General features: G+C 30.4%; 56 protein-coding genes (2 of these 56 only partly in view). 11 read left to right on the top strand and 45 right to left on the bottom strand.

Annotated features, from left to right (window positions below):
- From CA_RS08250 to CA_RS08235, 4 genes are all read right to left on the bottom strand, one after another.
- On the bottom strand, window positions 1-1,001 hold the 5' portion of the coding sequence (locus CA_RS08250) for a sensor histidine kinase (RefSeq protein ID WP_010964890.1). The gene continues 358 nt to the left of window position 1, outside the view; only the first 1,001 of its 1,359 coding nucleotides appear in the window; the start codon lies at window positions 999-1,001; its stop codon lies off the left edge, out of view.
- Between the two features lie 5 nt (window positions 1,002-1,006).
- Window positions 1,007-1,711 (bottom strand): LytR/AlgR family response regulator transcription factor, encoded by a 705-nt coding sequence (locus tag CA_RS08245; RefSeq protein WP_010964889.1) that lies wholly within the window; start codon window positions 1,709-1,711, stop codon window positions 1,007-1,009.
- 70 nt (window positions 1,712-1,781) lie between these two features.
- Complete coding sequence (locus tag CA_RS08240; protein WP_010964888.1) at window positions 1,782-2,483, bottom strand: hypothetical protein; 702 nt, start codon at window positions 2,481-2,483, stop codon at window positions 1,782-1,784.
- Between the two features lie 125 nt (window positions 2,484-2,608).
- A complete protein-coding gene (locus CA_RS08235; protein WP_010964887.1) occupies window positions 2,609-3,922 on the bottom strand; it encodes a HAMP domain-containing methyl-accepting chemotaxis protein in 1,314 nt (437 codons plus the stop codon).
- 136 nt (window positions 3,923-4,058) lie between these two features.
- Here CA_RS08235 and CA_RS08230 point away from each other — a divergent pair, with 136 nt between their 5' ends.
- Window positions 4,059-4,391: a helix-turn-helix domain-containing protein gene (locus tag CA_RS08230; RefSeq protein WP_010964886.1), complete on the top strand. Its 333-nt coding sequence runs from the start codon at window positions 4,059-4,061 to the stop codon at window positions 4,389-4,391.
- A gap of 16 nt (window positions 4,392-4,407) precedes the next feature.
- On the opposite strand, the gene CA_RS08225 is transcribed toward CA_RS08230, so the two are convergent.
- The 8 genes from CA_RS08225 to CA_RS08190 all read right to left on the bottom strand — a co-directional run bounded on the left by CA_RS08225 (window position 4,408) and on the right by CA_RS08190 (window position 11,799).
- Entirely contained in the window at window positions 4,408-5,034 is a 627-nt protein-coding gene (locus CA_RS08225; RefSeq protein ID WP_010964885.1) for an epoxyqueuosine reductase QueH, read from the bottom strand.
- A 136-nt stretch (window positions 5,035-5,170) separates the two neighbouring features.
- Window positions 5,171-6,028, bottom strand: a complete 858-nt coding sequence (locus tag CA_RS08220) for an SDR family oxidoreductase (RefSeq protein ID WP_010964884.1) — start codon at window positions 6,026-6,028, stop codon at window positions 5,171-5,173.
- 11 nt (window positions 6,029-6,039) lie between these two features.
- A complete protein-coding gene (locus tag CA_RS08215; RefSeq protein ID WP_010964883.1) occupies window positions 6,040-6,417 on the bottom strand; it encodes a TIGR02328 family protein in 378 nt (125 codons plus the stop codon).
- Window positions 6,418-6,679: 262 nt separating this feature from the next.
- Entirely contained in the window at window positions 6,680-7,795 is a 1,116-nt protein-coding gene (locus CA_RS08210; RefSeq protein ID WP_010964882.1) for a 4-hydroxybutyrate dehydrogenase, read from the bottom strand.
- A 118-nt stretch (window positions 7,796-7,913) separates the two neighbouring features.
- The gene (locus CA_RS08205; RefSeq protein ID WP_010964881.1) at window positions 7,914-8,321 is read right to left on the bottom strand and encodes a YjdF family protein; all 408 of its coding nucleotides are present in this window, start codon (window positions 8,319-8,321) and stop codon (window positions 7,914-7,916) included.
- A 240-nt stretch (window positions 8,322-8,561) separates the two neighbouring features.
- The gene (locus CA_RS08200) at window positions 8,562-10,559 is read right to left on the bottom strand and encodes a fructose-1,6-bisphosphatase (protein ID WP_010964880.1); all 1,998 of its coding nucleotides are present in this window, start codon (window positions 10,557-10,559) and stop codon (window positions 8,562-8,564) included.
- Window positions 10,560-10,769: 210 nt separating this feature from the next.
- Window positions 10,770-11,315 (bottom strand): glutathione peroxidase, encoded by a 546-nt coding sequence (locus tag CA_RS08195; RefSeq protein ID WP_010964879.1) that lies wholly within the window; start codon window positions 11,313-11,315, stop codon window positions 10,770-10,772.
- A gap of 4 nt (window positions 11,316-11,319) precedes the next feature.
- Window positions 11,320-11,799 (bottom strand): glutathione peroxidase, encoded by a 480-nt coding sequence (locus CA_RS08190; protein WP_010964878.1) that lies wholly within the window; start codon window positions 11,797-11,799, stop codon window positions 11,320-11,322.
- Between the two features lie 172 nt (window positions 11,800-11,971).
- Between CA_RS08190 and CA_RS08185 the strand changes: the two genes are divergently transcribed.
- Window positions 11,972-12,403, top strand: coding sequence for a MarR family winged helix-turn-helix transcriptional regulator (locus CA_RS08185; protein ID WP_010964877.1), 432 nt, complete (start codon window positions 11,972-11,974; stop codon window positions 12,401-12,403).
- Between the two features lie 109 nt (window positions 12,404-12,512).
- Here CA_RS08185 and CA_RS08180 read toward each other — a convergent pair whose 3' ends face one another.
- The 9 genes from CA_RS08180 to CA_RS08140 form a co-directional block, all read right to left on the bottom strand.
- On the bottom strand, window positions 12,513-13,346 hold the full coding sequence (locus CA_RS08180) for a GGDEF domain-containing protein (RefSeq protein ID WP_014518927.1): 834 nt from the start codon (window positions 13,344-13,346) through the stop codon (window positions 12,513-12,515).
- 199 nt (window positions 13,347-13,545) lie between these two features.
- Window positions 13,546-13,710, bottom strand: coding sequence for a hypothetical protein (locus tag CA_RS08175; protein ID WP_010964875.1), 165 nt, complete (start codon window positions 13,708-13,710; stop codon window positions 13,546-13,548).
- A gap of 204 nt (window positions 13,711-13,914) precedes the next feature.
- Entirely contained in the window at window positions 13,915-14,679 is a 765-nt protein-coding gene (locus CA_RS08170; protein WP_010964874.1) for a GGDEF domain-containing protein, read from the bottom strand.
- 32 nt (window positions 14,680-14,711) lie between these two features.
- Complete coding sequence (locus CA_RS08165; RefSeq protein WP_010964873.1) at window positions 14,712-15,962, bottom strand: alginate O-acetyltransferase AlgX-related protein; 1,251 nt, start codon at window positions 15,960-15,962, stop codon at window positions 14,712-14,714.
- A 21-nt stretch (window positions 15,963-15,983) separates the two neighbouring features.
- Window positions 15,984-17,405 (bottom strand): MBOAT family O-acyltransferase, encoded by a 1,422-nt coding sequence (locus tag CA_RS08160; RefSeq protein ID WP_010964872.1) that lies wholly within the window; start codon window positions 17,403-17,405, stop codon window positions 15,984-15,986.
- Between the two features lie 378 nt (window positions 17,406-17,783).
- Window positions 17,784-18,005: a cellulase family glycosylhydrolase gene (locus CA_RS08155; RefSeq protein ID WP_275541669.1), complete on the bottom strand. Its 222-nt coding sequence runs from the start codon at window positions 18,003-18,005 to the stop codon at window positions 17,784-17,786.
- A 313-nt stretch (window positions 18,006-18,318) separates the two neighbouring features.
- Window positions 18,319-19,410: a hypothetical protein gene (locus tag CA_RS08150; protein WP_010964870.1), complete on the bottom strand. Its 1,092-nt coding sequence runs from the start codon at window positions 19,408-19,410 to the stop codon at window positions 18,319-18,321.
- Window positions 19,411-19,424: 14 nt separating this feature from the next.
- Complete coding sequence (locus tag CA_RS08145) at window positions 19,425-21,734, bottom strand: glycosyltransferase (RefSeq protein ID WP_010964869.1); 2,310 nt, start codon at window positions 21,732-21,734, stop codon at window positions 19,425-19,427.
- Between the two features lie 409 nt (window positions 21,735-22,143).
- Window positions 22,144-22,410 (bottom strand): helix-turn-helix domain-containing protein, encoded by a 267-nt coding sequence (locus tag CA_RS08140; RefSeq protein WP_010964868.1) that lies wholly within the window; start codon window positions 22,408-22,410, stop codon window positions 22,144-22,146.
- 152 nt (window positions 22,411-22,562) lie between these two features.
- Between CA_RS08140 and CA_RS08135 the strand changes: the two genes are divergently transcribed.
- Window positions 22,563-22,919, top strand: coding sequence for a helix-turn-helix domain-containing protein (locus tag CA_RS08135; protein WP_010964867.1), 357 nt, complete (start codon window positions 22,563-22,565; stop codon window positions 22,917-22,919).
- Between the two features lie 368 nt (window positions 22,920-23,287).
- Here the strand turns inward: CA_RS08135 and CA_RS08130 are convergent, their stop codons facing one another.
- Complete coding sequence (locus CA_RS08130) at window positions 23,288-24,919, bottom strand: ABC transporter ATP-binding protein (RefSeq protein WP_010964866.1); 1,632 nt, start codon at window positions 24,917-24,919, stop codon at window positions 23,288-23,290.
- Window positions 24,903-25,478: a GNAT family N-acetyltransferase gene (locus tag CA_RS08125; RefSeq protein ID WP_010964865.1), complete on the bottom strand. Its 576-nt coding sequence runs from the start codon at window positions 25,476-25,478 to the stop codon at window positions 24,903-24,905. The genes CA_RS08130 and CA_RS08125 overlap by 17 nt, the downstream gene beginning before the upstream one ends.
- Window positions 25,479-25,723: 245 nt before the next feature.
- Here CA_RS08125 and CA_RS08120 point away from each other — a divergent pair, with 245 nt between their 5' ends.
- The 3 genes from CA_RS08120 (at window position 25,724) to CA_RS08110 (ending at window position 29,979) form a co-directional block, all read left to right on the top strand.
- A complete protein-coding gene (locus CA_RS08120; protein ID WP_010964864.1) occupies window positions 25,724-27,064 on the top strand; it encodes a glycosyl hydrolase family 18 protein in 1,341 nt (446 codons plus the stop codon).
- A 132-nt stretch (window positions 27,065-27,196) separates the two neighbouring features.
- A complete protein-coding gene (locus CA_RS08115; protein WP_010964863.1) occupies window positions 27,197-28,033 on the top strand; it encodes a flagellin in 837 nt (278 codons plus the stop codon).
- A 140-nt stretch (window positions 28,034-28,173) separates the two neighbouring features.
- On the top strand, window positions 28,174-29,979 hold the full coding sequence (locus CA_RS08110; RefSeq protein ID WP_010964862.1) for a sulfite exporter TauE/SafE family protein: 1,806 nt from the start codon (window positions 28,174-28,176) through the stop codon (window positions 29,977-29,979).
- Window positions 29,980-30,001: 22 nt separating this feature from the next.
- Here CA_RS08110 and CA_RS08105 read toward each other — a convergent pair whose 3' ends face one another.
- The 3 genes from CA_RS08105 to CA_RS08095 form a co-directional block, all read right to left on the bottom strand.
- A complete protein-coding gene (locus CA_RS08105) occupies window positions 30,002-31,375 on the bottom strand; it encodes a sensor histidine kinase (protein ID WP_010964861.1) in 1,374 nt (457 codons plus the stop codon).
- Window positions 31,372-32,055 (bottom strand): response regulator transcription factor, encoded by a 684-nt coding sequence (locus tag CA_RS08100; protein WP_010964860.1) that lies wholly within the window; start codon window positions 32,053-32,055, stop codon window positions 31,372-31,374. The genes CA_RS08105 and CA_RS08100 overlap by 4 nt, the downstream gene beginning before the upstream one ends.
- A 163-nt stretch (window positions 32,056-32,218) precedes the next feature.
- Window positions 32,219-32,722, bottom strand: coding sequence for a nitroreductase family protein (locus CA_RS08095; protein WP_010964859.1), 504 nt, complete (start codon window positions 32,720-32,722; stop codon window positions 32,219-32,221).
- Window positions 32,723-32,854: 132 nt separating this feature from the next.
- On the opposite strand from CA_RS08095, the gene msrB reads away from it, so the two are divergent.
- The gene (gene msrB / locus CA_RS08090; protein WP_010964858.1) at window positions 32,855-33,295 is read left to right on the top strand and encodes a peptide-methionine (R)-S-oxide reductase MsrB; all 441 of its coding nucleotides are present in this window, start codon (window positions 32,855-32,857) and stop codon (window positions 33,293-33,295) included.
- A 37-nt stretch (window positions 33,296-33,332) separates the two neighbouring features.
- On the opposite strand, the gene CA_RS08085 is transcribed toward msrB, so the two are convergent.
- From CA_RS08085 to CA_RS08020, 14 genes are all read right to left on the bottom strand, one after another.
- Complete coding sequence (locus tag CA_RS08085) at window positions 33,333-33,878, bottom strand: glutathione peroxidase (protein WP_010964857.1); 546 nt, start codon at window positions 33,876-33,878, stop codon at window positions 33,333-33,335.
- A 65-nt stretch (window positions 33,879-33,943) separates the two neighbouring features.
- Window positions 33,944-34,819, bottom strand: coding sequence for an NAD(P)/FAD-dependent oxidoreductase (locus CA_RS08080; RefSeq protein WP_010964856.1), 876 nt, complete (start codon window positions 34,817-34,819; stop codon window positions 33,944-33,946).
- Between the two features lie 13 nt (window positions 34,820-34,832).
- On the bottom strand, window positions 34,833-35,150 hold the full coding sequence (gene trxA / locus CA_RS08075; RefSeq protein ID WP_010964855.1) for a thioredoxin: 318 nt from the start codon (window positions 35,148-35,150) through the stop codon (window positions 34,833-34,835).
- Window positions 35,151-35,346: 196 nt separating this feature from the next.
- On the bottom strand, window positions 35,347-36,648 hold the full coding sequence (locus CA_RS08070; RefSeq protein WP_010964854.1) for a pyrimidine-nucleoside phosphorylase: 1,302 nt from the start codon (window positions 36,646-36,648) through the stop codon (window positions 35,347-35,349).
- A gap of 45 nt (window positions 36,649-36,693) precedes the next feature.
- Window positions 36,694-37,341, bottom strand: coding sequence for a deoxyribose-phosphate aldolase (gene deoC / locus CA_RS08065; RefSeq protein ID WP_010964853.1), 648 nt, complete (start codon window positions 37,339-37,341; stop codon window positions 36,694-36,696).
- A gap of 69 nt (window positions 37,342-37,410) precedes the next feature.
- Window positions 37,411-37,809 (bottom strand): cytidine deaminase, encoded by a 399-nt coding sequence (locus CA_RS08060; RefSeq protein ID WP_010964852.1) that lies wholly within the window; start codon window positions 37,807-37,809, stop codon window positions 37,411-37,413.
- A gap of 163 nt (window positions 37,810-37,972) precedes the next feature.
- A complete protein-coding gene (locus tag CA_RS08055; RefSeq protein WP_010964851.1) occupies window positions 37,973-38,953 on the bottom strand; it encodes a D-isomer specific 2-hydroxyacid dehydrogenase family protein in 981 nt (326 codons plus the stop codon).
- Between the two features lie 309 nt (window positions 38,954-39,262).
- Window positions 39,263-39,571 carry a membrane protein gene (locus CA_RS08050; protein ID WP_010964850.1) on the bottom strand — a complete coding sequence of 103 codons (309 nt, stop codon included), beginning with the start codon at window positions 39,569-39,571 and terminating at the stop codon, window positions 39,263-39,265.
- A gap of 235 nt (window positions 39,572-39,806) precedes the next feature.
- Window positions 39,807-40,265, bottom strand: a complete 459-nt coding sequence (locus CA_RS08045; RefSeq protein ID WP_010964849.1) for a hypothetical protein — start codon at window positions 40,263-40,265, stop codon at window positions 39,807-39,809.
- A 221-nt stretch (window positions 40,266-40,486) separates the two neighbouring features.
- Window positions 40,487-41,473 carry a bifunctional glutamate--cysteine ligase GshA/glutathione synthetase GshB gene (gshAB, locus tag CA_RS08040; protein ID WP_010964848.1) on the bottom strand — a complete coding sequence of 329 codons (987 nt, stop codon included), beginning with the start codon at window positions 41,471-41,473 and terminating at the stop codon, window positions 40,487-40,489.
- A gap of 80 nt (window positions 41,474-41,553) precedes the next feature.
- Complete coding sequence (gene gshA / locus CA_RS08035; RefSeq protein ID WP_010964847.1) at window positions 41,554-42,999, bottom strand: glutamate--cysteine ligase; 1,446 nt, start codon at window positions 42,997-42,999, stop codon at window positions 41,554-41,556.
- A gap of 226 nt (window positions 43,000-43,225) precedes the next feature.
- Window positions 43,226-43,390: a zinc-ribbon domain-containing protein gene (locus CA_RS08030; RefSeq protein WP_024026198.1), complete on the bottom strand. Its 165-nt coding sequence runs from the start codon at window positions 43,388-43,390 to the stop codon at window positions 43,226-43,228.
- Window positions 43,391-43,653: 263 nt separating this feature from the next.
- Window positions 43,654-44,553 carry a DMT family transporter gene (locus CA_RS08025; protein ID WP_010964846.1) on the bottom strand — a complete coding sequence of 300 codons (900 nt, stop codon included), beginning with the start codon at window positions 44,551-44,553 and terminating at the stop codon, window positions 43,654-43,656.
- 127 nt (window positions 44,554-44,680) lie between these two features.
- Window positions 44,681-45,463 carry a TIGR00266 family protein gene (locus CA_RS08020; RefSeq protein WP_010964845.1) on the bottom strand — a complete coding sequence of 261 codons (783 nt, stop codon included), beginning with the start codon at window positions 45,461-45,463 and terminating at the stop codon, window positions 44,681-44,683.
- Between the two features lie 193 nt (window positions 45,464-45,656).
- Between CA_RS08020 and CA_RS08015 the strand changes: the two genes are divergently transcribed.
- The 3 genes from CA_RS08015 to CA_RS08005 are packed head-to-tail and all read left to right on the top strand — an operon-like array spanning window position 45,657 to window position 49,240.
- The gene (locus CA_RS08015; protein ID WP_010964844.1) at window positions 45,657-46,301 is read left to right on the top strand and encodes a TetR/AcrR family transcriptional regulator; all 645 of its coding nucleotides are present in this window, start codon (window positions 45,657-45,659) and stop codon (window positions 46,299-46,301) included.
- Window positions 46,302-47,000 carry an ABC transporter ATP-binding protein gene (locus CA_RS08010; protein ID WP_010964843.1) on the top strand — a complete coding sequence of 233 codons (699 nt, stop codon included), beginning with the start codon at window positions 46,302-46,304 and terminating at the stop codon, window positions 46,998-47,000.
- Entirely contained in the window at window positions 47,000-49,240 is a 2,241-nt protein-coding gene (locus CA_RS08005) for an ABC transporter permease (protein WP_010964842.1), read from the top strand. Before CA_RS08010 ends, CA_RS08005 begins: the two co-directional genes overlap by 1 nt.
- A 45-nt stretch (window positions 49,241-49,285) precedes the next feature.
- Here CA_RS08005 and CA_RS08000 read toward each other — a convergent pair whose 3' ends face one another.
- The 5 genes from CA_RS08000 to CA_RS07980 form a co-directional block, all read right to left on the bottom strand.
- Window positions 49,286-50,998, bottom strand: a complete 1,713-nt coding sequence (locus CA_RS08000; protein WP_010964841.1) for a hypothetical protein — start codon at window positions 50,996-50,998, stop codon at window positions 49,286-49,288.
- 67 nt (window positions 50,999-51,065) lie between these two features.
- Window positions 51,066-52,541, bottom strand: coding sequence for a hypothetical protein (locus tag CA_RS20470; RefSeq protein WP_010964840.1), 1,476 nt, complete (start codon window positions 52,539-52,541; stop codon window positions 51,066-51,068).
- 303 nt (window positions 52,542-52,844) lie between these two features.
- Complete coding sequence (locus CA_RS07990; protein ID WP_010964839.1) at window positions 52,845-54,062, bottom strand: DUF438 domain-containing protein; 1,218 nt, start codon at window positions 54,060-54,062, stop codon at window positions 52,845-52,847.
- A gap of 84 nt (window positions 54,063-54,146) precedes the next feature.
- Window positions 54,147-55,382, bottom strand: a complete 1,236-nt coding sequence (locus CA_RS07985; protein ID WP_010964838.1) for an MFS transporter — start codon at window positions 55,380-55,382, stop codon at window positions 54,147-54,149.
- 21 nt (window positions 55,383-55,403) lie between these two features.
- Window positions 55,404-56,387: a glycoside hydrolase family 43 protein gene (locus CA_RS07980; RefSeq protein ID WP_010964837.1), complete on the bottom strand. Its 984-nt coding sequence runs from the start codon at window positions 56,385-56,387 to the stop codon at window positions 55,404-55,406.
- A gap of 407 nt (window positions 56,388-56,794) precedes the next feature.
- Here CA_RS07980 and CA_RS07970 point away from each other — a divergent pair, with 407 nt between their 5' ends.
- Window positions 56,795-57,671, top strand: the 5' portion of a protein-coding gene (locus tag CA_RS07970; protein ID WP_010964835.1) for a spore germination protein. The gene runs 221 nt beyond the window's last position; only the first 877 of its 1,098 coding nucleotides appear in the window; its start codon is at window positions 56,795-56,797; the stop codon falls past the right edge of the window.

Genomic DNA, 57,671 nt, shown 5'->3' with positions numbered 1-57,671 from the left:
TATAACTCTATCCCTTCATTTTTAGCAATAGTATATTTTTCATTTATAACCGCATCTGCAACTGCATTACCAGTTTTTATAATGAAGTCTAGTTTTTTTATTGTTTCAGAGATATTATTTAGATAATTTTTTAACACATCAATATTATCAGAATAAGCTAGATTTCTTAAGCAGTTTATGTGTTTATTAATGTCATGCATTACCCCTCTTGTATTTTTATAAAGATTTTGAATATTTTTATTGTGTTCAAATTGTAAATTAAGCTGCTGCTGCATAAGAATACTTTTTTCTCTCTCCTCTTCCCCATCTAACATTTTTTGAAAGGTATACGCTGCAATAAAAATTGAAAGGATTAAAAACAATCCAATAAAAGGAAGCATACAATAAATGCTTGAGAAGATCTCTGGTAAATAATATTCACCTTTTCCCGTATCTACTAATTGTACATTGTAAAACAAGAAGCTTATTCCATAAATCGAAATACACGGCATTACTAAATACAATTGCTTGTATATATTTAATTCGCTATTTTTTATCTTAAGTATTGAGCATATACATTTTAACAACATAAATAAAAATATTTCATTTAAAATGTCCCTAAAATTTATTAGTATTAGATTGAAAATTTTTAAATAATCTTTATTTATAAAAGCTCTACTCATAACATGATCTATTTTAAAATCTACTATTAAAAACGTAAGACTTATCAAAATCAGTATATTTTCTATTAGCATAACTGAATAAATTTTAACCAAAGATTTGCCTCTGCATGTTAAAAAAATAATTATAATTTCAATTAAAATAATTATAAGTATAGATTTAAAACCTAATTTATCACTAACTGTATTAGAAATTATCGAAACAATAATCTCTAATACAAAAAATAAATATATTTTTCTTTTTTTAGAAAACCCTAAAAACTCTCTATAAAAGTAATATTTAATCGCTATAAGAAGTGCATTAGTTATAAAAGAATTTATGTATATTTGAATCTCATTCATAATCTTTATGCTTCTCCTTTTAGATAGTACATAAAAGTCTTTAAAAAATCATTCAACCTATACTTTGATATATAAATTTTATCGTTATTTTCTAATGTAATAGATGTATTATCATAACTTTTTACATATCCCAAATTTACTATGTAACTTTTGTGACATCTAAAGAAATTATACTCCCTAAGCTCCTCTTCAAGTTGAGATATCTTATTATAATACTCAATTACATCATATGTAGTATGTATCTTTATTTTTCTCTTTTCTGCCTCTATATAGGTTATATCTCTTAAAAAAACCTTTGTGGACTTACTTATGGTTTTGGTTATAATAAACCTGTCCTGCTTTTCAAATTCAGCTAATGCTTCATTCAATATTTTTTTTATTCTTTCTTGGTCTATTGGCTTTATAATATAATTAAAGGCCCTTACATCAAAGGCATCAAAAACATAATCTCTGTACGAGGTTACAAATATTATAACAGCATCCTTAGATATATTTCTTATATTTTTGGCTAATTCTATACCGTTCATTTTTTCCATTTTTATATCTAAAAAATACAAATCAAACTTTATTATAGACTTTAGAACTTGCTCAGCTTGCTCAAATTTCAATATTGTAAAATCCTTTTGATTATATTTTAAATGTTTATTAATTATATGTACTATTTCCTCCCTCTCAATATCGTTATCATCACAAACAGCTATTTTAAGCATAAAATAAAGTCACCTCTTTAAATTATTATATCACAAAAGGCCTGTACTTCTTACAGACCTTTTATGTCAATTACGCTGACTTACATATTAACTGCTTATTATAATCCTCTTTAATATTTTTCTTATAACTTTTTAAAGCATGTTTCCTATAAGCCCTGCTATTGCTCTTATTTTTCTTTATTTTATCTAATTCATTTTTTAGATCTTTGTCTAACTTTTGACCGGCAGATTCCAAAGTATCTATTCTTTGTTCTTTATATTTAGTATTTACTCTCCTGGCTTTATCTTCCTCTACCTCGTATTTTAGTGTATTGGCTTCTCCCGTATTTTTTATTTTCCTCGAAAATATTGTTTTGGCTTTATCTAAACTACAACCATCTTGTATTAACTCTTTTGAGGAGTCATCATCCTTACTATCATTGTCATTAACTTTAGAGTTTTCTTTACTTTCACTATTTTTTTCAAGTGACTCATTTTGTTTTTGCATCTGTACTTCAGATATTTGTTTATCAATTTCTTCAATCTGCTTATCCACACCCTGAAGCTCCACTTGTATATCCTGCTGACTTTCTCCTCTTTCTAAAGCTTTTTTGAATAATTTTTCTCTATTTTGCTGAACTTTTTCTTTTTGATTTTGTAACTCTTGAATTTCCTTATCCATTTGCCCATAAATCTTTATATTATCACACAAATTCTCTTTAATATTTGTTTTAGTTTTTCCATCGTGTCTAGAATGACTAAATGATTGACTAAAACTAATAGCAGCTATCATATCTTTTCCTCCTATACAACAAATTTATAATAGCTATATCGTAAGAATATGTCTCTATAACATACATTGTGTACCAAAAGGAAATAAAAATGTAATCAATAGTTATATATGACTTTCATAGCAGATCATATATTGAATTTTTGTATTATTTCAGTTAGCTTTTCTGCACTTTGAGCTTGACTTTGTGCAGCTTCTGCTACCTGCTCAATTGCCTTGGTTGTTTCACTTATAGCACTCTTTATATTACCTGTATGTTCAGCTGTTATTTCCGCTCCTTCAGCCATATGCAGCGTAGCATCACTAACTTGTCCAACTGTAGCTGATATTTCTTCTGACATAGACGCTACTTCCTCAGACATACCACTTACAAATTTAGAATCATTATAATATTCGTCTGCCATTTTTCCAAAATTTTCAAGTTGGGGAGATACATTCTTTTCTATAAACTGAAGCATATCCTTGCTTGTTGATGATGCAGCTCTAAAAGCATCATTTACTTTAGATATCATAGACTTTATATTTTCTACAGACTGTGAAGATTTCTCTGAAAGCTCTCTAATTTCATCAGCAACCACAGCAAACCCTTTACCCATTTCTCCTGCTCTTGCAGCTTCTATGGATGCATTTAATGCCAAAAGATTAGTCTGCTCTGCAATACTAGAAATAGTATCTGCCATTAATTTTATATTATTAACAACCTTCCCCTTCTCTATAACCTCTAAAAGCTCCTTCTCTTTTTCTTTATATAATAAATTCGCTTTTTCTATAGCTTCTTTACTTTCTTTTCTAATTTGCTCTGCCTTTTGTTTCGATTTATCAGCATTGTCACTGCCTTCGATTGATTTATTTGATAATTCGTTTATACTAGAATTAACTTCTTGTACTGATGCTGTTATTTCCTCACTTGCTGCACTAGTATCATTCACACTTGAAACTATTTCATTTGTAGCTTCATCTATAGTTTCTGACTTAGATGTAATTTCTTCTACCGTTGCTGCAAGCTCCTCACTAGCAGAACTAACAATTTCAGACTCCTTAATTATATCCTTTACTATACCTTTAAGATTTTCTTGTGATTTTATGAGTGCCCCTCTTACCTCTCCAAACTCATCAGTTCTATCTACAGTGTAATTTTTAGATAAGTCGAAATTTGAAATTGCCCGTGCAAAATTCATTACTCCTTTTAACTGAGAATCTATATCTATTGATATAATTATTGCAAAGATTGCACCTAAAATTGCTCCCACTACAGTAAAAATAATAATTATCTTTACTTGATTTGCCACCACCTGTGCACTATTATGAATATTATAAGAATTTTGGGAAAGCATTTCTAATGAATAAGTTGAAATACTACCTATTATTATTATAAATAGTGTAACTACAAAGAAGCATGCTGCTAACTTTGTTCTCACCTTTAAATTTTTAATGAAACTCACATAAATTCCTCCTTTGATTTTATACCAATATAATTCTACAATATTCTCTAACTTTTGTAAACTTATGAGTTTATTTTAACTCTAGAGTTTATATTAAAATTATTTTATAAATGATATATTTATAAGGGTGATAATTATGTACATAGATTATTCCATAATAGGAGATAGAATAAGAAATTCTAGAAAGTCAAAAAATTATACTCAAGAAAATTTAGCCGAATATTTGGACGTTTCCACTGTTTATGTAAGTAAAATTGAATGTGGAAAAACAAAAATCAACTTAGAAACATTAATGAAAATCTGCAAATTTCTAAACATCACACCATCATATATTCTAACAGGGTCGACTACCGATTCTGAGAATTATCAAAAAAATGAAATAACCGACATGCTCAAAACATGCCCTCCAGAAAAAATAAAATTGATATCAAGTATGATAAAATTAATTGTGAATTTCGAAAAAAAATAAGCACCATTTTCGGTGCTTATTTTTCTTCATTTCTTTCATTTTTAGAGAATATACATCCACAATAATCTTGTCTATATAATTTATATATATTAGAAAGTTCAATGGAGCGTTTATATCCATTTTTCTTCTTAAAATCAGAATATAGATATTTAACCTTATATTCTTTTGAAAGTCTCTCTCCTATTTCGTTTAATTTCTGAGCATTCTTATATGGACTTATGGATAAAGTAGTTGTGAAATAATCATAGTTTTCATTTTTAGCTAGTTTGGCTGCTTCTAGAAGTCTTAACTCATAGCATTTGAAACATCTTTCTCCGCCTTCTCTTTCCTTCTCAAACCCTTGTATGCATTCATAAAATCTCTTAGTTTCATAATCTCCCTCAATAAAGTTAACCTTATATTTAGTATTAAATTCAGAAATAAAATCCTTTTCTTCTTGAACCCTTCTTCTATACTCATCTTCAGGATATATATTAGGGTTATAATAAAAAACTGTTATATTAAAGTAATTGGATAAGTATTCAACTACATAAGTACTGCATGGAGCACAACAACTGTGAAGAAGAAGCGATGGCACTTTATTCTCTTTTAAAATTTCTTCAATTGTTTCGTCAAGCTTTTTCTGATAATTTACCTTCATCATTTTATCAATCCTTTAAAGTAATTTATTCATTTTATTATAACAATAATTTTATAACAATAAATAAATATTTAAAAGTCATAAATTAATTTTCATAGAAAAAAATCATGCACAAAACTTCTGTGCATGATTTTTCAGCCTACATTACTATTTCTCCACCATTTACATGGATTGTTTGACCAGTTATATACGAAGACATTTCTGATGCTAAAAATACATATGCACCTGCACATTCTACTGGCTGACCTGGTCTTTCAAGAGGTACATTTGAGCCAAATTCCGAAACCTTATTTTCATCAAAAGATGCTGAAATAAGTGGAGTCCAAATTGGTCCTGGCGCTACAGCATTTACTCTTATACCTGATTTAACTAAAGAAGTTGATAAGGATTTTGTAAATGCTAAGATTGCTCCCTTTGTCATGGAGTAATCAATAAGTGTTTCATTTCCCTTAAAAGCCACAACAGATGTTGTATTTATTATGCTTGAACCAGCCTTCATTTTACTTATTGCTGCTCTTGTCATATAAAAAGTTCCATATACATTTGTTTTGAAGGTTCTATCAAATTGTTCATTTGATATATCAGCTATGCTGTTTTGAGGATACTGCATTGCAGCATTGTTTACTAATATATCTATCTTATCATATGCTCTTATTGTGTTTTCTATTGCATAGTTACAAAAATTAGTATCTCCTATATCTCCAGGCATAAGTGTACATTTTCTTCCTAAGCCATCTATTATTTTTTTCGTCTCGTCAGCATCTTGGTGCTCATCATAGTATATTATAACAACATCTGCACCTTCATGTGCATATGCCACAGAAACCGCTCTTCCTATTCCACTGTCTCCTCCTGTGATAATTGCGGTCTTTCCTTTTAAGAGTCCCCTTGATTTATTATACTTTTCATCATAATATATAGGAGCTGGATTCATTTCATACTCGTAACCTGGTTGATGATTTTGATGCTGCTTTGGAAAAGTATTTGGAAAATTCATATAAAGACCTCCTAAAAAAGTTCAATTCCCTTATTTCTTAAATTTGCTAAACATTCATTAAGATATTCATCATCATGCTCTTTATAAATGTTTTTTGATGCCTTAATTTCTTCTATTAATTCAAAGTTCAAATTCGCCTTTTCACAGTTCTTGCCTCTGTAATTATAGTCCATCCACTGATCTGACACATTATAATTTCTTGTTGCCATCTCCTCCATTACAAGAAGATGATAAGCAACAAGATATTCCATAGGATGACAAAAAACATAATCAACTACACTATGTTTTTTCCCCCACGCATTTCCTCTAAGTGCACAACATTCTCTATGCTGACCTAAAAGCTGTTGCCTTGGTAATTTTGTAATCAAAGATTGATGCCATAAACGCATTGTTTGTTCTCCCTTATGTTTTCCTTTTGATTGTTAATTATTCATATTAAATTTATTTATAGTACTGATATATAAAAAGAGTTTTATAAATTGAAAATAGGACAATATGAATTTACATACAAAGACGAGAGTAGATTCCTGCATTGAATATTAGTATATTTGAAAATAAAAATTTTAATACATTTAAAGCAAATATAAAGCTTTAAAAAAATAATCATCTCACTGCCAAAACCTTAGCAGCAAGATGATTATACCTATAATATTAAAATAGTCTTTTATATATGCCCTTAATTTCATCTCTTGATAAAGGGACATAGTTGTTTAAAAGAAGTCTTTGTTGTCCTTCTATAACGCTATCTGTAAATTTGTCGATTTCCTCTTCATTCATCCCATAATCCTTAAGTGGTTTTCTTGAAAGAAGCTTATCTAAAAGATTAGACAAACTATCATAAACCGAAGTGGAATCACACTCCAATGCATCCTGTAAAATTTTATTTAAAGCTTTTATGCTTCCATCAGGCTTTAATCCATTATATGTACTAAAAACCTCTATAAAAAATTGATAGTTAGCTTCTCCATGAGGAATATGATATACTCCACCAAGAGGATAAGATAGCGCATGTACCGCTCCAACTCCAGCATTTCCAAATGCTATTCCTGCATAATTACTACCAATTATAAAATCATTAATAATATTATTTTTATATTCTTCGCCGTTCTTAATTACTTCCTTATAACCATTTATTATCAATTTTATAGCTTCAACACTAAACATTTTAGTAAAATGATTGGCTTTAGGTGAAACATAGGATTCTACAGCATGTATAAGTGCATCAATTGAACTTGTTACAAAAAACTTAAATGGTAATGTTTTAACAAATTCAGGAATAAATACTGCATAATCAGCATAAAGCTCATCACAGGCAAGTCCCATCTTCGTATGCTTTGATTTTATTTCAGCTATTGATACATTTGTAACTTCACTTCCGGTACCACATGTGGTTGGAATCAAAATCAATTCCTTTTCTTTAACTATTGGCACCTTTTTTTCAAACAAATCTATTGACTTTTTAGTAGGCTTTAAAGCCAAAAGCTTACATATATCTAAAATAGTGCCTCCACCAATTCCTATGATTCTATTTATATCTTCTTTTTCCATATCACTTACTATTGCATCTATCATATCATCTGATGGTTCTCCTATGCCATAGCTTTTACGAAATACAAATTTACTCTTAAGATTAAGATTTTCTATAGATGACTTATACAGGGACTCATCAGTTAAAACAAAATCACCTTTACCCAATTTAAATTCTTCTGCGAACTTAGAAAAATCATTGAACTCATATATTTCTGGTACCAAACTTAATAATTTCATGTTATATCTCCTTAACTAACAATGACATTTGTTCTATATTACTACAATAACCTTAATACCACAATGTAATAAACCTACAAAGAATTATGCTTGTACTTATATAGATCATACAAATGTTCTAATGACCTCTCTTTTTCTTTTTCTTCTTTTCCTGTTTTAACCTGAATTTATTTTCTTCATATTCCTTCTTTTTAGACTTAATAAAAATTCTTCTTTCTTCTTTTCTTGCTTCTAAATCCAACTTTATTGCATTTTGTGCCTTTGTACCAATTCCAATTACTACTTCCTTTTTAATTTTTCTTTGAAGTCTCTTAGGATTTATTCTTCTTTTAGTAACCTTTTCATCTTTTAGAGGTTTAGTAAAGTGTAATCTTCTGAAATTATTTAGCACAAATTTATACACTTCATAATCCTTAGGCTCCGCACCAAAAACAATTCTGGAAACTTCATACTCTCCATTATTTGTTCTTTCAAATATTCCTACCCAAAATGGTTCTTCAAAAAATACTGTTAAAGATATATTCATTTTATTCCCTCGCTTATTTAAGTTTTTAAGAAGAGTGGACAACCCGCGAGGGCAGGTTACTGACATTTATTTTATATGAATATAAATGCGTTTGGACTACCAACCAAACTGTGTTTTTATCTTCTTATAAAATTTTAAATAAGTTTAAATTTTATGTCAAGACAAAATAAGGCAAATCCACGTTATATGTTATAACTAAAAAGAGAGGACATAAAATTCTCTCTTTTTTTGTACATAATCTTAACTTTTTACAAATTCCTTAATAAGCCCCTTCTTATAAGCTAAAAGCAATAGGTTCAACTCATAGAGCTGCTTTTTCAAATCTTTCCCTATATCAGTATCTCCTACTCTTTTTCTTCTTACCGATTTTTCAAATATAACAGTAGAAGATATTATATCTGTTTCTTCTTTTATTGCTTTTTCAGTTGTTTCAAACAGTTCATGTGATACAAGTTGAAGTCCAAAAGAGTTATATATTAAGGTATATCCAGCGATTCCAGTTTTACTTTGATATGCCTTTGAAAACCCTCCATCAATAACTATTAATTTCCCATTTGCCTTTATTGGATTTTCTCCATTTTTACTTTCTACAGGAACATGCCCATTTATAATATGAGCTTGCTCAGAATCAAGTCCAAATTCCCTTAAAATATTGATACATATATCTTCATCATCTCTGTAATGATAATATGGGTCTTTCTTTTCATAATGTGTCTTCTTATCGTCAATAAAATATCTTTCAAATGTTGTCATTTTTTCTTTACCAAAAAGTGGCGAAAAAGGGCCTGACCAAAGATACCATATCATATCATTCTCATACTTACTGTTTTTAGAATTTTCTTCATAAAAAAAGCTTTTTCTAGCTAAAACATCAAGTTTATCTAAAAGTGCCTTTCCCTTATACTTATGACTTCCTATTAACACCTCTTTAAAGGTTCCGTCCTCATTTAAAGGTATACAGCCATGGTATAACAAATTAGAGTTAAATTTTAGGTACAGATTTCCATGAGAAAATAAAAACCTTACATGCCTGTTTAGTTTCTCACTATTTACAAATGAAGATCTTAATTTTTCAACTACCTCCCTCTCCTCATCTATAAGTTTATATGGATCATTTTTATCTATAGTTGGAAAGCTTGTATCATTTAATTTATACTTTTTACCATCCAATTCTATGGTACTGTCTTCAAAGTTGATTTTGTTTAGAAGCATCCTATGTTCCATCTTAAACTCAGGATGTCTTTTTATAGCTTCTCCTTCAAGCTTAAACTGTATTATCGCAATAGCCTTATGCATTTTACCTATAAGTTCAATTTCCTTGACTGTATAACTTTTATCAGATTCTATCTTAGGTTCAAAATTCTTGCACTTATCGTTTCCGTAAAAGTCCATAGCAAAAGTGGCTAATGGCAACAAATTAATTCCGTAACCATCTTCTATAGTTGACAGATTTGCATATCTTGCAGAAATTCTTATTACATTTGCCATGCATACTGAAGAACCGGATGCAGCTCCCATCCATAAAATATCATGATTTCCCCATTGAATATCTACCGCATGATACTCTTCAAGCTTATCCATTATAATATCCGCCCTTGGACCTCTATCAAAGATATCACCTATTATGTGAAGTCTATCTACTACAAGCCTCTGTATAAGCTTTGATATTGCAGTTATAAACTCCTTAGCCCTATCTATGCTTATAATAGTCTTTATTATCTCGTCATAATATTCCTGCTTATCTACTCCCTTGGGTTGTTCATGCAAAAGCTCCTCAATTATATACGAAAATTCTTTAGGAAGAGCTTTTCTTACTTTAGAACGAGTATACTTTGAGGAGACATTCCTGCAAACCTCTATAAGCCTATACAGTGTTATTTTATACCAGTCATCAATATTTTTTTCCTGCTTTAATATTATATCCAGCTTCTGCTCCGGATAATAAATCAACGTAGCAAGACTTTTCTTTTCACTCTGCATAAGTCTATTTCCGAAAATATCGTCTATTTTTCTTTTTATTACTCCAGAGGCGTTCTTAAGTACATGTATGAATTGTTCATATTCCCCATGAACATCTGATAAAAAGTGTTCCGTTCCTTTAGGTAGGTTTAAAATAGCCTGTAGATTGATTATTTCCGTAGCTGCTTCGTTAATTGTTGGGTACTGTTTCGAAAGAAGAACTAAGTACTTTAAATTGTCCTTAATTTCTTCGTTTTTGGTGTTACTTTCTAATAGCATAATAATTTTAACCCTCCGTATACAGTGTGTCGTTTGTCGTCTTAATGGTATTTTATATTATTATGCTTTTACCGTCAACAAATTTAACTTTATAGCCATTTTCAAGGTTATTTATCGAAACAATACAATTTGATAAACAAAAATATGTACTATAAAATAACCATAGTACATATTTTTATCTCCATATATTTTTGCTAAAATCATTGTGTTTTATATAAGAGCCTTAATATAACTTTCTATCTCCATTGGTTCTACCCCAGATTCAAATCTATTAACTACTCTACCATTTTTATCAATTAAAAACTTTGTAAAATTCCACTTTATAGAATCGCCAATAAGTGTTTCAGGAAGCTTTTCTCTTAAAAATGCAGCTATTATCTTAGCTGTAGGTGTACTTTCATCAAGTTCCTTAAATGGAGCTTGTTCCTTTAGATACCTATATAATGGAGCTTCATTTTCTCCGTTTACATCTACCTTATCGAATATTTTAAAGGTAACTCCGTAGTTTATTTGACAAAACTTCTTTATATCATTATTAGTTCCAGGCTCCTGATTTTCAAATTGGTTACACGGAAATCCTAAAACCTCAAAATTTTCACCCTTGAATTTTTTATATAAGGCTTCCAAATCCTCATATTGAGGTGTAAATCCACATTTACTAGCTGTGTTTACTATTAGAAGAGCCTTTCCCCTATACTCTTCCATGCTTATATCTTCTCCATTTATATCCTTAACCTTAAAATCATATATTGACATATTTCTATTCCTCCATTAATTTAACTATTTTATCCTTAATTTTACTTGGTTTAGTAACTGGTGCGAATCTATCTACAACATCACCCTTTTTATCTATTAAAAATTTTGTAAAATTCCACTTTATCTCTTTACCTAAAATACCACCTGCTTGAGAAGCCAAATACTTAAATAGCGGATGGGCATTTTCTCCTTTTACATCTATTTTCTCAAATAAAGGGAAAGTAACCCCATAGTTTATTTCACAAAAGTTTTTTATATCACCACTGCCTCCTGGCTCCTGATTTGCAAATTGGTTACATGGAAATCCTAATATCTCAAATTTTTCATTTCCAAGCTTCTTATATATATCCTCTAACTCTTTATACTGTGGTGTAAATCCACACTTACTAGCTGTATTTACTATTAGAAGAACCTTTCCTTCATATTTACTAAGGGATATTTCCTCTCCACTTATATCTTTAGCTTTAAAATCATATACTGACATAATCGTACCTCCCAAAATCTCATTATAAATTTATTATATCATATTTTTAATTTTATGCAATTAAATTTTGCACAATTATATATTAAAAAATTTATTAACAAAATCGAATTTTTCATTTATAATAGTATATAATGCTTAATTTGCTATAAACCTATACGGAGGAGGAACTATTATGCAAGATGGTGAGCAACTCAAACTAAAATATCAACTATGCTTTTCTATATATGCCTCTTCAAGAGCTATAACAAAAGTATATAAACCTTTTTTAAATAAACTAGGTTTAACATATCCACAGTATTTAGTTATGCTTGTATTGTGGGAAGAAAAGTCTATAACACTAAAAGATCTTGGAAATAAACTATACCTTGATTCTGGTACACTAACGCCACTTTTAAAAAGGCTAGAAGGGCTTAATTTAATTGTAAGGAAAAGATCTTCTCTAGATGAACGATTACTTTCAGTTAACATAACAGAAAAAGGCGAGGAATTAAAAAAAGATGCTTTGGAAATTCCTAGTTGTGTTTTAAAATCAACAAATACAGATATTGAAACCTTGAAAAGAATAAAAACTGATATAGATTTGTTATTAAAAAATTTATCATAACAATAAAGCGTTGGCACAGTAAGTTTTGCCAACGCTTTATATATCCATCCGTTTATTTAATTATATAGTTTAATATAAAACAATAAATTATAATAAATAAGAATTAACGTTAAAAACAAGCCTTATTCTTTTTATTACTCTTTTTATCATCATACATATTCTTGTCTGCTATTTGAAAAATCTCTTCAAACTCTTGTCCATCTTCTTTAAACCTCGAATATCCTATACTTATGTTGGCTCCATATTGCTTAAAGCTTTCACAAAATTGATCTTTTATAAGCTTTTTAATTTTCTCTACATCAACTTCATTTTCAAGCTTTAAAAGCGCTATGAACTCATCTCCTCCAATTCTGCCTACAAATCCTTTGTTGCCTATAGTATCCTTTATAATTGCTGAAGCTCCTATTATGTATTTATCTCCAACTGCATGTCCATATTTATCATTTAGTCTCTTTGTTTCATCTAAATCAAATAACATAAGATAAAAGCTATTCTGCTTAGCAATACTTCTTTGAAATATTTCATTAATTCCCTTCCTATTATAAGCACCTGTCATTTTGTCCATATTTGCATCCTCATATAATAAAGATACTGTACACACAAAGTTGTTTGATAAAAATATTATAAATACAACAAACAGTATTGCTCCAAAAGTAAAACATGCGGCTATAACATTTTTTATTCCTACATCTATAAATTTGTCAATAGCATCTAAAAAAGTACCTAAAGTAATAAGACCAACACCAGATATCATTAAAAAGAAAGGTGACCTTCTTATCCTCAGTTTTTTTGAAATATTGATTCCTACATATAATAAATATAAAAGAAAAGTAAATGAAAGTAAAAATACAATAAGCTTTCTTAGTTCAACCATGGTATTCATCTGTCCTTTTTTTATAAATTCACCTTCATAAATCTCATTATAACCATATATTAAATACATTTAATTTATGTTCTTACATGTTTTAGCCTATAAGTCCATTAATTAACTTTAATATATATTTTACACTAAATTCAACATAATACAAAATAAAACTGAAGATTTTCTTCAGTTTTATTTTATTATTAACTATATGTATAAGATTTAGATGTCTTTTACAAGCCATTTACCCATTAAATACCATTAAACCTATCATAATAGTTTATGCCATCTCGTATAATTTTGCCTTCCATGGTGGACTTGGCTTTGGTTTACAAAATCCAAGGTTTTCTTTATCTAAATCGCAAGCTCCAGCTAGTAAACTAAAAGCACTGCCATTAACTTTTACTTTGCATCTCTTAACTGTATTAACAATAATATTTCCCATAACAATTCCTCCACTTACCAGATTATTTTCTACTTTTTCAGCTTCATATACTAAAAATTTATCTATTATATTATTAACAAGAAACTCTCTCTATATAACAACAAATAATTAATTAAAGCTAAAACTCCCTATTTTACGGTGATATTTACTATCTCTTAAAATCTATTAAAAGTGCCTAAAATTAATTAATTTCAGGCACTTTGTTTAAAACCTTTGATCTGCTTTTCTTTTGTTTTTCTTGTCCTGGTACATCCTTTTATCAGCTAAATCAAAAAGTTCCTTCATATTCTTTCCATCTTTTTTATAGGTTGAAAACCCCATACTAATATTTATATTTGACCCATTAAAAATTTCCGAAGCCCTTTTATTTATATGAGTTTTAACTTTTTTAAGTTCCTCTTGGTCTGTAGAAATATATATGGCAGCAAATTCATCTCCACCAGTTCGTCCTACAACCCCTTTGGCACCTAAGACTTCCTTTATAGCTCTAGCCGCACTTATTATATACTCATCGCCGACTAAATGACCAAAATTATCATTAATTATTTTAGTTTCATCAAGATCAAAACTCATAACAAAAAAGTTATCTTCCTTATTAATAGTATCTTTAAAAATCTTTTTAATCCCGTTTCTATTATAAACTCCTGTCATTGCATCCTCATATACACAACCGTAGAGACACTTAAGGGTATTATCTACAGAGTTTAAAAAAATTATAGCAAATATAACAAAGAGAATAGCTCCTAAAATAAAACAAAACGAAACATATATATCAACTCTGTATTTTACAAAGCTTGATATAAAATTCAAAAATTCTCCCACAACAATAAATGCCATTCCTATAATCATGAGATTTAAGCTGCATTTTCGTGGTTCTATCTTTTTAAAGCTATGAGATTTCATATATAATATATAACTAAAGAAAATACTTGAAAACAAAAGCAAAGTAATTTTTGTTAATAAAATCATAAAACTACCTATCCTTATCTTTGTTAATATTATTATTTTTTCTCATAAAAATTAAAGAAATCAGTACTTAAATCCTGTGGTGAATATGATATAAATACATAATTTACCTTAACGCTATTTACAAACTTAGGAATGCTGCCACTGTAATATCTAGGATCCACTAAATAAACATCGGAACACACAGTCGATAAAAATGCTGCAAGAGGTACTGTTAATGAGTCCTTAACAAATAACATTTTAGGTCCATTAGGGTTATTTTTATTAGTTATATGTGTAATTCCCTGATTACCTAAAAGGTACATAGAATACTTATCCCCTTCTGTATCATATTCCTTGTACTTACTACTGAAAGGTGATGTTGTTAAAAGTACCTCTTCAAATCTTCCGTTCATATTAAAAATTAATTTTCCTGTTTTACTATAGTAATTATACGAGGTTTTGAACTTAGGATATGCAAGTATAAAATCGTCATCTCCCGAATATGTTATTCCCGTTTTTCTTGCCATTGATCCAGCAAAAGCATCTTTATAAGTTATAAAATTATAATTATTCTTATCTGTGTAAAAATTATTAGGATCAAGATTTAAAGAATATTTCTTATCAAACGTATTTACAAGTTGTCCAAATTCCCAGAAAACAGTTGGTATTTGCCAATGGTGATCAGTTCTATAAAAAAGCTTATCTGCTGGTATACCACTTTTATCTAAGTTTTTGCGAAGATCAATTGTATCTATATTTTTTTCTTTAAGAATATCAAGAAATTTATCCGTAGTTTCATTTACATAATTATAAGGAATTCCAGTTGGAAATTGTGTTTTTCCTGCAATGTACTTATCTGGAGGCATAATATATGCGAATTTTACATTTTTACCTTTAATTCCATTTTTAAATGCCTCAGTTCTTCTTGCTAATTCATATACAGGATTAGCTTGATCGGCAAAATAAGTATAATGAAGAATTCCATCTTTATCTTTAACGACTTCAAAATTTGATTCCTCGTTTTTAAACATCAATCTTTGAACATAGCTATATGTATCTACAAATTTATATTTCATCCACACATTATCTTCCATAGCATATTGAACGGAACTTATGGTATCTTTAACCGAAGCGGAAGCTTTTTTCTGATTATTATAAGCTTCAATTAACGGTTTATAGGAAACAATTAAATTCTCTGCTGAAAATGAAATGAGGAAAATAATGAATATGATAGATGTTATAAACTTCTTACCAAAAATTCCACTTGTACTCTTTTCCTTGCTCCTCTTCATATTTGTTTTCATTGTATTTCATTACTCCTCTTTTTAAAATTTAAGATATATAAATGGATTGTAAGTTCCCTTTATCAAATAGGAAATGCATACAAAGAATACTCCTAATACAGCAATTGGATATACTCCATTTAATATTTTATATCCCGGCACTTTATCATAAACAAGCTTGTTAACTTTCTTAGCAATAGGCATTGAAAGTATAACTGCCGCTATAAATATGACTGCATTCTCCTTTACAAACATAAAAGTGTAATTACTCCAAAAAGCATTACCTCTTAAGCCAAACATGCAGGCAACATATTTACCAGCCTGAATTAAGTTCTCTGATCTAAATAGAACCCATCCAAGGTTTATTATAAAAAGAGCATATATATGTTTGATAACAGGATTTATTTTAAGGTCATCAAATGAGAATACTTTTTCTAACGCAATGAATACGAAATTTAAAAATCCCCACATTATAAAAGTCCACTCAGCACCATGCCATACTCCTGTACTAACCCAAACTATGAATAAGTTTCTTATTAGCTTATCCTTGTTGTCAACTCTTGAACCACCTAATGGAATATAGATGTAATCTCTAAACCATGAACTCAAGGATATATGCCATCTTCTCCAAAATTCTGTTATCGATTTTGATATGTAAGGATAATTAAAGTTTTCGTCGATTTTAAATCCGAACATAAGTCCAAGACCTATAACCATATCAGAATAACCTGAGAAGTCAAAAAATATTTGAATTGTATATGCAATAGAACCTAACCAAGCCAAAGTAACTGGTACAGGACCATTTGTGTTCATTGTAAAAACTTTATCAGCTATAATTGACACACTGTTTGATATTAAAACTTTTTTACCTAATCCGGTAATAAATCTGCAAGCTCCTACAGAAAATTTCTGCCAACTATGTTCTCTATTTTTTATTTGTTCTCCAACTTTAACATAACGTGAAATAGGTCCTGAAATAACTTCAGGGAAAAACGCTATATATAATCCAATATTTAAAGGATTCTTTTCTGCTTCTACCTTATTTTTATATACATCTACCACATAAGATATAGCTTTAAATGTAAAGTAAGATATACCAATAGGAAGAGCTATATTAGGAATACTGAGTTTATAATTTCCTACTTTATCTATATTCTTTACAACAAATCCTAAATATTTAAATACAAATAACATGCCAAGATTATATGCACAGGTTACAAAAATAAAGAATTTAGCAAGAAGCTTCTTTTCTCTAAATTTGCCCACCAGGAGACCCAAAATATAATTTATAATTATGGATACAATCATAATTCCTAAGAAACTAAAATCACCCCATGCGTAAAAAACCAAGCTTGCAAAAAGTAGAACTACATTTTGTAATCTTCTTGAAAAAGAACAAATATAGTATAAAAGCAAGACTGCTGGGAAAAAGTAAAATAAAAAAACAATACTTGAAAATAACACTATCTATCTCTCCTTATTCTTTTTAGGTATAAGTGTATGAAGCATGTCGTAATCCCATTTTCGTGCACTTGAGTCTTATATTATAAATTGAGAACAAAGCCCTCAATTCCTCAAGTAGATCCGTGATTTTCAGCTTGCTTTCTTACGGCCTGTGTCCAACAATAGTCTATCATTCGACGGAGCCAATTTGTTATCATCAAACTCTCCCATGAATACTTTGACTTTGTTTTTTCTTAGCCAATTTTTGAACCATATCAAATTTCTTTTTTATATTGTCAACTTCATTTTTAGTACCCGCTCATCTTACATTTTCATATTTTGAAACACTAAGTACTCATTTGCCTGAAATGTGAATGAATTTGGTTCATAATACTGATTTCACAACTCTTCCTTTAAAAAAACTTGTAACATAAGTTTATTATGGTAGTTCTCATACCCTTTTGAGAGTTGTCTCCATACACTTAAAAAACATTGTTTATACTTTTCCGGATTCTCCATTATCTTCTCAAAATGGTGAAAGTCTAGTACCACAATTAGATTATCCTTCAAAGTATATTTAATATATTCATCTACTTTATTCATAAAGCTTTCATCAAGAATATAATTTATAAAAATCTTTAGTATAATTAGAAACCCTTACATTATAAATCCAACCTTCTTATGAGATTAAAGTAGTAATTCTCAACTTCAGTATCCCATTTAATATCATTTGCGCTTCCAATTAACTTTCTACCTTTATACATTTCTTGAATCTACTTCTGATATCTCTTCTTTTAGATGAATACTATTTTCCTTTGAAATCTTCGCTATTTCACTCATATTTTTTAAAGATATATCGCATATTATGAAAATTAAAAGTAATATTACTAATAAAATCTTTTTTCATAACGAAATTTTTCCTTAAATTTATGGATTACTCGTTATCAGCGAATCTCTTCCTCCAAAACATAAACAAACCACCAAATGCTGCAGCTATTGCAACAAAAAGAACTCTTATAGTGTTCATTGTGTATCCATTTAAAATAAATTTATAAAATCCGGTCATTAAGCTTGGTACTGTAGAAGGATCTGGTAGACTTTTTCCTTTAATACTTAAAGTCCACGAATTATAAAGTCTAACTGTTTTTGTTTCAGCCAAGTTATTATTTATAAAAACAAGGATGCTTATATTCTGAGGTTTTATTCTTTTTGATATTATAAGTCTACCTTCATCTGTTATTCTAATACCATCTATTGGATTTTCAATTTTATACTTTATTGTTTTAGGATCTAATCCTGGAGATGTAGCTTTATATAATGATATAGATTCTCCTAGAACAGGTACCTGAACATCTGAATCTCCTGATAATACAAAATTAACTTTACCATCATTATATATTTCCCCTGATTTTCCAAGCAAGCCTACTGAACTTACCTCAAAATTCTTTTCTTCATTCTCCTGCATAGTTGCTACTAATGCCCAAGACACTACACTAGAAAGATCGTAATCTGTTTTATTTTTAACGTCACCATCTTTCTCTAACCCGTCTAGAGGTATATATACCTTTCCTGTGAATCCCTTTGGAATTTCAAATTCTCCGTAAGATGTTCTAACTCTTTTTACTAAGTTAGTTCCATCTTGTTTTAACATTACAAAACCACTGTTTGAAACAGCAACCTTTGTACCATCTTTTAACTGTGAAACAAAATTCATCAGCATAGCATCTTTAGATTTATTTTTAATGCTAAATGAAAACTCTCCACTATTAGACCAATTCTCATCTGTAACCTTGTATATAACTGATGAATAATATCCCTTTTTCAAATTATCTGAATTTGCACTAACATCTATTGAGTCACCTGTCTTACTAGGCGTAATTTTTGTATTTGCATTACCTGCAATTCTAGTATCCTCTAGAGGAATATTAGCTGCGTGTGTTTGTCTTGCAAATGTGCTGCTTCCAGTAATAAAAAATATCACAGAAAAAGAAACTAATAATTTTCTGAATACTTTATTAAAAGCCATGTTATACCTCCATTTTATAAATATGCCATTTCGTTGAGCTCATCAGAAGGACCTGCCTTCTTTTTCTTCTTATTTTCTATTTTCTTTATAGCCTCATACTCATTTGCCCATTTATTTAATGTCGTTTGAAGTTCTGTAATTTCAGAAATTTCACTGTAATTATCAATTCTATAAAGCTGAATAGACTGCTCAACTGGTTTATTTTTTTTCTTTTTATTTGTTTCATAATCCATTTTCTTATCAAGTGAACACTTAATTGTAACTTCTGGCAAAATAGAAATATTGATATGCTTTATATTGTTGTATTCAGAATCTGTTTTTACAAGTGCATATTCATAATTGAAATTGATAATTTCCACTTCTCCACATTCTTCAGACTGAAGCTTCTTTCTTATTTCAAGTCTTGGATGTTTTCTATTAAATTGATTAACCTTTTTTCCTCTTGTAAGTACATTCAATCGTATATCATCAAAAATACTGTTACTCTTGCTTATGTGCTTAGGAAGTACAGGTACTCTATCATATATTATATAAAGAAGTTGTCTAAAATCATTTTCTTCAATTCCAGTTGTCTTAAAGGCATATTTCCATTTATCTTGAACCTTGTCCACGTGAACAACTTCCGCTTCAAAATTACATGAGTATCTATCTGTTAACAACTGTATTCCAACTGAATTATCTTCATATAAATCTATTGGCTCATCTAAAACAACAGAAACTCCACCTTCAGAAATATCTTTTGTTACGCCTTTTACTTCTTTTCCATTCTTATTAATACTGCAATCTATGCTTACAGAAGCTCTTTCTGATTTTCTGTGAGGTGTTCTACCTAGCATAAAGAATACCGACATTAATATATTATATAAATTAGCTACTAACCAGAATAATACCACTGCGTAAGCTAGTGTATTCTTTGCAAATATTAGCCTAAAGCAATTTATTATTCCTATAACAGATAAAACTGCAAGTATAATGTGCGGAATAGCCTTCTTCCTTTGATATGACTTATCACTGACAGCTCCACCTTTTCTAGTTACAGCAAATTTATTTTGTGATATACCTATAGTCTCTAAAATTACTGGAATAATAAGTGATGGAAATAAAATAGTATCATATATACTTGTCCATTTATTTGTTCTTATATTTTTCGATAGCCTTTTAAGTGATGCATTTGTCAATAAATACATAGGAAGCCAAAAAATTAGAACCTGTGGAAGATTACATTTTACTACTATTACTCCAAATACAGAAAATAATATTGGTGAAAGAATATAAACAAATCTCTTTATTCCAGAAAACCAATATGAAATAGATGACAAATAATTTAGTTTTTGTTTTAAGTTCAGACCTTTTATACCAAGTATATTCAAACGCTTTCCAGTCTGTATACAGCCTCTTGCCCATCTTTCACGCTGTTTTACAAGGCCTTTTAAATCCTCTGGTGCAAGACCTGATGCATGTATTTCATCTATTGCATAGCAATGGTATCCTTTGCTTTCAATATATATTCCTGTTGCAAAGTCCTCAGTTATTGCATCTGTATAGAATCCACCAACATCATTTAGTGCTTTTCTAGATATTAAAGTATTTGTTCCCCCATAAATTACGGAGTTTGTTTTATTTCTTGCAACTTGAATATCTCTGTAAAAATAATCTTGTTCATTAGGTATTCTATTTTCTGAAAACAAGTTATATTGGAACAAATCTGGATTGTAAAAACTTTGAGGGGTTTGAATAAATCCAACCTTCTCTTCTGTAAGAAAATATGGAACACATGCCATTAAAAAATCATGCATAGGAATCATATCAGCATCAAAGGTTGCTATAAGTGGTGATTTGGAATGTGCCATGGCATTATTTAAGTTTCCTGCTTTTGAACCCTTTCTTTCAATTCTCGTTATATAGTTTATGCCCATATAATCAGCGAGTTCTTTCATTTCGTCTCTATTGCCATCATCACACAAATAAATATGTACTTTCTTCTTATCAGGATAATCCATGTTAATGCAACCATTTATTGTCTTATACAATAATTCTCTAGGTTCATTGTAAGTTGCAATAAAAACATCAACATCTGGAAATAAATCCTCTGAAACCTTCGGTCTTTCAGGTTGCTCTATATTAGACATATTATAAAAGTGAACTGCCGCCTCAAACACACCCATTATTTCAACAACTAAAAGTATAATTGCTGCCACAAGAGATACTATTGTACCTCCTAAAGGTAATGTGCATGTAATTCTCCATACGAGGTAAATTATGGTAAAAATTACCGTGCAGCAAATTAAAAGTTTTTCATTACTTTTATGCTTCTTTAATTTCATAATTCACTCTAGTTTTCAGTTTACATGTATCAGTAATATCTAAAAACCAAAAGTTCCCACCTTTCATTTCATTGCTCTATGGTTTTTAATAAAAGCTCCATTCATACATATTTAATAATGTAGAACATTCAAACTAATACATATTAAAATTTCAAAAATTAATTTAAAAACCTTATATAAGGGAACTAACCTTAACTTAATTCCTCATTTATAATCCCACATAATAAACAGTTAAGTTAGACCCCCATATAATGTAAGAGCAAATTTTAATTATGTTAATATTTCATAGTATTTTCAACAATCTTTATTATTCTTATCTTTAATCTAGGTATTAATATTTAAATCGTGATATATATAATATTTATTTTTATTTTTTTATTCAACAATTTTTAATTGAGCAAATTGATTTTTAAGTTCTGTGAACAGCACTGCTTTTGTTCATACTTACATATGGGTTGTCCTTCTTATTTAATTTTAGTATTTCTTTAAGGGTTAATCCCGTAGCATTGCATATTCCAGCAACTTCATCTCCATATACTTTGCGAGACGTATTATTAAGTATTTCAGTAAAAACATGTTTATTTATTCCAGCTTTACTTGCAAGTATGTTTGGGTTAATAAAATTATCTTGCATATATCTTTTCAGTTCTATCTTAAATTGCTCGTCAAATGTCATATTCTGTTCCTCCTTTCTCTATTTTGTTGAATACAATAATATAATACTCTAAAATTTGTTGTTTTTCAATATTTTTTCGTTATTTTGTTGAATTTTATGTTGACAGTGCATATTTGAGTAGATTAAAATAATGGAATGGAGGTGATATTTAAATGTTTAAGCATGAAATAGGTCGTAAATTAAAGGCAGCACGCGAAAACGCAAATTTAAAACAATCAGATGTAGCCAAAATAATTGGATCTACCTTCCAAAAAATAAGCAGCTTTGAAACCGGCCGTACACGTGTTGACCTTGAAACTTTGATTCGATTATGTGAAATTTATAACGTTGATGCAGATTATATCTTATCTACAGATAAAAAAAATTCAAACAACTTAACTCTAAAACCAGAAGAATCAAATTTAATAGTAAAGTTTCGTCAATTGCCTGATTCCGTCAAGGAAGATATTACAGATTTTATAAACATGAAGTATAATAAGCTTACTATTTCTTTTTTGAAAAACAAATAAAGTTTAAAAAATAGCAAGCTTACTATTTTTTATATAAAAATTCAATTCTCTTACTATTTTTCGACTCAATATTTTACATATTTATATGTTTTTATTATTTTTCTGTTTTTTTTCATTTTATTTTACACATTTTTGCAATTTCGAATTTTTATTATGTTTTTTATTAAAATATAATAAAATTATGAAAGCATATTATCAATTCCAAAAGTAAAATTCAATTTAATAACCCAGCAATATTTCAAAAACAAATCAAAAGTTGTATGATAACACGATTTTATAGTTTATACGGATTTATTTTTATTCATAAAAAATCAGCGAGAAATCTTTCGTTTAAAGACTTTTTCTCGCTGATTGTATTTTTTATTTATCTATATTTCAATTACTCTATTTATAAAATCCATTCCTTCAATTAAATGAGATACTACTATAAGTATTCCGCCAAAGCTTTTCCTACTTAATATATTCATAACTACTTCTCGAGTACTCGCATCCACATTGGAAATAGGCTCATCTAAAATAATTATATCCTTTTCTCCAAGCATTGCTCTTATAAATGCTATTATCTGAGCTTGCCCACCTGAAACTCCTGAAGTATTTTGAGTTATTTCAGTATTGAGACCTTTAGGCATTTTATTTACATACTCCTCTAAGCTTAGTTTTTTTATTATCTCTTCTACATCTTTTATACTTTTACCAGTTTGTCCATATAATATATTAGAAAGTACTGTTCCCTTGAATAAAAATATATTTTGAGATACTATGCCTATTCTTTTTCTTAAACTTTCAGTATTTATTTCATTTATATCTACATTATTATATAATAATTTACCTGAAGTTGTACTATAAAGTCCTAATAAGAGTTTAATAAGCGTTGATTTTCCTGCTCCATTTTCTCCTTTGATAAGAACCTTTTCTCCATCTTTTATCCTAAAACTTAATGATTTTAGTACAGTCTTATTTTCATCATACTTAAAACTCACATTTTCTAATTTAATATCTTTTATTTTTTTATCTATGAACTTATCTCTTCCATAATTCTCATCCTTCATTTCTAAAAGCTCATAAAGCCTTTCTATGTTAAGACATACAGGTTTTATTGTTGTTCCCATTGTAGCAATAGCTCCAGCACTTGAAAAAACTTTGCCTATATACATAGAAAACGAAGTATAAAGACCAATTGTGAATTGTCCATTTAAAATTAAAATTCCAGCAATAAGTAAAATTATGAGGGAACCAAAGTTACTTACTACTTGTGTATTTTCTATAAAGAGAACTATAGACTTACTCTGTTTTATACTAACATTTATAAGTTCCTCTAACTTTTCTTTGAATTTATTAAGCTTATCCTTCTTACCATTTAAAATCTTAATATCTTCTATTCCATTCATTATCTCAAAAGATTCCCCATTTAAAAATGCACTTGATTCCATCATCGCCCTTGTATTTTTCATAAATTTTTCAGCCGATAATTTTGACAAAAAGAAAAAAACTGGTGCCAATAAAAGAGCAATAAACGCTAATTTATAATTTACTAAAAACATAGTTATCATAGCCAAAGTAGCATCTATAATACTTAAAAAAACACTTATAATAGATGGTGAAAATATATTTCCTATAGAGTTACATTCATTTATTCGGCTTTGAACATAGCCCTTTTCTGTTTTAGATAAATAACTCATGGGTAAGTTCATTACCTTATCCATAACGCTGCATCTCATCTCATTTACAACTAGATTACTCACCTTTACGAATACACCTTTGGAAAGATACGAAATTATGTACCGTAATATATAAAGTACTGCTATTATGAGAATATACATATATAACTTATTATAACTTCTCTTATTTAAAAGCACCTTATCCATCAAATAACCTATTATGTACGGAACAGGGGTTTGTACTATAGAACTTATAATCATTCCTAAAATACCAAGTACAAAAATGCCACGATACTTTTTAACGAATGGTCTTAACTTGAAAAGACTACTTATTTTTCCCAATTATCTTTCCCCCTTTAAGCTTATTCTTTACTTCAATAAACTCATTACATGTAATTAAGTAAGAAGGATGATACAATCCTGTAGGTTCATAAAACTCATCATGTGTATATGTAAAGCCAAGTTTTTTGATCAATTTTTTAGATGCCTTATTATTAGGATTATGTCCAACAAAAATTGCCTTGGCTTGTAAATTTTCAAATGCATATCTCATAACTAAATTGCATGCTTTTTCAGCAACTCCTATCCCCCAATATTTTTCTCTAAGGTGTACTCCTAATTCAAAAACACTATCTTTAATATTATAAGGATGCAATCCACAAACACCTAGGTTTTCACTTGTCTCATTTAAAAAAATTGGCCAATATTGAACTTTATATTTTTCATAAAACTCTATTTCTACTTTAAGCCTTGTTTTTACATCCTCTATTGACATTTTACCATCTGCAGTAATATATTTTGTAACATTGCTGTTTCCCCAAAGCTCCAAAGCTTCCTTTAAATCCGTCTCCTCCCAAATAGAAAAACCAATTCTATCCGATTTAATAATAAATCTTTTCATAATTTTCTCCTAATCTCTGTACTGTACACTTTCATTATATAATTTTATTCCTTTTATGTAAGGCTTGCAATAACTTCCGTATACCGCATTACAGTTTTTTGAATAAATTATTAATATACCTTATGTACCTTTTTAATGTAACTCACTAGAAAACTTGGTATAATCGCTATAAATTACTTGTGAACTCATTGTATTTTTATTCGATATAGAAGTATTATTATAAAATTAAGAAGGGGGAATATACCTTGAGTACTCGTAAAAAACTTTTAACATTCTTGGCCGTTATGCTTGTAATCATTTTCAACGGCACACTTGCATTTGCAAAGCCTCTCACAAAAACCACAGCAAAAACTGCTCCGCCAGCGCCTACAGGCCTAACTGCTACTTCTGTAACCTCTAGTGACATATCCTTAAGCTGGCAAACAGTTTCAGGTGCTTCTGGCTATAGGATATACAGAGCAATATCTTCCGATTCAAATTATAGTTTGCTAGCCACAGTGTCTACCAATACATACAAAAATACTTCTTTAAGTTCCGGCACAAAATATTGGTACTTTGTAAGAGCTTATAATTCCTATGGTATTTCAGCTGACTCTACACACATAAGCGTTACAACTACAGCTTTAACTACACAACCAGCTTCTAAAAAACTAGTACTTGGATTTACAACTTATTATTATTCAGGAGATACATCTTCTTATAATTCAATAGCTGCAAACACAAGTACAATTGATGAGATTGCAACTCATACTTATACAACAGATGGTGTTGGAAATATTTCAGGATTAGTTCCAACAAACCAAGTAACTTATGCAAATAATAATGGTATCAAAACACTTGCTACAATTGAAAACAATTTTGATGGAGCTGTAGCACAAACTTTACTTGAAAACAGTACAAACAGACAAAATCTAATAAACAATATATTAACCTCTTTAAAGGCAAATGGTTATAAAGGAGTTAATATAGATTTAGAAGGGGTTTACTATTATGACAGAAGCTATTTAACAACTTTTATGAATGAACTTTATAGTACACTTAACCCACAAGGTTTTTACGTAACTATTTGCGTTCCTGCAAAAACTAGTGACAGCCCTACAGCTGCTTGGAACGGTGCTTTTGATTATGCTGCCCTTGCTAAAGCAGCAGATCAAGTTATATTAATGACTTATGACGAACATTACGGAGGAGGCTCTCCTGGACCTATAGCTTCAATCGGTTGGGTTGAAAATGTAATTAAATATGCTATAACAGTTATTCCTACTACAAAGATTATGCTTGGAGCTGCTGCCTATGGCTACGATTGGTCTTCTAATCCTACTAAAGCCTATGGCATTTCCGGAACATATAATTTAGCATCAACTTATAATGCTACTATAAACTGGGATTTAACATCACAATCTCCTTACTTCTATTATGTAGATTCGTCTGGAATTAATCATAGTGTATGGTTTGAAAATGGACAAAGCCTTAATTATAAACTTGATCTTATTAATTCCTACAATTTATCAGGAGTTGCTATATGGAGACTTGGACTTGAAAATAGCGATTATTGGACAAGTATTAGAACAAAATTTAATAGGTAATATTTTATGGCTGCAGCAACTTTTTCTGCAGCCTATTTCATGGCACCTAATTTTTTTATTAAGTGTAATATTATCCCATGTAAATACGATAATTATATTGTAGCTAATAAATATTTAAAAAGGGGTAATAACATGATAATTGCTCATAATTTGAATGCTGCTAAAATTCTTTACTATTCAAATATAAATGAAAAATATTTTAATGAAGCTTCCCTTAAATTAAGTTCTGGATTGAGAATAAACTCTGCAAAGGATGATCCTGCAGGTCTTGGTATTTCTGAAAGAATGAAAGCTCAAATAAGGGGGTTAAATGCTTCAAAACGCAACTTAGAAGATGGCTTTTCCATGCTTCAAACTGCTGAAGGTGGATTAAATGAAGCTGAAAATATACTTCAAAGAATGAATGAACTTGCAGTGCAAGCTGCTAATGGCACAAACTGTAGCTTAGATAGAAACTCCATAAAAGATGAATTAAAACAATTAGAAGATGAAGTCAAGCACATATCAGTCTCCATAAATTTTAATGGTATAGACTTACTATCAGCATCTTCACATGTAACAATACAAGGAGGACCTAATTCATCTCCATGTGATTTTCTAAATATCGATATGTCCTATTTTAATATAGGCAGATCTCTTGCAGATATAATAAATGGAACTAAAATAAATGTAGATACTCCTCAAAATGCTAAATCATCTATTTCTGTTATTCAACAAGCCATCAATTCGGTTTCAAGATCTAGAGCTGAGATAGGTTCATATGAAAATAGAATTGATTTTAGAATTAACAATTTAGAAAATGAAGAATGCAATCTAACAAGTTCTTATTCACGAATTACCGATGTTGATATGGCAGAGGAAACTATGGAATATTTTAAGTACAGCATATTAAGTAAGGCATCTGATATTCTAATGGCACAAGCACTACAGGAACCTAAACAAGTTTTAAAACTATTACAAATGTCTTAAATACATATAAGAAATATAACTTTATACTATATTTTACTAAAAAATCCTAAAATATAATATTTCTTCATAAAATCTACACAACTATTTAATACAATTAGCATATGAAATTGATTGCTATAATTAAATTATGGAGGTTTGAAATGAGTATAAAAAAAGATAGTATAAAGGTATATGATATGACCTGCACCTCTTGTGAAAAAAAGATTGAAAAAGCACTAAAAACTCTCCCTGGTGTTATATCTGTTAAAGCCAGTTTCGTTAAACAAATTGTTACTATAGAATATGATGATACAATTTGCACAATACAAAAAATCAAAAGTGAAATAAATAGTGCTGGTTACAGAACAGAAGCTAAAAATATTTACAAAATAGCTGGATTTGCTTTAATTGCCCTATTTATGGTTTTTATGAGCACCTCTACTTCTGGCTTTGATATAACCTCAAAGCTAAAAGGAGCTACATACTTCATAATATTTATTGTTGGAGTACTAACTTCTATTCATTGTGTTGGTATGTGCGGCGGTATACTGCTTTCTCAAAGTATTACCAAAGAAGGAAACAAAAGCTCTTCAATAAAATCAGCTATACTTTATAATAGTGGAAGAGTTTTATCCTATACTATACTAGGAGGAATAGTTGGTGCTCTTGGTTCTGTATTTAATCTTTCACTGGGCTTAAAATCTTTCTTACAGATATTCGCAGCCGCATTTATGATTATTATGGGACTAAATATGAGCGGTTTTAGTCTTTTTAGAAAAATACAACTAAAATTACCTTTTCCAAGACGCATATTTAAAAAAGCTCCAAAGACACCATTCTTTATTGGTATGTTAAATGGTTTAATGCCTTGTGGCCCTCTGCAAACTATGCAGCTTTATGCGTTAAGTACGGGAAGTCCTATAAAGGGTGCACTATCCCTATTTGTATTTTCCCTAGGTACAATTCCTTTAATGATGACCTTTGGTGTTTTGTCAGGTTTTATAAGCAAAGGAAGTACTAAAGTTTTATTAAAATTCAGCGGAATTCTTGTGATGGTTCTAGGTATAATAATGGGTGGACGTGGATTAGCTCTTGCTGGTGTTAATGTTCCTACTGTTAGTAGCATAAAGAACTCCGTTCTGGCTTCACCTTCAAAAGACACTAACAACTCAGCTTCTAAAGCAAAAATTGTTAATGGAGTACAGGTAATTAAAATGACAGCTGATGAAAATGGCTATACCCCAAATGGATTGTATGTTGAAAAAAACAAACCTGTTAAGTGGATTATCGATGGGAAGTCCTTAAATTCCTGCAATGGAACAATTGTTATTCCTGATTTAAACAAAGAGATCACTTTAAAATCAGGTGAGAATGTAATTGAGTTTACTCCAAAGGGCAAGGACATTTCTTTCAGTTGTTCTATGGGCATGATTAGAGGAGTAATAAAGGTTGTTGACAATGTAGCTTCAGTTGATACCTCAAAAAAAGATTCTTCAATTCCAAAACCAAGCAGTGGAATGAGTTGTTGTACTGGTGGAAGCTCTGCCTCTTCTAGCTCCCAAGCTTCAAGTATTTATGGCAGTGATATATCAAAGGTTCCTACAGCTAACTTGGTTAATAAGGCTAACTTAAATGGAAATTCTCAGTCTCTAACACTTACGGGAAAGGGCTACGAATTTCAACCTCTTATATCTGTTTTAAATAAAGGAGTAGAGACAAAATTAAGTGTAGATTTAAACGGTTTTGATAACCCTAATGGAGAATATTCTATTATAGATTTAAATACACGCCAAACTGTAACTACCTTTAATGGAAAGAAAGGCATCGTGGAAGTAGATTTTAAAATAGATACTAGCGGTAGTTATGGAATTGTTAAAGACAATAACATGATAGAAGCATTAGAAGTAGTAGACGATTTAAATACTTCAGATTTAGAACAAATAAGAACAAAATACTTAGGCAGGTAATTTAGATAAAAGGAATAATTTTTTAATTATTCCTTTTATCTTTAGGAAAATATATTGTAAACTCAGATCCAATTCCTTCTTCACTTTTAACTTCAATGCGTGCTAAATGAATATCAAGTACAGTCTTTACAATAGATAAACCTATTCCGTTTCCAATAGCCTTATGTCTACTTTTATCTCCCCTATATAATCTTTCAAACACATATGGCAAATCCTCTTTTTTTATACCAATACCATTGTCCTTTATCCTTGCTACTATTTCCTTGTCTTCTTCATCAAGAGAAATCCATATATCACCCTTTTTATTATTAAACTTAACTGAATTGGATAATAAATTTATAAATACTTGCTTTAACTTATTCTCATCACCTAAAATCATATAGTAGCCCTCAGGTATATTTGTATGAATTTCTATATTATTTTCTTTTGCAACATTGAGAAATTCTTTGCAAATTCCCCTTATAATCTTATCTAAGGGTATTTTCTTCATACTCACTGAACTCTCCTCAGTCTCAAATCTTTTAAGTAAATCTAAATTATTTAAAAGCTCACCAAACCTTATAACTTCTTCATTTAATTTAACTAACCTATCTTCTGTAACAGGTATTATTCCATCTATCATAGCTTCTAGATTATTTTGTAGCACATTAAGCGGAGTTCTTATTTCATGGGATATATCAGATATAAGCCTTCTTCTAAGAAGATTTTGGTGCTTTAAAGTTCCTCCAAGCATATTAATACTTTTTATTAAATCATTTATTTCATTTATATTGCTTTTTATTTCAGACCTAAACTCGTAATTTCCCTTAGATAGTTGGACTGAGGTCTCTGAAACCTTTTTAATTGGACGTGAAAATCCTTTTGATACAATTAAACTTAATAATGCAACAATAATAATAGCAACAAGAGCACTTAAACCAATACCTTGATTTATGGAATTCTTAAAGTTGATATCCGCCTCGGATAATATGACTGCATGATATTGCCCTACCATAACATAGCCTTCTACCTTTCCGTCAACCTTTATCGGAAAGGTTTTGGAACTGTATACACCTTTACCTTCAGTTTTCATAATCCAGTGATTGCTGTTTCTAATATCATTAGGATTCATACCCCAAATAACTTTTTTAGAATTATCCATTAACGTTAGGCAATAATCACTCATGTAGGCTTCATGCATCATTTCTGCTCCAGAGTTTTGTGTCCACCTTTTGTCTCTCTTATAAATTTCCTCAAAATAACTTACAATTCTGCTATTCCTTTGCTTTTGAATATTAACCATATATTTATTAAAAGTAGCATTCATGGCTATATTTACAAAAAGTGCTGATAGAATCACTCCAGATATTGTACATAATATCAATATAATGCTAACTTCTCTTCTTATACTCCTCATTTTATATCACCACCAAATTTATAACCAAGTTTAGTTACAGTTATAATATATTTCGGTTTTTTCGTATCCTCTTCTATTTTTTTTCTTATATTTTTTATGTGAACATCTATTGTTCTATCGAATCCATCGAAGTCTAAACCAAATACCCTCTCAATTAACTGTTCTCTACTTAAAACCCTCCCCTTATTTAAAACTAAAGCATATAGTATATCAAATTCATTGGGGGTTAAACTTATTTGCTGATCCTTAATTCTTACGATTCTTTTATCACTACATATTTGCAAATTTCCATCATCAAAATCAGTATTATTCTCATCCTTAAAAACTCGTCTGAAAAGAGCGTTAACCCTTGCTGTAAGTTCTCTTGGACTGCAAGGCTTTAGCAAATACTCATCTGCTCCCATGTTTAATCCTTCTATTCTGTCCTTTAGAGCTACTTTAGCTGTTAAAATAAATATGTACACATCTGAAATTCTTCTTAATATTCTGCATACCTCTTCCCCATCAATATCTGGAAGCATTAAATCCAAAATAACTAATTGAAACTTTACTTTTTTAAATAATTCTATTCCATCAAGTCCTTGTGTAGTGCAATATACATTGTAGCCCTCTTTTTCAAGATAAGCTCTTACAATTTCAAGTACATTCTCCTCATCCTCTACTACCAATATGTTTTTCATAAAATTCACTCCTAAGTATTTTAATACCTTACCTATTATAATAGCTTTTTTTGTAGTTTTTATGAAGATTTAAAAGGAGCCCAACTACAAATTGCGCTCCTATAAGTAATGATCTTGTGTAACAATAATCTTTTTCAAATAACCTTAAAAATATTATCTACTTTTAATACTTTTCTATGTGAATCCTCTTTGCATCGAATCTGTCTATAAATTTATTTTCACTATTTTCTGGATATCCAACACTTATTACACAAAAAGGCTTTATATTTGATTTTAAATTAAACATTTCTTTTAAATTTTTTACTCTTTCTTCAATAGGCTGAGCTCCAAGCCATACTGCTCCCAAATCTAGGTAAGCAGCCTCAAGCAAAATATTTTCAGCTGCTGCTGCCATATCTTGCTCCCACATTTCTGAAATTTTCATTTTTTCTTCATCTGCTAAAAGTACAATTGCTAGTGGTGCAGTTTTTAGAGAGTTCGCATATTTACTAAAATTAGAGAGTTTATCTATGTTTTCTCTATCCTCAAGCACTATAAATTCCCATGGCTGTTGATTCCCTGCTGATGGCGCTTGCATTGCTGCTCTTAAAAGCTTTTCTATTTTTTCTTTTTCAACTTTTTTTCCTTTGTAATTTCTTATACTTCTTCTATTATTTATTATATCCATTTTACATACCTCCCTGCATATATGATATACTTATTTTACCATAAAATTACTGAATCATTTAAAATAAAAAATAAAGTTTACAGATAATTTATATGCATATACTATTTCTATAAAACAAAAGGAGAGAGTAGAATGAAAAAAGATGATTTATCTAAAAAATTAACTCCATTACAATATGAGGTTACTCAAAATAATGCTACAGAACCCCCTTTTAATAATGAGTATTGGGATAATAAATCTGAAGGAATTTACGTAGATATAATTTCTGGAAAACCTTTGTTTACATCCTTAGATAAATTTGATTCAGGCTGCGGGTGGCCCAGCTTTACTAAACCAATTGTCAAAGAAAATATAAAAGCTAATACAGACTTTAGCTATAACATGAAAAGGATAGAAATCAGAAGTAAAGATAGCGATTCTCACCTTGGTCATGTCTTTGATGACGGTCCTAAAGATAAAGGCGGTTTAAGATACTGTATAAATAGCGCTTCTTTAAAATTCATTCCAAAAGAAGCCTTAGAAGAAGAGGGGTATGGTGAATATCTAAAATTATTTAATAAAAAAGAAGAGTAATAGCATAAAGTATTCTGCTATTGCCCTTCTTCAAATTTTATAATAACTTTTCTATATCTTTAACCATATCACTTGGTTCAGAAGTTGGTTCAAATCTTTTTACAACATTTCCATCTCTATCTATTAAAAACTTTGTAAAGTTCCATTTTACTGAATTTCCTTCTAAGAACTTTGGAAAATTCTTCTCTAAAACCTCTGAAAGCATTTTTCCTGTTGGATGATTTAAATCAAATCCCTTAAATGGAGCATTCTCAGTTAAGTAGTTAAATAAAGGATGTGCATTTTCATCTCTTACATCTGTTTTTTCAAATAGTTGAAAGGTTACTCCATAATTAAGTTTGCAAAAATTCTTTACTTCATTATTATCTCCTGGTTCCTGTTCTGCAAATTGATTACTTGGGAAGCCTAATATTTCGAGCCCCTTATCTTTGTATTCTTTATACAGCTTTTCAAGTCCCTCATATTGTGGTGTAAATCCGCATTTACTTGCAGTATTTGCTATTATTAAAACCTTTCCCTTATAAGTATCTAAAGATACCTCTTTTCCTTCTATTGTTTTTGCTTTAAAATCATATACTGACATAATTATTCAATTAGATTCTAGATATTTATTATACAGAATCTAATCTTCCTCCCTTCATTTTTGTTTTATATTATTTTTTTATTTAGCTTAATTTTATCTATGTAGCTTACTGCACTAAGTGCTGCTATTTGCCCCTGCCCTGCAGATTTTATGTATTGGTAGGGTCTTCCGGCACAATCTCCTGCTGCAAAACATCCTTCTATATTAGTTTTCATATCTATATCAACTGCTATGTGTTCTCCATTCATTAAAAGTCCTGGAACAAGCTTACCAGGTGATACACTATCTTTTATTATAAATACAGCATCAGTATTAATTTCACCTTTTGACATTTGTAAGCCACTTACCTTGTCCTTACCTAATATACTAATTGGTTTGTCTTCCACAACCTCTATAACTTCTTTTAAACTTACTTTATCCTTATACATAGGTATATAATAAAGTTTTCCTGCAAGTTCACTTACATAATTAGCTTCTTCCTCTGCCTCTTTAGTATACCCTACTATTGCTACAGTCTTACCTTTATATAGCGGAGCATCACAAGTGGCACAATAACCTACTCCTTTACCAAGTAATTCGTCTTCCCCATTTAAAGGTTTTGAAAATTCTACTCCTGAAGCTATTATTATGGAAGTTGCTTCATACATCTTTTGATTTAATGAAAGTGCAAAATAATCTCCCATGGAATATACTGAATTCACTTTTTCATTTTTTATTTCTATATTCATATATTTTAGATGTTCCAAAAACTTTTCCTTAAGCTCTTTTCCCGAAACATCGTATATTCCAAGATAGTTATTTATTTTAGGTGCCTTCAAAAGCTTATTGCTTAAGTTATCACTTCCAAATAATATAACCTTTTTATTCCTTATGACTGCGTTTATTGCCGCTGACAATCCAGCAGGTCCACTTCCTATTATCGCTATATCATATCTGTCCATAGAAATCCACTCCTTAAATATATTTGGAAAATACCTCTTTAAGCTTATTTTTAGGATTAAATCCTGTAAGACTTTCTTGTAATTCACCATTTTTAAATATTAACATAGTTGGTATATTTGAGATTCCATACTTATCTACAGCCTCACGATTTTTATCATCATTTATTTTTATAATCTCTAAACTTTCTTTTAATTCTCCTGCAATTTCTTCAAGTATAGGAGCTATCATTTTACAGGGTTCGCACCAAGTAGCCCAAAAATCAACTACTACAACCTTTTTTGAATTGGAAATAACATTTACAAAACTTTTATCATTAATCTCTTGTATCATTTCATTGCCTCCCATATAACATTTTAAAATTTAATTGTGCGCAATCTAATTGAGTGTAATTGAATTATAATATTAAATTTAAGTTGTGTCAATACTTATTTTTGAAAATTATGCTACTTATTCTACAAAAATAAAAAAAGCCCTATCATTCCTAAGTTGAACCTCTAGGAATATAGGGCTTTTTAATGACGAAAATTTATTCTGTAATAATTTTATGAATAAGCACTGGTCTTACAGCTTTTTTTGAAATTGCTATACTCTTATAAATTTTGTTTTTTACCTCTTCTACATCTTCTCTATTTGAATAAATAGTTACAATTGGTTCATCTTTTTGCACTTTATCGCCTACTTTTTTGTTAAGTACAAGCCCAACAGCTAAATCCACTGTATCTTCCTTTGTAGCTCTTCCTGCACCTAAAAGCATTGCTGCAATTCCAATTTCATCCGCTACAATATTGGAAACAAAGCCGCTTTCTTTTGCTAAAACATCAATCTTATATTTTGACTGCGGTAACTTTTCAGGATTATCTACAATTGATGAATCTCCCCCTTGGCTTTCAAGAAACAGCTTAAATTTTTCTAAAGCTTTACCGCTTTTTATTACCTCTACAAGCTTTTCTTTTGCTTCTTCCAATGTATTTGCCTTCTTAGCTAGCATAACCATTTGACTTCCAAGAGTTAGAACAAGTTCTGTTAAATCCTCTGGTCCTTGCCCCTTTAATGTATCAATAGCTTCCTTTACCTCAAGTGCATTCCCTACGGCAAAACCCAAAGGCTGAGACATATCTGATATTACTGCCATAGTTTTTCTACCAACGTTATTCCCTATTTTAACCATAGCATGTGCCAGTTCTTCCGCATCCTTCTCCGTCTTCATAAATGCACCTGCACCAGTCTTTACATCCAATACTATTGCATCTGCTCCTGCTGCAATCTTTTTACTCATAATAGAACTAGCAATTAGTGGAATTGATTCTACACTTCCAGTTACATCACGAAGTGCATATAGCTTTTTATCTGCTGGAGTTAAATTGCCTGTTTGACCAACAACTGCAACCTTATTACGATTAACTAATTCTACGAACTTTTCCTTTGTAAGTGCTACATTAAAGCCACTAATAGACTCTAGTTTATCAATAGTTCCTCCTGTATGACCTAACCCTCTTCCTGACATTTTAGCAACTGGTACTCCTAAAGCTGCAACAAGAGGTGCCAGTACAAGTGTTGTAGTATCTCCAACTCCGCCTGTCGAGTGCTTATCTACTTTTATCCCTTCAATTTGCGATAGGTCAACAGTTTCTCCAGATTTCACCATGGCCATTGTTAAATCTGCTCTTTCCCTTTCAGTCATGTCCTTAAAATAAATAGCCATTGTAAGTGCACTTACCTGATAATCAGGAATCGTTCCATTCGTATATCCATTTACAAAAAAATAAATTTCATCTTTTGTAAGTTCTCCTCCATCTCTTTTTTTTGAGATTATATCTACCATTCTCATGCTCTTTCCACCTCTTGCATTTATTTTCTAAAAAGCGTTATTCATTTAATTTTCTGAAATTATATCTATACTTGCACTAGCTCCAATACGTGTAGCTCCAGCTTCTATAAGTTTAATTGCTTCTTCTCTTGTATGAATACCACCTGAGGCCTTAACTCCCATACCAGCTCCAACTGTTTTTCTCATTAATTTAATATCTTCTGCCTTAGCCCCTCCTGTTGAAAACCCTGTTGATGTTTTAACAAAATCTGCACCTGCTTTTTTAGCTAGTTTACACGCTCTTATCTTCTCTTCTTCGGTAAGAAGACAAGTTTCAATAATTACTTTAACTAAGGCCTTTCCACTAGCTGCCTTAACAACTTCTTCTATATCTTTTTCTACATAATCATCATTTTTATCTTTTAATTCTCCTATAGAAACAACCATATCTACTTCTTCTGCACCATTTTTAATAGCATCTTGTGTTTCAAATACTTTTGTAGCAGTTGTATTAGCTCCAAGAGGAAACCCTATTACAGTACACACTTTAACACTGCTGTCCTTTAATGCACAGCTTGCCTCTTTAACCCACTTTGGATTTACACAAACTGATGCAAAGTTATTTTGTTTAGCTTCTTCTATTAGTTTTAGTATCTGCTCCTTTGTTGTATCTGGCTTTAATGCTGTATGATCTATAATTTTAGCAATATTCATATTAAAAATCTTCCTCTCATTTTATAACTTCGACCAATAACAATAGTTTTATCTTACACTTTATTTAAACTACTTTTTTAAATCCTCTTTAGTAAAAGCTCCTGGTAGAATTTCTTCCAATGTCTTAACTATATATTCTCCACTATTTTTTCCCAAAACTATTTTCATATCCTCTGACGCAAACTCAGCAATTACCTGTCTGCATATTCCACATGGATATGTATAATCCTTTTCTACTCCCACTATAGCAATAGCATTAAGCTTTGTGTGCCCTTCTGATACTGCTTTAAAAATAGCTGTTCTTTCTGCACAATTTGTTGCACCATAGGATGCATTTTCTATATTACATCCTGTATATATTTCTCCATTGTCAGCTATCACAGCTGCTCCAACTTTGAATTTGGAATAAGGTGCATAAGCCTTTTTTCTAGCCTCTAAAGCTTTATAAACTAACTCACTATAATCCATAGCTAAATCTTAAGTCCCCTCTCAATATTTAATATATTTTCATCATAAATGCTTTTTGAATATTTGTAAAGTTAATACTATTTTTAAAGCAAAATACATTTTGCTAATTTTAATTAATACTCACCTTTTAGCCTATACATAACAGAAAAATATTTTGTTTCAATTATAACACTTTCCAAGGATTTTCTTTTCCCTCATAAAAAGCTATACAACTTAGTATAGAATTCTCAACCATATCGCTAACTGCTTGATCTGTATAGAATGCTGTATGAGGTGTAATAATCACATTAGGATAAGACTTTAAAACAGCTAATTCTCTATTTCCTAACACTTCTCCTTTAAGATTTTTATAGTAGAGATTTGTTTCATTTTCTATTACATCTAATGCTGCTCCACCAATTTTCCCTTTTTCAACAGCGTCAATAAAATCATATGTGTTTATAATTGACCCTCTTGCTGTATTTATAATAAATACCCCATCTTTCATTTTTGATATGGAATTTTTATTTATTAGATGGTAGTTATCTTCCGCTCCTGGAACATGCACTGTGATAACATCACTACTCATTAAAAGTTCTTCTAATTTCACATATTTAGCATGGGCTTTAACTTCTTCATTTTCATTGATATCATAGGCTATAATGTTGCATTCAAAACCCTTTAAATTTTTAATTACTGTTCTCCCAATCTTCCCTGTTCCTATAACTCCTACGGTTAAATTATGTAATTCTTTTCCCTGAATACCTTCTAGAGAATAATCTTGAACATAGCTATTCTGCATAATTGCTTTTACTTTTCTTGTTGCCATTAAAATCATCATTACAGTATAATCAGCTACGCTTCTTGGTGAATATGTTACGTTTCCTACACCAATTCTGAGCTCTTTAGCTTTTTTAATATCTATGTGGTCATACCCTATAGTTCTAGTGGATATAAATTTAACTCCAACGTCGTTAAACTTTTTAATAAGCGCTGCATTAATTGGAGTTGTAATAATACTTATGCAGTCAAATCCTTTTGCAAAATCAGCAGTTTCAATGGTCGGTGTCTTGTCTGTAAGCATTAAATCAACATTGTATTTTTCTTTAAACTTTTGAAAATATTCAGTTTCATCAGCTCTATGATTATATACTAAAATTTTCACATTTAAACATCCTTTCTAATGCATGTTTCTATAGCTTCATGTTGTTGGATAAAAATTCTATTTAATCTTATTATATCACTGAAAATTCCTTTATTTAAATTGATTTATACAATATTCTTTATTTTTATGTAAAAAAATACAGACTTTAATAAAATCTGTACCTTTTACTATAAATTTAGTCCATTATTTTCAAAAAACTTATATGCACTGAAATAGCTTAATGACTATCATTTCAGTACACATAAGTTTAAACTTTACTATTAACCACTCTTTTATATTTTATTCAACTTCTTTTATAGAAGTTTTTTCTTAATCATTATGTAATGATAACAATTTTGAAATTTTATTATTTATAATTCCTGCACCAAATAAAACAAAAGCTATTCCTCCATAAATACCAACAGCATTAAATATTTCAGGTAATAGCTGTTGTGGAACTAGCTGTGAATTAACTGTAGCTGCCTTATAACCTTGCGCTACATACTGGCTAAGTGCCTTTCTATAAACAATAATATTATCTACTAAAAGTGCAATTCCTATAATTGCAACAACTGCAGCTGCTACATATAAAATTATAGAGGCCTTAGATTGTTTTGACTTTGTTTCTACATTTTCCATAACCTTTCTCCATTCCGCCTTAAAGCTATAATAAAATAAATCCTTTTTCAAAGCTCATAAATTATGAGCCTATTATAGTATACCACCTAATTATTTATAAAAAACATATTTTAATAGAATTTACATTTTGTTTTCAACTGTAGCTATTTTTCACATACTTTTAACACAAAACTTGTTTTTAACTATTCATAATAAAAAATCAAACGAAATATATCCATTTGATTTTTTAAATATTCTATTTACTTGTACTATTTACTACGACCTTTGAAGAACTACTGTGTCCAAGGTCATTTACTGCATTTTTTATAGCAGCATCTATAAGTGCTTTCTTATTATCATCAACATTTATATTCAACTCCTTAAGCACATCTAGAACAACATTTTCTGCAACTTCTGCTCTCTCATCTTTACTTATATCTCCTGCATGAGATAATTGCTCAGCACTCCCTACAGCTATTTTTGCCCATTTATCAATAATTTCTAAAATATTTACTGTTCCACTTTTAGGAAATACTTCTGATGCCACACCAAGAACCTTGTCTGAAGCATCTACTACTTTTTGAGTCTCTTCTAATATATCACTTACCTTTATTCCATTTTTCTTTAAAAGCGGAAATATTGAAAGCATAGTGATAAGTACACCTAAGATTATTCCTATAATAGTAAACAACATTATAATTTCGGTCTTTGACATTTACACCACCTCTAATTAAAATGCCTAAAGGCATCTATTTCCATATATTATATTTATCGTATTAATATTATATGTATTTAACTTTTATTTACTATAATACAATTATTTAGAAGTATTATGTTATATAATTTCATTAATATATATAAAAAAAGCCAAACTAAATGATAAAAAACCGTTTTAAAATGTTCTAATCATTTTAAAACGGTTCTTTATACATAATTTTAGTATCCAAGTAAATCTAAAATTTTTCTCTCAACATGCCTATTTTCACCTCTGTAAGGGAAATCATGCATATGAATTGCTGGATTAAAATTTAATTCTATAATGCTGTGGTTTTTAGCATTAGGCTCTTCATTTATATCGTTTATTATTATATCCGCACCACAAATCTTTGCTCCCACTGCATTAGCTGCTCTAACTGCAATTTTTTTGTATCCCTCAAGAATCTCATCTGTAAAATCTATACTATCTCCGCCAGTACTTACATTAGAGTTCTCTCTCAAATAAACTATTTCATTCTTGTCTGGAACATAATCAAAATCCCTATTTGAAAATGATAAATACTCTTTTTCAATAGTTCCAAGAACAATTTTCTCAAGTGGCTTTACGTATCCTTGCCCTCTACGTGGATCCTTGTTTTTTTCATCTACAAGTTCTTTAATACTGTGAACTCCGTCCCCTATAACATTTGCTGGAACCCTATGAAGAACTGCAATAGTTTCATCACCTATAACCAAGAATCTGTATTCCTTACCGGCTATAAATTCTTCAACCATAACGGAATTATCATATTCAAAAGCCTGATTTACAGCATTCTCAAAATCTTCAATTGATCTAAGCTGTTTTAGTATAATTACTCCTTTTCCAAAGTTCGTTGACTTTGGCTTAACTACTGTATCTTTGCCATAAAATAAACTGAACTTTTCTTTCGCTTCACTTGCTTCTTTAAGAGTAACTCCTTCAGGAACATTTATACCATTCTCTTTTAAAACTATTTTGGTTACTTCTTTATTTTCCATTATTAAAGGCGCTATATAATTATCCAATGAAGTTTTAGTTGCCTGTTTCACATATTCAACTTTATCACCTTTTTTTAAACGTATAAAGTTGTCTTCCATATCAAGTATGTCAACTTGTATTTTCCTATCTAAAGCTTCATTAATTAATATCTGAGTTGAAAGTTCAAGTTTTGTATAATCTTCATTCATGTTTTACCACCTCTTTTACAAATAATTATACCTTAGTATCCAGGGTTTGTTAATTAAAATATTGCTAAATCTTATGCTCCCTATGCTTCAGCATATTCCATGCCAAATTGAATATAGCTTCTATTATCATTATCCATTTCTCTGCATATTCTTTCTGATGGCAACAGCTCTATATTATGAAGTTTTTTATATTCACTTTCAACACTTTCGCTGTATTTCTTTTCTACATTATCTTTGTCCATCAATTTAGCAACTATTCTTAGTTTTTCAAAAATCTCATCGCCAAAATTCTTTAGCGGTATTCTAGAATCATCATTATACTTATAAAGCATTAAATCTTCATTTCTTCCAAGTAACGCTGCAAGTTGATGATTTGTATTTATCCTTTCCATCTGCTCCTCATCTATTGACTTGCTTTCTTCAAACAGACAAAACACATTAAAAACTTGAAGAAAATTCATCTGTTCAACACTAATGCCAACTTTATCAAAAGGATTCACATCTAAAATTCTTATCTCTATATACTCTACTCCACGATTTACTAGGGCTGTAAGCTGTGTTTCTCCTTTTTTTATATTTCTTTTAAAACGTATAGGAGCATAAAATTCACTTTCACTTTGAAGCAGATTTCCATTTAACTGAATCTGAACTCCATCTTTATATATTCCAAGTTTAGAATATTTGTTACTTTCAGTTTCCATCATTTTCTTAATTTTGGTTTCATATTCTCTAAGACTATTAAAATACACAGTATACTTCTTTTCATCTGTATCAGAATAACCAAACCTACTTACACGAAGTGAAGTAGCATATCTATTAAAATTCTTTATTTTTCCAGCACAATGAGGGCAGCATTTTTCTATTTTTTCAAGCTCTTTAAATATAACAGAATTGTATGTCGAATCACATATTGGTGATGCTCCAAACAAATATATAAGTATCCAATGATATCTTAAAAAATTTCTAGTCAGCGAAAAATACATCTCATCAATGAATTGTCTTTTAGTTTTTTCTATTCTCAATTGCCTATATATAAAATCGATCATCTTGTCGCTAAAAGAAAAATTATAATGAATACCCGATATCATTTGCATCTTCTTACCGTAACGAAGTGCAAGTCCATTTCTATAAATCTGTTTTTGTCTACCGTCTTCAGTATCCGGAAATTGTGCAACTGGTATATCCTCTTCCTTTGGAAGTCTTGGCGGCATACTTAAAGGCCATAATAGTTCACCTTTAAGAGCATTTTTAACTTCATTATTTATATCATTTAATGCTTTGTAGACTTCCTCAGCTGATTTAAGCGGTGGTGTTATCATCTCTATTTGACTTTCCGAAAAATCTGTTGTTATACGTGGGTTTTCAAACTTATCGCCAAATACAGATGGATGAGGCGTTAATGCTAAATCTCCAGAATAATTAACTCTCTGTGATTCCCTTTCTACTCCAAAATTTCCTTCTGACAACATACTGCTTCTATATTCATCTGAAAAGAGTCTTATCATTTCAGGAAAACTCCAATGCATAGTACTCCTCCTTGATGTATTAATTTAACTTATATATACACTCTATTAGATTGCCTATGGATAAAAGTTTTTAATAGTAGTCTATTAAAAACTTTTATTATGTTCCTATAATAATAAAACAAAAATACTTTGTCAAACCAGTTTTAACATAATCATGTCTATAGATTTATTAATGTATATTAAAAAACCCTATAAGAATTAACTTATAGGGTTTATAAAAGACTTATTATCTTCTGAATCCTCTGTTGTTCTGTTGTTTTCTTGCTTTTCTACAATCAGTACATCTTTGTGGTTCATTATCGAATCCTTTTTCTTTATAGAAAGCTTGCTCGCCTTCAGTAAATACGAATTCTTTTCCGCAATCTTTACAAACTAATGTCTTATCTGCCATTTACATATACCTCCTTTTTCAAAGATTAAGATCCTAACTGATTACCAAAATAACCTTTAAAAAGAGGATATGTTTGTTCATCTAATTAAATCTTAGTATTAAAATCTTATCCGTTTTTAATACTAAATCATTATATCACACTACCCTATAATTTACAATATATTTTTAAACTTTATATCATTTAATGGTTAATCCAAATTTTCAATGAACCCATTAAAATAAAGATTATCTTCACTTTTACAATTAAAATATACTATACCTAGCTACTTAAATTTATTTGTTCCCCATACGCCTGTAAGTATAAGTACTGAGCCCACAAGATGGTATAAATGAAAACTTTCTTTTAATATTATAACGCCAGCAATTATAGATACTATAGTTGATAAATTGGAAAAAACAGAAGATCTAGATGCTTGAATCTTAGATAAAGTAAAGTTAGTTAAAAAATAGGCTACAATTGATGAAAGTATCCCTAAATACAATATTGATATAACAAAAGTGCTGCTTTTTAAAGGAGAAAAATATTCATTTATTTTCCCCTCAGCTAAAAGCTGAATAGCTGCCATTATATTAAAACAAAATGCAGCAAAAAACATCATAAAGTAAGTTATCTCTACAGGTTTAAAGTGTACAGAGGTTTTTCTTGAAATTATACTATAAGCTCCTGCACAAGTAACGGCCCCTAATAAAAATAATATTCCTATAGGAGAATTACCACTTCCACCTGAACTTCCCATAACTCCTATAAGTGCAACACCACTTACTGACAGCACAATAAAGCTGGTTCTTTTTAATGACGGTACTTCTTTTAGAAAGTATGAACCCATAATGGTTACAACTATTGGAATTAATGCTAGCATAAGCCCTGCCATTGAAGATGAAATATTTTTAACACCGTAGGTTTCAAATATAAAGTATATTACGGGCTCGGCCAATCCAAGTAAAACAAGTTGTCCAATTGGTTTGTTCCTATAATCTACCTTTATAACTCTAAATAAAACTAAAATAGTCATAATAATAAATGCTAGGAGAAATCGTAATGCCACTAAACTAAGTGGTCCTGCAACCTTTAGAGCCATTTTAGAAAATAAAAAGCTCAATCCAAAAATTGTAGAACTTACAGTTGCAGCTATGTAAGGAAGTATTTTTTGCTTTCCATTCATTATTTTATGTCCTCCAATATTATAAGCTCCTAAATCCTAATTATATACTGTGCTACAGTCCTTTTCAACATATAATCCTTAAGCAAAAAAGGAAATAAGGTACCTTCACTCTTATTTCCCACAAAATCTAATCTCCGTCAAAGAAATTTCCTATATTCCCTAAAATAGATCCCTCTTCTTTTCCTGTGGCTGCTGTACTATTAATCCTTCCTGCTAATCTGCTAAAAGGAATTGACTGAAGCCATACTGTACCTGGTCCTTTAAGAGTTGCTAAAAAAAGTCCCTCTCCACCAAAGATTGCAGACTTTATTCCTTTTACCATTTCTATATCATAATTTACATCTCTAGTAAATGCAACAAGGCATCCTGTGTCAACCTTAATCACCTCTTTAGGAAGTAGTTCTCTTTGAACTATAGTACCTCCTGAATGAACAAAGGTAAGTCCATCTCCTTCTAATTTTTGAAGCATAAATCCTTCTCCGCCAAATAAGCCAACACCGATTTTTCTAGTAAACTCAACTCCAATAGATACACCCTTTGCTGCGCATAAAAAACAATCCTTTTGACATATCATATAGTTGTTAAAGCTAGACAAATCCATAGGAATAATTTTTCCCGGATATGGAGCTGCAAAAGCTACCTTCTGTTTTCCCACTCCCCTATTGGTAAAAATAGTCATAAAAAGACTTTCTCCCGTTACAAGCCTTTTTCCTGCTCCCATAAGTTTTGAAACAAGTCCTCCAGAACTTCCCTTGTCAGATCCATCACCAAAGATAGTCTCCATTTCTATTGAACTATCCATATACATCATAGCTCCAGCTTCGGCAACAACACTTTCATATGGATCAAGTTCCACTTCAACAATCTGCATCTCACTTCCAATAATTTTATAATCTATTTCATGTGCCATAGCATCCTCCTAAATAATTTTTTGTCCCTATTATGTTACTCCTTCTTCAATTAAATATACCTTGTAGTTTAAGTATGTAAATTAAGTTGAATTTTATAGATAATATATTGACATAAATAAATAAGGAAAATATAATGTGACTTGTAGGTCATATGACCCAGAAGTCACACTTTGAAATAATGGAGATGATATTTTGCCAAAGGGAACTTTTAATAACCTTGCTATAGAAAAGCAAGAAAAAATAATGCGAACTGCTATAGATGAATTTCTAAACAAGGGTTACCAAAAGGGGAATATAGGAAGTATTGCTAAAAATGCAGGTATTGCAAAAGGAAGTATATATCAATATTTTGAAAATAAAAAGGAACTGTTTTTATTCTGTATTAGCTGGGCCTCGAAAATACTTTTAAAAAAATACGGAAATTTTTCGGGCTTTAAAGAAAAAAAAATGAATTTATTTGACTATATATATGAAAGCGCAGAGGCTACTTGGTTTCAATTAAAAGAAGAAAGAGAACTTATAATTTTCATTCAAAATACCTTTATTGGAAAATATGGTTCAATTACAGAAGAAGCAACTAAAAACATGATAGAAGTTTCAAACAACTACACCCTAAATCTCATCAAGGATGGAAAAAAGCAAGGCTATATAAGAGATGATATAGACGACGATTTGATCTTAATGTTTATGACAGGTGCTTCTCTAAAAATAAAAGAGTACTTATTTAAAAAAAATAATGCTTTAGGAATGAATATTCTTGATGAGGAATATGAAGAATATAAAAAGCACAGCAAAGCAATGATTGAGCTACTTAAAAATGGAATGGGGGCAAAATGAATGTTTTTAAAAATTGAAAACTTAAAAAAATCATATACCTCGGGCAATGTAAAAACAGAGGTACTTAAGGATATAGATATGGAACTTTATAGCGGTGAAGTTGGTGTTATTCTTGGTCCATCAGGTTCAGGTAAATCAACCCTACTGAATATAATTGGAGGAATAGACAGATGCGATTCAGGAAAAGTACTAATTAATGAAACTGATATTTCAAAGTTTAGCGATGACAAATTAACCGATTACAGGAGAGACAATATTGGCTTCATATTCCAGTTCTATAATTTGATTTCTAACCTCACTGCAAAGGAAAACATTGAGGTAGTTTCAAATATAAGCAAATCTCCTTTGAACATAGACGAGGTTTTAGATGCTGTTGGTATGCTTAATAAAAAATATAGATTTCCAAAAGAATTAAGTGGAGGAGAGCAGCAAAGAATCTCTATAGCAAGAGCTGTAGTTAAAAATCCAAAACTTCTATTATGCGACGAACCAACCGGGGCTTTAGACTATGCAACCTCTAAGGAAATTTTAAAGCTTCTTCAAAGGATAAATAAGGATTTTAAAACCACAATACTAATGATAACTCATAATAATGCTATAAAAAGCATGGCAAATAGAATTTATAAAGTAAGAAGCGGAAAAATTGTAGAACACGAAATCAATGAAAATATCCTGCCAGCAGAAAGGATTGAGTGGTGATGGTAATCAATAAAAAAATCAAGAGAACTATGCTCCAAAATAAGTCGCAGTATATAGGTTCATTAGCACTTATTATTATAAGCTGTATGCTTTACACCATGTTTAATCAACTTGCAGTCAATATGGATAAAATGACTTCTTCCTTTGAAAGAAACTACGTTCAAGATGATGCGAGCTTTATAGTAGATAAAACCATTAATAATCCAAAGAAACTTGAAGAGAAGTTTAACATGAAGCTAGAAAAAAGCGGCAGTTTTGATTACGAAATTTCAAAAGGCAAAACACTAAGAATTTTCAGTGAAAATAGAAAAATTGACATTCCTGCTGTAATTTCAGGAAATAAATTAACTACAAATGGAATCTTAATAGATCCTTCCTATGCAAAGGCAAACAATATAAAAGTTGGAGATAAAATAACAATTGGGAATAAAAAACTAAATGTTTCAGGTTTAATGTCACTTCCTAATTATATATATGCCATAAAGTCAGAAAGCGATATTATGAATAATCCTAAAAGCTTTGGGATAGCTGTAATAACTAAAAATAACTTTGATAGTTTAAATTTAGGCAGCAGCTTTTACAATATTAAATTTAACAATTCAGAGAATATAGATAGTAAGATTTCAAAGTTAAAAAGCTACTTAAAGTCTCAAAATATAAACGTATTAAGCTGGACAAATATAGATGAAAATCCTAGAGTAACCTATGTAACTGCAAAAATTAAAAGCACTAAATCCATAAGCTCCTCTATGCCAATTGCAATACTACTTTTAACCTGCAGCATGACTGGAATTATTATGCTTAGGATGCTGCAAAAGGAGGCTGTAATTATAGGAACACTGTATGCTCTTGGATATAGAAAAAGAGAAATACGAAAGCATTATTTAACATACTCCCTATCTATAGCTGTAATTGGAGGTATTGTTGGAACTATCTTAGGCGGGTTAGCTCTAAAACCAATGGTTACTTTTATGGTTTCTTATTTTAATGTTCCAACCAATTACCTAAGCTTTGATATTAAATATGTTGTAATAAGCATACTTTTACCTATTATTTTTCTTTTTATATCAAGCTATTTTATTATAAACAAACAGCTTAAGCATTCTCCTGTTGACCTTATGCATGGAGGAATAGAAAATAGCAAAGTTAACTTTTTCGAAAGGCATTTAAAGCTTGATAATTTCAAATTCAATTCCAAATTTAAAATAAGACAGCAATTAAGAAGTATACCTAGAAGTCTTCTTCTTTTATTTGGAATCATAGCCTCAACCATGCTTTTACTTTTAGGTTTTGCAACTAAAAACTCTATGGATTTTTTAATGCAGGAATCCATTACTAGCACTTATAAATACAAATATCAATATATTTTTAATAGCCTTCAAACAACTTCTCCTTCAAGGGGTGAAAAATTTTCAGAAACTGCTTTTAGTTTAAAGTCTAATAACAAAACAATTATTACAGCCTATGGAATAAATCCCAACACCAGATACCTTTTATTAAAAGATAGGTCAGGAAATTCCCTTGATAAAAACAAAGTTATAGTAACAAAGACTCTATCAGATAAACTTAATATAAAAGAGAATGATAAAATAAAAGTTATAAATAGATTTAACTCAAAGGTATACACCATTAGGATTGACAGCATTGCAGATACTTACTCCTCTCAAAGCTTATATATGCCTCTTTCAAGGTTTAATACTATGTTAAATTATCCATCTGGAAGCTATATAGGATTGTGGAGCGATAATAAAATAAATATACCTGAAAACAAACTCATAAGCACTTCTAATATAGATGACTTTAAAACAGCCTTAAGCACAGCAACAAAGCCGCTTCAATATTCTATGGGCAGTATTTCTCTCATGTCCTTTATAATCGGACTTATAATAATATATGTAGTAACCTCTCTTATTATAGAGGAAAACAAAGAGAATATATCTCTTATGAAGGTACTTGGGTACAGAAAAAAAGAGGTTTACTCTTTAATATTAAATAGTTCTTCTTTTATTGTAATTCTTGGATATTTGCTTGGAATTCCTTTCCTATTAGGTTCTTTAAATGCCTTGTTTAAATCCATGACCTCCACTATGAATTTAAGCTTGAAGGTCAAACTCAATTTTACCTACATTCTTATAGGATTTATTGTAATCTATTTAACTTATGAAATATCAAACTTACTAAGTAGAAAAAAGATAACTAAAATTTCAATGGCAGCTGCTCTAAACTCAACAAAGGAATAAATCATAAGAAAAGAAGCTTTTAAGATAAGGCTTCTTTTCTCAGACTTATTTGTCAAAGCCTGTTCCTATTATCTCTGTTTTTATGCCATCAAGTACATTTCTCATAACATCCAAATTCACTTCACAGTTTGCAGTTTTGCCATCTTCTTTTTTGGCTATTATATTTATTTTATAAGGTTCTCTTACTCTAATTTTGTTCTTTATAGTTTCAGGAGTTTTTAAAGGTATTATATATTGAACCTTTTCATTATGATTTTCCTCTTCTTTTATTTCTTTATTTATAGGAAACAGCGTTCCTCTCTCATCGTTCATAGTTATTTCTAAAGGCATATATATTGAAAGATATTTTGCATTTCCTGTAGTATTTATATCCAATGTTATCATTTGCCCCTGCTTTGCTGGATTTGGAGCTACAGCTGCGGAAACTGTTACTATGCTGTCAATTTCATATGGTCCGCCGTAAACCTCTCCTTCATTTCCCGCATTATCAGTAACTTCTGCTTGTATTTTCCACTGCCCTTCTCCAACTAACTTTATATCTTCTTTAGAACTTCCTTCTATAGTACTGCTCCAATCTCCAAAGGTTTTGCCATTGTCTTTAGATAATCTATATCTCCAAAGCATTACGCCAGAACCGCCTTCATCTTTCGGAGTAAAACTAGCTACCACATCGCCATCTGTTAAGCCTTGAGTATCCGGTGTAAAAACACCATTTGGTGCTGTTGTATCAATACAATAATTATCGCTTTGCTGCCACCCGCTGTCATTTCCTAAATTATCTACTGCCTCAATTCTAACTTTGTATACACCCTGCTGATCTAAATATATGCTGTTACTTATGCTATTTACAGAACTAGTTATTTCTTTAGGTACATCCTCTGAAGTTTCTATTTTATGATTTAAGCCCTGACAGGAAGCTGGATACAATCTAACAAATGGGGAATTATCCAAATTAGAATGATTTTCAGTGTATATCCAGTCGTAATCCTGCCAAGTACCATCCTTACATATTGAATATCTATACTTTTGTATACCTGAACCACTGTCTTTAATATCAATCCCAATATTTATGGGCTTATTTGTCCACACTTGTGATTTTGGAGAAATGCTTACACTGGGCGCATCTCCATCCGTCCTAATATTTTCAATTGAGTATGCCCATTTATTTTGACTGTCTTCTTCTGGCGTTTTAACTTCTGGATAAAGCCAATTTCCATTTTTAGAATATTCATTAGTTCTTATACTGTAAGTTTTGTTGTTTTCTTTAAATTGGCACCAGAATATAGTTCCAATACGTAAGTAATCTAACATTTTTGCATTAGTGCTTGTTTCTCCATTTTCAGACCCAATTAAAGCTATATCGCAAGCTGCATATTCAGTATAAGAGTTATCCAAAAATTTATCTGTATAGTGAACATCAAGGTACTTATTGAATACATCTGCACCACTAAAGCTCATATAAGTATGCTCTATACAATTATCCCAACTACTATTGGAAAGTTGTTTTCCCCATGCCGTTACACCAAGTACATCTCCAGGCTTACACCAAACGGTATTGCCAATGCGAAAACCATTATATTCAACAGCCGCCCCTCCAACATAAGTACTTCCATTTTTCCATCCATCTATTTCAGGTATAGATGTAGAATCATCACCATTCATTGCAAATACATAAAATTCAATAGTAGATACAATAAAAATTGATAAAATAATTATAAACAATGCTTTTTTTCTGTATTCTAATTTTTTTATCATCATACATAAGTTCACCTCCTAAAAATTGTTTCAAAAAAACTCCTCATACTTAAATGAGAAGTTTTTAAATTTATTTGTTTGTAAAATATGCTAAAACTCTAACTACCCAATGTGTACCTGAACCATCTGTATTGACATAAAATCTATCAAAAGTTTGGGAGGGATCATAACCAGAAGTTATAAATTGAGTATTTAATTTTTGTGCAGCGGCCTTAAGCGTAGTCAAATCATTCGACTTAGTGGATTTAATCTCCTTATACACACCTGCCACCTTATAAACTATTCCATTATTAGATGTATACAAACCACCATCATTGTCTTTATAGCTATCTTCTATATCCGCTTTCATTTCGTCTGTTGACATATCGCCTATTTCCACCTTATTGCTATCACTATTAAGTCCTCCAAAGACATCACTAATACGTTTTTGAGAATTATTATACCATACATAACTTCCTACTGGATTTTTAGTTTTTCCCATAGCATCATTTAATTTATCCGATAAATCCCACTCCGTATTTATATTGTTATTCTCATACTTAGGTTCTGGTATGTTTGAATCATCATCCGTTGGTGCTGGAGTATTATTTACTGGTATAAAATCCACCGGCTTAGGTGTACTTCCATCTTGTGTTTTAACTATTCTAACCTCAATAGCTTCCACTCTTAAACCTTTTCCATCTGTTCCGGATTCTTGTCCATCACTTACCCAATTTTGCCAGCCTACATTCTGAACATGTGCTCTATACTGAACACTGTAGCCCGGCATATTTTCTAGTGCAATCTTTATTGCTTCAACTCTAAGTCCTTGTCCATCTGTTCCTGTTTCTTGTCCATCCTCTGCAGGATCTTGCCAACCTATATTCTCTACATGACCCTGATACTTTATGTGAGCTCCCTCTGGAGCATTAACAAGATTTAGTTTTAGAGCTTCAACTCTAAGTCCTTGTCCTTCTGTTCCCGATATTTGTCCATTTTCATTAGGCTCTTGCCAGCCTACATTTTGTACATGCCCAACATAGCTTACACCAACTGTTGAATTATCGCTTACTTTAACTATTTTAATCTCAAGAGCTTCAACTCTTAAGCCCTTTCCATCCGTTCCTGCTTCTTGTCCATCACTTACCCAATCCTGCCAACCTACATTTTGTACATGTGCTCTATACTGAATGCTGTAGCCCGGCATATTTTTAAGCTTTATTTTAAGGGCTTCAACTCTTAAGCCTTTTCCATCTGTTCCTGCTTCTTGTCCATCTGTCTTCCAATCCTGCCAGCCTATGTTTTCTACATGCCCTTGATATTCTATATGTGCTCCTGCTGGTGCATTAGTTAAGTTTAATTTTAATGCCTCAACTCTTAAGCCCTTTCCATCTGTTCCTGCCTCTTCTCCATCTTTCTTTGGAGCTTGCCAACCTATATTCTCTACATGCCCTTGATAAGATATACCAATTTCAGTATCTGCGTTAAAATGGCTATTTGATGGAAGCCCCAATCCAAAAGCAACTGCTGCAGCAGCTATAAAGCCTACAATTTTTTTGTTTTTCATTTATTTTCCCCCTTAAACTTGAATATTATTGATTAATAATTATATTTTATAATTTATTCCTATTTTTTGCAAATACCTCCGCATTTCTCTTATGTAAATCATACTCAACTTTACAAAACTATAATTAGTCACAGTATCCTCTGTAATAAACTTTAATAAAAACTTCTCTCATCATTTACATTATAATCCATACCTTTCTTTATATATTGCCCCCTTTATGACAATTCACTTTTTACATAAAATTACCGGACTTCAAAGCCAAAAGCCTAGTATGCATTAAAAACATACTAGGCTTTATTTTATTCATTCAATAAGTCTCTTTTCTCCAGTTATCTCTTGAATTTCTTTTATATTTTGGGTAACTTCAAGCACACCAATAAATTCTCCTTTATTATCCTTAACAGCGTAATATCTTATAAAAACATATAATTCTCCCATGTGAAGCCAAAAGTCCTCATGATCCTTTTTGCCGCTCTTTAAATCCTCAACCACCTTTTCTACTATATGAACGCTAGCTGGTGGATGACAATTTTGAACCTTTCTTCCTATAACTGCTCTAGTTCTTGCAAATATTCTTTCACTTCCACCGGAGAAGTATTTAACCGTTCCATCTTTATCAACAAAGGTTATATCCAAAGGGAGAGTGTCTAAAATTGCACTTAGCTCATTTACCCTAAGTATTCCCGTATCAAATTTTATATAACCTTCAGAGTTTTCATTTGCCAGTTTACTTTTTTCCTTTTCCTCTACATTTTCTCTTTTTGGTTTCCATTTTTCAGACGGCGATATCAAGCAGTAACCTATTTCGTCACTTTCACTTTCTATATCAAGCCATTCATCCTCACTAAAGGTATCGATACACATTGGAAGGAGTATGCTTTCCTCTTTAAATATCATTTCCTCAATCCGTTTTAGGGTACTTTCTACTTTTTCCGTTATTTCATTTGGCGTTTTATTTGCACTATTTATAACTTCCTTACATTCCTTTAAGGCCTCTCTAATCTCGTCATCAACTCCCCACATAACTTTAGGAGGTGCTGTTATTCCATACTTCTCAAGATAAGGAAATATTAAATTCTCTTTTCTGCTATAATGCTTATCTAAATCAAAGAGCATGCTTATATTTTCCATTAACTTCAACCTTGTAGAATGACTATCTGACTTTTTTATTTCCTCTAGGTTAGGAGTTAAATGAGACTGAATATAGTTTTTAACAGCTTCATTTTCCTTTTTAAGAACACTCACAGGATGCCCTTCTTCTTTTTCTGGATGGTGTATTTGATCTATTGATCCTTTAAAAACCGCTGCATGAACATCACAAAGCCTTTGTATCTCCTCTACCTTCATTCCTTCCTTTATAAGCTGTGCTTCCATCTCCGATATTTCTTTTGTAGAAACTCCCTTTATAAGTTCCTGAAACCTTTTTCTAACTTCATCAACACTTTTACCATTATGAAGCTCTAGAATTATCTCCTTTAATACCTTTTGTCTGTATTCTCTGTTATTAATTATTCCACTCATTTCAATTCCCCTTTTGCAAATAAGTTTTATACTAGTTTTGCCTTAGAGAAATTAAGTTATGCAAATACTTATAACATTAAACCTTTACATAGCTGTATTAGAAGATAATCCTTTTATTTTCTTATCATTAGTCAAAGTGATAACGCTTACAAGTGTAACTACTAAAACAACCAAACTTAAGAAATAATAAGTATATCTAAAACCTATAGCTGAATAGAGATTCCCTGCTATTGACGAAAAAATTACAACTGCTAATTGTTTTGCAAAATTAAACCCTAAAAGATATACGGTAGCTGAAAGGCGCACATCAAATACATGTGTTATATATTTCATTATTGAAACAAGAAGTAATGGCATCTCAAAAGCTGCTATTAATCTAATTCCTGACAGCACAATGGTATTTGTAAAGGTAGCACTTCCAAAAATACGAATAAAGGTTAAGGTTCCAAACAAAAGTAATCCATTTTTAGCACCTATTCTATTTACAAGTGCTGGAGCAAAAATCATAAGAACTGCCTCTAAACCCGTTTGAAATGAAACAAGCCTACTAAATATACTGGTTCCAACTGCTTTACTTGAAAAAAAGCTAGCATAATAATTAGGGAATTGTTGATCAAAAACATCGTATATACACGCTGTTCCTATTATTATTAATGCCAAAAACCAAAATTTTTTCATCTTAAGAATAGAAAACACAATTTCCTTATTGATTTGACTTTTTTGATTTTTTATCTCTTTGCTTTCACCAGTATCGTTAACCTTAGCTACATAGAGTAAAATACAAAGAGCTACTGCTGACAGCGACGCAAACCAAAATATACTTACAGGATTTTTTATATACAGTATTCCCCCAACAAATGAAGCCGTTGCACCTGCAATTGAACCAAATAACCTTACATGTCCATACTCAAACTTGTTATTTCTGCTAACCTTTTCGATATACGCTTCTACAACACCTACTCCTGCATAAAAACATGCACTTAAATATACGCTTCCAATGATGGCTCCAACATATATATTTAGATGGAGAAGAGGTATATATGCATAGCTAAAAAATGGCCCCATAAAAAGCATCAAAATTGCAACAAAAGCAAACAAATACTTTTTGAACACAAGCTTATCTTGAATAACACCAAAGAATGGCTGATATATAAGAGCAACCAGTGATATAGAAGAAAACACAAAACCAGCTTTACTTGCATCTAAATGTGCAACATCAGTTAACCACATTGGTAAAAAAGTTAGGACCACTGCCCATATTAAAAAGTAGAAGAAAAACAATCCTCCAAAATTAAAAAAGTCTTTTCTAAAAATTTTCATATAATATATCCCACCTTTTTCTTATGCTTTTACTGGAGTTTCAATTTCTAAGCTATCAACTTCTGGTACACCAAAATCAGGTGTTCCATCTTCTCTCCAGTTTATAATTTGAGCTCTTGTATGCCTATTAGGGTCATAAAGCGGATCCCCTTTGATTTCCGTATAATTCCTTGCATGATAAACTATCACATCATGTTTTCCATCCTCTGAAACTGTAAAACTATTATGCCCTGGTCCATATTGATGGTTTTCCATACTTGTTTTAAATACTGGAGTTTGTGATTTTGTCCAAGAATTTTTATCAAGAAGATTGCTATTTTCCTCTGCCGTAAGCATACCGATGCAGTAATTCACATCTGTAGCACTAGCTGAATAAGTTATAAAAATCTTTCCATTCTTTTTTAACACTGCAGGACCTTCATTTACCCAGAACCCCTTTATCTCCCATTCCAATTCTGGTTTTGTAAGCATAACGGGTTTTGTTTTCAATGTCCATGGATTTTCCATTTCCGCTATATATATATTCGAATGTCCTTTAATGTTAATATCCTGTTGTGCCCACACATAGTAAAGCTTTTCATTGTGTTCAAAAATAGTTGCATCAAGAGAGAAAGATTCCCATGCCGTTTTTATTCGTCCCTTTTCTACCCAATTTCCTGTAAAAGGATTTTCATTTTCATTTTGTATTACAAACATTCTGTGGTTAAAGGTATCATCCTCTATATTCTTATCAGGAGCTGCCGCAAAATATATATACCATGCTCCATTTATGAAATGTATTTCTGGTGCCCAAATTAAATTACTCATTTCTCCACTTTCGTGTCTTCTCCATACATCAACAGGTTCTGCATTTCTAAGCCCTTCTATTGTTTTAGCTTTCCTTACTTCTATTCGATCATATTCAGGTACCGATGCTGTAAAATAATAATAACCATCATTGTGTTTATAAATCATTGGATCTGCTCTTTGAATAATAATAGGATTTAATATTTTTTCATTTTCCATTAAAAACACCTCTTATAAATACAAACTAGTATAATTATGATAATATATACGTACATATTATCATAATTATACCTTCATATTTTATCTTTCTCAACACATGAAAACCATAAAAACAGGGATTATATAATGCATTCGCTAATTACATGTATTTTATTCCTGTTTACTTTATGGTTTTATTTGTTAATTTATACGTATAAATTTTATTATGACAATGTACACTCTAGTGACTCGATTAATACCTATAAGGACATACTACTACTACTATACGCTCTGCTATTAACTTTCATATTTTGCAATATACTAAACTTCATTCTATTACTCATTAAATATTTTTATGTACTAAAATAATAATTTTAATATTTTGAGTTAAACTATAATAAATCTTTATATAATAGGATGGGATAATTATGATACATTTAAGCAAACATCAACTTTTTACTTTAACCTTTATTTTTCAAATTGGAAGTACTCCATTGTTTGCACTTGGTATTGAAGCTGAACAGGATGCATGGATTGTAATTCTTCTCGCATTATTAATTGGACTTCTCATGGCATGGATTTCAACAGAACTTTTTTACATATTTCCTGATAAAAATCTTATAGAAATAATCAATATAATACTTGGAAAAAAACTAGGATTACCATTTTGTATAGTGTATGCTATGGTTTTTATTTGGGCCTGCGGACGTAATCTTAGGGAATTTAGTGAATTAATATTGTTAATTTCTCTACCTCATATACATTTATGGATTATAATATTATCCTACATATTACTTGCCTTATACACTCTTTTTAAAGGCTTTGAAACTCTATGCCGTTTATCTGAATTAATAGTTCCTCCTACAATAATTTTTTTAATTTCAATGTTTATAATAATTATTTTTTTTAGTTCTGCACATATTAGAAACCTAATGCCAATTTTGGGTAATGGCATTAAACCAGTACTTAAGTCTTTACCTGGTGTTATATGGTTTCCTTTTGGAGAAGTATTTGTACTTTTGCTATATTGGCACTACTTAAATGACAAAAAATCCGTAAGAAAAACTACCTTTAAAGCCCTTATTTCATCTGGACTCCTTCTGTGTATTTCAACTGCTGTAACAATATCAGAATTAGGCGCTAAATACACTTCTGTTTCAACTATACCTTTAGTTGAAACCTTAAGATTAATTAATATAGTTGAAGTATTAAATCGTCTTGATATTCTTGGCATACCCTTTCTTATTTTAGGAGGATTTTTTAAAATATGCATTTATTTAAACTCTATTGCACTAACTATAAATT

The sequence above is a fragment of the Clostridium acetobutylicum ATCC 824 genome, from assembly GCF_000008765.1.
In the GTDB taxonomy this organism is placed as follows: Bacteria; Bacillota; Clostridia; order Clostridiales; family Clostridiaceae; genus Clostridium_S; species Clostridium_S acetobutylicum.
Note: the sequence above shows the minus strand (reverse complement) of the source record. Positions and strands in the feature narration are given on the sequence as shown.

What these genes read in the sequence shown, in the direction of transcription:
- CA_RS08245 (WP_010964889.1), bottom strand. Translation starts at nt 1,711, where the DNA reads ATGCTTAAAATAGCTGTTTGTGATGATAACGATATTGAGAGGGAGGAA.
- CA_RS08240 (WP_010964888.1), bottom strand. Translation starts at nt 2,483, where the DNA reads ATGATAGCTGCTATTAGTTTTAGTCAATCATTTAGTCATTCTAGACAC.
- CA_RS08230 (WP_010964886.1), top strand. Translation starts at nt 4,059, where the DNA reads ATGTACATAGATTATTCCATAATAGGAGATAGAATAAGAAATTCTAGA.
- CA_RS08225 (WP_010964885.1), bottom strand. Translation starts at nt 5,034, where the DNA reads ATGATGAAGGTAAATTATCAGAAAAAGCTTGACGAAACAATTGAAGAA.
- CA_RS08220 (WP_010964884.1), bottom strand. Translation starts at nt 6,028, where the DNA reads ATGAATTTTCCAAATACTTTTCCAAAGCAGCATCAAAATCATCAACCA.
- CA_RS08215 (WP_010964883.1), bottom strand. Translation starts at nt 6,417, where the DNA reads ATGCGTTTATGGCATCAATCTTTGATTACAAAATTACCAAGGCAACAG.
- CA_RS08210 (WP_010964882.1), bottom strand. Translation starts at nt 7,795, where the DNA reads ATGAAATTATTAAGTTTGGTACCAGAAATATATGAGTTCAATGATTTT.
- CA_RS08205 (WP_010964881.1), bottom strand. Translation starts at nt 8,321, where the DNA reads ATGAATATATCTTTAACAGTATTTTTTGAAGAACCATTTTGGGTAGGA.
- CA_RS08200 (WP_010964880.1), bottom strand. Translation starts at nt 10,559, where the DNA reads ATGCTATTAGAAAGTAACACCAAAAACGAAGAAATTAAGGACAATTTA.
- CA_RS08195 (WP_010964879.1), bottom strand. Translation starts at nt 11,315, where the DNA reads ATGTCAATATATGATTTTAAGGTTAAGGATATAAATGGAGAAGATATA.
- CA_RS08190 (WP_010964878.1), bottom strand. Translation starts at nt 11,799, where the DNA reads ATGTCAGTATATGATTTTAAAGCTAAAGATATAAGTGGAGAGGAAATA.
- CA_RS08185 (WP_010964877.1), top strand. Translation starts at nt 11,972, where the DNA reads ATGCAAGATGGTGAGCAACTCAAACTAAAATATCAACTATGCTTTTCT.
- CA_RS08180 (WP_014518927.1), bottom strand. Translation starts at nt 13,346, where the DNA reads ATGTATTTAATATATGGTTATAATGAGATTTATGAAGGTGAATTTATA.
- CA_RS08175 (WP_010964875.1), bottom strand. Translation starts at nt 13,710, where the DNA reads ATGGGAAATATTATTGTTAATACAGTTAAGAGATGCAAAGTAAAAGTT.
- CA_RS08170 (WP_010964874.1), bottom strand. Translation starts at nt 14,679, where the DNA reads ATGATTTTATTAACAAAAATTACTTTGCTTTTGTTTTCAAGTATTTTC.
- CA_RS08165 (WP_010964873.1), bottom strand. Translation starts at nt 15,962, where the DNA reads ATGAAAACAAATATGAAGAGGAGCAAGGAAAAGAGTACAAGTGGAATT.
- CA_RS08150 (WP_010964870.1), bottom strand. Translation starts at nt 19,410, where the DNA reads ATGGCTTTTAATAAAGTATTCAGAAAATTATTAGTTTCTTTTTCTGTG.
- CA_RS08145 (WP_010964869.1), bottom strand. Translation starts at nt 21,734, where the DNA reads ATGAAATTAAAGAAGCATAAAAGTAATGAAAAACTTTTAATTTGCTGC.
- CA_RS08140 (WP_010964868.1), bottom strand. Translation starts at nt 22,410, where the DNA reads ATGACATTTGACGAGCAATTTAAGATAGAACTGAAAAGATATATGCAA.
- CA_RS08135 (WP_010964867.1), top strand. Translation starts at nt 22,563, where the DNA reads ATGTTTAAGCATGAAATAGGTCGTAAATTAAAGGCAGCACGCGAAAAC.
- CA_RS08125 (WP_010964865.1), bottom strand. Translation starts at nt 25,478, where the DNA reads ATGAAAAGATTTATTATTAAATCGGATAGAATTGGTTTTTCTATTTGG.
- CA_RS08115 (WP_010964863.1), top strand. Translation starts at nt 27,197, where the DNA reads ATGATAATTGCTCATAATTTGAATGCTGCTAAAATTCTTTACTATTCA.
- CA_RS08110 (WP_010964862.1), top strand. Translation starts at nt 28,174, where the DNA reads ATGAGTATAAAAAAAGATAGTATAAAGGTATATGATATGACCTGCACC.
- CA_RS08105 (WP_010964861.1), bottom strand. Translation starts at nt 31,375, where the DNA reads ATGAGGAGTATAAGAAGAGAAGTTAGCATTATATTGATATTATGTACA.
- CA_RS08100 (WP_010964860.1), bottom strand. Translation starts at nt 32,055, where the DNA reads ATGAAAAACATATTGGTAGTAGAGGATGAGGAGAATGTACTTGAAATT.
- CA_RS08095 (WP_010964859.1), bottom strand. Translation starts at nt 32,722, where the DNA reads ATGGATATAATAAATAATAGAAGAAGTATAAGAAATTACAAAGGAAAA.
- msrB (WP_010964858.1), top strand. Translation starts at nt 32,855, where the DNA reads ATGAAAAAAGATGATTTATCTAAAAAATTAACTCCATTACAATATGAG.
- CA_RS08085 (WP_010964857.1), bottom strand. Translation starts at nt 33,878, where the DNA reads ATGTCAGTATATGATTTTAAAGCAAAAACAATAGAAGGAAAAGAGGTA.
- CA_RS08080 (WP_010964856.1), bottom strand. Translation starts at nt 34,819, where the DNA reads ATGGACAGATATGATATAGCGATAATAGGAAGTGGACCTGCTGGATTG.
- trxA (WP_010964855.1), bottom strand. Translation starts at nt 35,150, where the DNA reads ATGATACAAGAGATTAATGATAAAAGTTTTGTAAATGTTATTTCCAAT.
- CA_RS08070 (WP_010964854.1), bottom strand. Translation starts at nt 36,648, where the DNA reads ATGAGAATGGTAGATATAATCTCAAAAAAAAGAGATGGAGGAGAACTT.
- deoC (WP_010964853.1), bottom strand. Translation starts at nt 37,341, where the DNA reads ATGAATATTGCTAAAATTATAGATCATACAGCATTAAAGCCAGATACA.
- CA_RS08060 (WP_010964852.1), bottom strand. Translation starts at nt 37,809, where the DNA reads ATGGATTATAGTGAGTTAGTTTATAAAGCTTTAGAGGCTAGAAAAAAG.
- CA_RS08050 (WP_010964850.1), bottom strand. Translation starts at nt 39,571, where the DNA reads ATGGAAAATGTAGAAACAAAGTCAAAACAATCTAAGGCCTCTATAATT.
- CA_RS08045 (WP_010964849.1), bottom strand. Translation starts at nt 40,265, where the DNA reads ATGTCAAAGACCGAAATTATAATGTTGTTTACTATTATAGGAATAATC.
- gshAB (WP_010964848.1), bottom strand. Translation starts at nt 41,473, where the DNA reads ATGAATGAAGATTATACAAAACTTGAACTTTCAACTCAGATATTAATT.
- gshA (WP_010964847.1), bottom strand. Translation starts at nt 42,999, where the DNA reads ATGCATTGGAGTTTTCCTGAAATGATAAGACTCTTTTCAGATGAATAT.
- CA_RS08030 (WP_024026198.1), bottom strand. Translation starts at nt 43,390, where the DNA reads ATGGCAGATAAGACATTAGTTTGTAAAGATTGCGGAAAAGAATTCGTA.
- CA_RS08025 (WP_010964846.1), bottom strand. Translation starts at nt 44,553, where the DNA reads ATGAATGGAAAGCAAAAAATACTTCCTTACATAGCTGCAACTGTAAGT.
- CA_RS08020 (WP_010964845.1), bottom strand. Translation starts at nt 45,463, where the DNA reads ATGGCACATGAAATAGATTATAAAATTATTGGAAGTGAGATGCAGATT.
- CA_RS08010 (WP_010964843.1), top strand. Translation starts at nt 46,302, where the DNA reads ATGTTTTTAAAAATTGAAAACTTAAAAAAATCATATACCTCGGGCAAT.
- CA_RS08005 (WP_010964842.1), top strand. Translation starts at nt 47,000, where the DNA reads ATGGTAATCAATAAAAAAATCAAGAGAACTATGCTCCAAAATAAGTCG.
- CA_RS08000 (WP_010964841.1), bottom strand. Translation starts at nt 50,998, where the DNA reads ATGATGATAAAAAAATTAGAATACAGAAAAAAAGCATTGTTTATAATT.
- CA_RS20470 (WP_010964840.1), bottom strand. Translation starts at nt 52,541, where the DNA reads ATGAAAAACAAAAAAATTGTAGGCTTTATAGCTGCTGCAGCAGTTGCT.
- CA_RS07990 (WP_010964839.1), bottom strand. Translation starts at nt 54,062, where the DNA reads ATGAGTGGAATAATTAATAACAGAGAATACAGACAAAAGGTATTAAAG.
- CA_RS07985 (WP_010964838.1), bottom strand. Translation starts at nt 55,382, where the DNA reads ATGAAAATTTTTAGAAAAGACTTTTTTAATTTTGGAGGATTGTTTTTC.
- CA_RS07980 (WP_010964837.1), bottom strand. Translation starts at nt 56,387, where the DNA reads ATGGAAAATGAAAAAATATTAAATCCTATTATTATTCAAAGAGCAGAT.